Source organism: uncultured Paracoccus sp., assembly GCF_945915435.1.
GTDB lineage: Bacteria > Pseudomonadota > Alphaproteobacteria > Rhodobacterales > Rhodobacteraceae > Paracoccus.
Map to the genome: position 1 here is coordinate 1 of NZ_CAMEFG010000035.1, position 41,071 is coordinate 41,071.

Annotated in this window: 41 protein-coding genes; 12 read left to right on the plus strand and 29 right to left on the minus strand. The window is 66.3% G+C overall.

What is annotated here, in order from left to right; genetic code table 11:
• Positions 1 to 18: 18 nt before the first annotated feature.
• The 9 genes from Q0O97_RS12090 to Q0O97_RS12130 form a co-directional block, all read right to left on the minus strand.
• On the minus strand, positions 19 to 162 hold the full coding sequence (locus tag Q0O97_RS12090; RefSeq protein ID WP_294929450.1) for a hypothetical protein: 144 nt from the start codon (positions 160 to 162) through the stop codon (positions 19 to 21).
• 105 nt (positions 163 to 267) lie between these two features.
• Positions 268 to 1,317 carry a FliG C-terminal domain-containing protein gene (locus tag Q0O97_RS12095; protein ID WP_294929452.1) on the minus strand — a complete coding sequence of 350 codons (1,050 nt, stop codon included), beginning with the start codon at positions 1,315 to 1,317 and terminating at the stop codon, positions 268 to 270.
• Positions 1,318 to 1,373: 56 nt separating this feature from the next.
• Positions 1,374 to 2,684 carry an adenylosuccinate lyase gene (gene purB, locus Q0O97_RS12100; RefSeq protein ID WP_294929455.1) on the minus strand — a complete coding sequence of 437 codons (1,311 nt, stop codon included), beginning with the start codon at positions 2,682 to 2,684 and terminating at the stop codon, positions 1,374 to 1,376.
• 128 nt (positions 2,685 to 2,812) lie between these two features.
• Positions 2,813 to 3,595: a MetQ/NlpA family ABC transporter substrate-binding protein gene (locus Q0O97_RS12105; protein ID WP_294929458.1), complete on the minus strand. Its 783-nt coding sequence runs from the start codon at positions 3,593 to 3,595 to the stop codon at positions 2,813 to 2,815.
• Between the two features lie 27 nt (positions 3,596 to 3,622).
• Positions 3,623 to 4,297, minus strand: coding sequence for a methionine ABC transporter permease (locus Q0O97_RS12110; protein ID WP_294929461.1), 675 nt, complete (start codon positions 4,295 to 4,297; stop codon positions 3,623 to 3,625).
• Complete coding sequence (locus Q0O97_RS12115) at positions 4,287 to 5,354, minus strand: methionine ABC transporter ATP-binding protein (protein WP_294929464.1); 1,068 nt, start codon at positions 5,352 to 5,354, stop codon at positions 4,287 to 4,289. Before Q0O97_RS12115 ends, Q0O97_RS12110 begins: the two co-directional genes overlap by 11 nt.
• Positions 5,355 to 5,507: 153 nt before the next feature.
• Entirely contained in the window at positions 5,508 to 6,248 is a 741-nt protein-coding gene (gene tpiA, locus Q0O97_RS12120) for a triose-phosphate isomerase (protein WP_294929467.1), read from the minus strand.
• An 80-nt stretch (positions 6,249 to 6,328) separates the two neighbouring features.
• Positions 6,329 to 6,700, minus strand: coding sequence for an iron-sulfur cluster assembly accessory protein (locus Q0O97_RS12125; RefSeq protein ID WP_294929468.1), 372 nt, complete (start codon positions 6,698 to 6,700; stop codon positions 6,329 to 6,331).
• 49 nt (positions 6,701 to 6,749) lie between these two features.
• Entirely contained in the window at positions 6,750 to 7,628 is an 879-nt protein-coding gene (locus tag Q0O97_RS12130) for a 5'-methylthioadenosine/S-adenosylhomocysteine nucleosidase (protein WP_294929471.1), read from the minus strand.
• A gap of 236 nt (positions 7,629 to 7,864) precedes the next feature.
• Here Q0O97_RS12130 and rpsD point away from each other — a divergent pair, with 236 nt between their 5' ends.
• Together rpsD and Q0O97_RS12140 are read left to right on the plus strand one after the other, a co-directional pair.
• A complete protein-coding gene (rpsD, locus tag Q0O97_RS12135; protein ID WP_294929474.1) occupies positions 7,865 to 8,485 on the plus strand; it encodes a 30S ribosomal protein S4 in 621 nt (206 codons plus the stop codon).
• A gap of 194 nt (positions 8,486 to 8,679) precedes the next feature.
• Positions 8,680 to 9,444, plus strand: a complete 765-nt coding sequence (locus Q0O97_RS12140; RefSeq protein ID WP_294929477.1) for a hypothetical protein — start codon at positions 8,680 to 8,682, stop codon at positions 9,442 to 9,444.
• 50 nt (positions 9,445 to 9,494) lie between these two features.
• Here Q0O97_RS12140 and acnA read toward each other — a convergent pair whose 3' ends face one another.
• On the minus strand, positions 9,495 to 12,251 hold the full coding sequence (gene acnA, locus Q0O97_RS12145; protein WP_294929480.1) for an aconitate hydratase AcnA: 2,757 nt from the start codon (positions 12,249 to 12,251) through the stop codon (positions 9,495 to 9,497).
• 279 nt (positions 12,252 to 12,530) lie between these two features.
• Between acnA and Q0O97_RS12150 the strand changes: the two genes are divergently transcribed.
• The 5 genes from Q0O97_RS12150 to Q0O97_RS12170 all read left to right on the plus strand — a co-directional run bounded on the left by Q0O97_RS12150 (position 12,531) and on the right by Q0O97_RS12170 (position 17,199).
• Complete coding sequence (locus tag Q0O97_RS12150) at positions 12,531 to 13,577, plus strand: DUF1223 domain-containing protein (protein WP_294929483.1); 1,047 nt, start codon at positions 12,531 to 12,533, stop codon at positions 13,575 to 13,577.
• 69 nt (positions 13,578 to 13,646) lie between these two features.
• On the plus strand, positions 13,647 to 14,273 hold the full coding sequence (locus Q0O97_RS12155) for an inner membrane-spanning protein YciB (protein ID WP_294929487.1): 627 nt from the start codon (positions 13,647 to 13,649) through the stop codon (positions 14,271 to 14,273).
• Between the two features lie 75 nt (positions 14,274 to 14,348).
• Positions 14,349 to 15,548, plus strand: coding sequence for an O-succinylhomoserine sulfhydrylase (gene metZ / locus Q0O97_RS12160; protein ID WP_294929489.1), 1,200 nt, complete (start codon positions 14,349 to 14,351; stop codon positions 15,546 to 15,548).
• Between the two features lie 88 nt (positions 15,549 to 15,636).
• Entirely contained in the window at positions 15,637 to 16,599 is a 963-nt protein-coding gene (gene folE2, locus Q0O97_RS12165; protein ID WP_294929491.1) for a GTP cyclohydrolase FolE2, read from the plus strand.
• Positions 16,600 to 16,635: 36 nt separating this feature from the next.
• Entirely contained in the window at positions 16,636 to 17,199 is a 564-nt protein-coding gene (locus tag Q0O97_RS12170) for a histidine phosphatase family protein (RefSeq protein ID WP_294929493.1), read from the plus strand.
• 17 nt (positions 17,200 to 17,216) lie between these two features.
• Here Q0O97_RS12170 and Q0O97_RS12175 read toward each other — a convergent pair whose 3' ends face one another.
• The 3 genes from Q0O97_RS12175 to abc-f all read right to left on the minus strand — a co-directional run bounded on the left by Q0O97_RS12175 (position 17,217) and on the right by abc-f (position 20,352).
• Entirely contained in the window at positions 17,217 to 17,576 is a 360-nt protein-coding gene (locus Q0O97_RS12175; protein ID WP_294929495.1) for an SUF system Fe-S cluster assembly protein, read from the minus strand.
• A gap of 76 nt (positions 17,577 to 17,652) precedes the next feature.
• Positions 17,653 to 18,387, minus strand: a complete 735-nt coding sequence (locus Q0O97_RS12180; RefSeq protein WP_294929496.1) for a MipA/OmpV family protein — start codon at positions 18,385 to 18,387, stop codon at positions 17,653 to 17,655.
• A 105-nt stretch (positions 18,388 to 18,492) separates the two neighbouring features.
• Positions 18,493 to 20,352, minus strand: coding sequence for a ribosomal protection-like ABC-F family protein (gene abc-f, locus Q0O97_RS12185; protein ID WP_294929497.1), 1,860 nt, complete (start codon positions 20,350 to 20,352; stop codon positions 18,493 to 18,495).
• Positions 20,353 to 20,512: 160 nt separating this feature from the next.
• On the opposite strand from abc-f, the gene ndk reads away from it, so the two are divergent.
• Entirely contained in the window at positions 20,513 to 20,935 is a 423-nt protein-coding gene (gene ndk, locus Q0O97_RS12190; protein ID WP_294929498.1) for a nucleoside-diphosphate kinase, read from the plus strand.
• Between the two features lie 57 nt (positions 20,936 to 20,992).
• Here ndk and Q0O97_RS12195 read toward each other — a convergent pair whose 3' ends face one another.
• A complete protein-coding gene (locus tag Q0O97_RS12195; RefSeq protein WP_294929499.1) occupies positions 20,993 to 22,204 on the minus strand; it encodes a cytochrome b/b6 domain-containing protein in 1,212 nt (403 codons plus the stop codon).
• 202 nt (positions 22,205 to 22,406) lie between these two features.
• On the opposite strand from Q0O97_RS12195, the gene Q0O97_RS12200 reads away from it, so the two are divergent.
• The gene (locus tag Q0O97_RS12200) at positions 22,407 to 23,663 is read left to right on the plus strand and encodes a glycosyltransferase family 4 protein (RefSeq protein ID WP_294929500.1); all 1,257 of its coding nucleotides are present in this window, start codon (positions 22,407 to 22,409) and stop codon (positions 23,661 to 23,663) included.
• On the opposite strand, the gene Q0O97_RS12205 is transcribed toward Q0O97_RS12200, so the two are convergent.
• From Q0O97_RS12205 to gltX, 14 genes are all read right to left on the minus strand, one after another.
• Positions 23,645 to 24,976 (minus strand): glutamine synthetase family protein, encoded by a 1,332-nt coding sequence (locus Q0O97_RS12205; protein WP_294929502.1) that lies wholly within the window; start codon positions 24,974 to 24,976, stop codon positions 23,645 to 23,647. The two genes, Q0O97_RS12200 and Q0O97_RS12205, sit on opposite strands and share 19 nt — an antisense overlap.
• 3 nt (positions 24,977 to 24,979) lie before the next feature.
• Positions 24,980 to 25,807 carry an ABC transporter permease subunit gene (locus tag Q0O97_RS12210; RefSeq protein WP_294929503.1) on the minus strand — a complete coding sequence of 276 codons (828 nt, stop codon included), beginning with the start codon at positions 25,805 to 25,807 and terminating at the stop codon, positions 24,980 to 24,982.
• Complete coding sequence (locus Q0O97_RS12215; protein ID WP_294929504.1) at positions 25,804 to 26,682, minus strand: ABC transporter permease subunit; 879 nt, start codon at positions 26,680 to 26,682, stop codon at positions 25,804 to 25,806. Before Q0O97_RS12215 ends, Q0O97_RS12210 begins: the two co-directional genes overlap by 4 nt.
• A 55-nt stretch (positions 26,683 to 26,737) precedes the next feature.
• Positions 26,738 to 27,460 carry a transporter substrate-binding domain-containing protein gene (locus tag Q0O97_RS12220; RefSeq protein WP_294929505.1) on the minus strand — a complete coding sequence of 241 codons (723 nt, stop codon included), beginning with the start codon at positions 27,458 to 27,460 and terminating at the stop codon, positions 26,738 to 26,740.
• 4 nt (positions 27,461 to 27,464) lie between these two features.
• Complete coding sequence (locus tag Q0O97_RS12225; protein ID WP_294929507.1) at positions 27,465 to 28,328, minus strand: amino acid ABC transporter ATP-binding protein; 864 nt, start codon at positions 28,326 to 28,328, stop codon at positions 27,465 to 27,467.
• A 60-nt stretch (positions 28,329 to 28,388) separates the two neighbouring features.
• Positions 28,389 to 28,775, minus strand: a complete 387-nt coding sequence (locus Q0O97_RS12230; RefSeq protein ID WP_366125255.1) for a TerB family tellurite resistance protein — start codon at positions 28,773 to 28,775, stop codon at positions 28,389 to 28,391.
• A gap of 131 nt (positions 28,776 to 28,906) precedes the next feature.
• Positions 28,907 to 29,200 (minus strand): DUF1330 domain-containing protein, encoded by a 294-nt coding sequence (locus tag Q0O97_RS12235; RefSeq protein ID WP_294929511.1) that lies wholly within the window; start codon positions 29,198 to 29,200, stop codon positions 28,907 to 28,909.
• 68 nt (positions 29,201 to 29,268) lie between these two features.
• Positions 29,269 to 30,180: a polyphosphate kinase 2 gene (ppk2, locus tag Q0O97_RS12240; protein WP_294929514.1), complete on the minus strand. Its 912-nt coding sequence runs from the start codon at positions 30,178 to 30,180 to the stop codon at positions 29,269 to 29,271.
• Between the two features lie 56 nt (positions 30,181 to 30,236).
• The gene (locus Q0O97_RS12245; RefSeq protein WP_294929516.1) at positions 30,237 to 30,713 is read right to left on the minus strand and encodes a hypothetical protein; all 477 of its coding nucleotides are present in this window, start codon (positions 30,711 to 30,713) and stop codon (positions 30,237 to 30,239) included.
• Between the two features lie 53 nt (positions 30,714 to 30,766).
• Positions 30,767 to 32,410 carry a CTP synthase gene (locus Q0O97_RS12250; RefSeq protein ID WP_294929519.1) on the minus strand — a complete coding sequence of 548 codons (1,644 nt, stop codon included), beginning with the start codon at positions 32,408 to 32,410 and terminating at the stop codon, positions 30,767 to 30,769.
• 145 nt (positions 32,411 to 32,555) lie between these two features.
• Positions 32,556 to 33,059, minus strand: a complete 504-nt coding sequence (gene secG, locus Q0O97_RS12255; RefSeq protein WP_294929522.1) for a preprotein translocase subunit SecG — start codon at positions 33,057 to 33,059, stop codon at positions 32,556 to 32,558.
• Positions 33,060 to 33,138: 79 nt separating this feature from the next.
• Entirely contained in the window at positions 33,139 to 33,831 is a 693-nt protein-coding gene (locus Q0O97_RS12260; protein WP_294929524.1) for an SDR family oxidoreductase, read from the minus strand.
• Between the two features lie 105 nt (positions 33,832 to 33,936).
• The gene (locus Q0O97_RS12265; RefSeq protein WP_294929526.1) at positions 33,937 to 35,229 is read right to left on the minus strand and encodes a citrate synthase; all 1,293 of its coding nucleotides are present in this window, start codon (positions 35,227 to 35,229) and stop codon (positions 33,937 to 33,939) included.
• Positions 35,230 to 35,282: 53 nt separating this feature from the next.
• Positions 35,283 to 36,677 (minus strand): glutamate--tRNA ligase, encoded by a 1,395-nt coding sequence (gltX, locus tag Q0O97_RS12270; protein WP_294929529.1) that lies wholly within the window; start codon positions 36,675 to 36,677, stop codon positions 35,283 to 35,285.
• Between the two features lie 116 nt (positions 36,678 to 36,793).
• Here gltX and Q0O97_RS12275 point away from each other — a divergent pair, with 116 nt between their 5' ends.
• The 3 genes from Q0O97_RS12275 to Q0O97_RS12285 all read left to right on the plus strand — a co-directional run bounded on the left by Q0O97_RS12275 (position 36,794) and on the right by Q0O97_RS12285 (position 40,677).
• Positions 36,794 to 38,983, plus strand: coding sequence for a ComEC/Rec2 family competence protein (locus Q0O97_RS12275; RefSeq protein WP_294929531.1), 2,190 nt, complete (start codon positions 36,794 to 36,796; stop codon positions 38,981 to 38,983).
• A gap of 63 nt (positions 38,984 to 39,046) precedes the next feature.
• Positions 39,047 to 39,625: a heme NO-binding domain-containing protein gene (locus Q0O97_RS12280; protein ID WP_294929533.1), complete on the plus strand. Its 579-nt coding sequence runs from the start codon at positions 39,047 to 39,049 to the stop codon at positions 39,623 to 39,625.
• Between the two features lie 8 nt (positions 39,626 to 39,633).
• Entirely contained in the window at positions 39,634 to 40,677 is a 1,044-nt protein-coding gene (locus Q0O97_RS12285; protein ID WP_294929536.1) for a GGDEF domain-containing protein, read from the plus strand.
• Positions 40,678 to 40,683: 6 nt separating this feature from the next.
• Here Q0O97_RS12285 and Q0O97_RS12290 read toward each other — a convergent pair.
• On the minus strand, positions 40,684 to 41,071 hold a 388-nt coding region (locus Q0O97_RS12290; protein ID WP_294929538.1), incomplete at its 5' end, for a membrane dipeptidase.

Consider the following 41,071-nt stretch of genomic DNA (forward strand, 5'->3'; position numbering starts at 1 on the left):
GCCGCTGCGAATCGCATGTTAGCGCCAGAAGCTGAGGTATTCGACGAAACCCACGAACTCCCGCGCCAGGAAGATCGGGATATTGCCGCCCAGGAAAAGCAGGTCGGCGGCCAGGATCAGGGCGATGAGCAGGCCAAGAAAGATCGCGATCCGGTTCGTCATGCTGTCCCTTTCGCACCCGTTTTGCCGCGTCAGCGCGCGGACCCGTTGCCTGCGGCGTGGCGGCACGGGCCTTGCTAGGCAAGGGAAGGGCTGCTCGCAAGGGGGTCATGGCGCGGGTTCTTCATCCGTGTCCTGATCGGCGCCGACGGGGATCAGGATGATCTCGCCCTCGCCCTCCAGGCGGCGGATGGTGGCGACGACCTCGGACATGGCGGCCTCGGCATCGCTGGCAGGGACCTTGCCAAGGGTCTCGATCTCCTCGCGCAGGGTGTCGGCCATGCGTGTGGACAGCGCGCCAAGGATGAAATCGACGGTGGGCAGGTCATCGCCCCTGGCACCGGCCAGCGCGCGGGTCAGTGCCGTGCCCTCGACCTCGCGCACGAAGCGGGGCACGTCGCGCGGGTCGATGCGGGCGGGGATGTTGGCCCATGTGAAGATCGTCCGGCGCACGCTTTCGGCGAAATCCGCATCGTCGTCGGCAAGGCCCGCCAGCACGCTGTCGCGCGTCGCGGATTGCGAAACGTTCAGGATCGCCCCCACCTTTTCGACCGGGCCGCCCCGTGATGCGGGTTGGGGCAGTGTGTCGGCGGCCTGGACCAGCGCCAGCCCGATCCGACGCAGCGCGGCCGCGTCGATCCCGCCTGTCAGCGACATCGCATAGGCGATCTGCCGGGCAAGTTCGGGGTCGATCAGCTTGAACACCTCGGCCGCGCGGGGAACGGGCAGGTTCGAGAACATGACCGCCGCGATCTCGACCGCCTCGACCCGGACAAGCTCGGCCAGCGATTCCGCGGGCAGCGAGGCGATGCGTTCCCACGGATCGCTGATCCCCGACAGCGCCGCCATGCGCCGCAGGCGGCTGGTGGTGGCATCTGACAGGTGCCCTTCCAGCAGCGCCAGCGCCCCGTCGATGGAATCGGGAAAGGACAGGCCTACGGATTCCAGTTGGTCGCAGAATTCCATGATGACGCAATCGCGGGTTTCGCGGTCCACGATGCCCATGATCGCGATTTCCTGCGCCAGCGCGGCTTGCGCGGTCTGGGGCAGGCGGCTGAGGTCCAGGTCGGACCCTTCGGCCAGCAGGTAACCCACGACGATCGCGGCTTTTTGCCGCGATGTCAGCACCTTGGATGCAAAGCCGTCACTGCCGATCATTCCTGCCCCCGAATCGTGTCGCAGGGGCAGGATGGCAGAAAAAACCTAACAGGCGGTTAGCGCGGCTGATCGAAGACGCGGGCGAAGATCGTATCGACGTGCCTGGTGTGATAGCCGAGGTCGAATTTTTCCTCGATCTCGGCGGGCGACAGCGCCGCCGTCACCTCGGGGTCGGCCAGCAATTCGGTCTTGAAATCGGCGCCCTGTTCCCAGACCTTCATGGCGTTGCGCTGCACCAGGCGGTAAGCATCCTCGCGCGAGACGCCGGCCTGCGTCAGGGCCAGAAGCACCCGCTGGGACATGACCAAACCCTTGAACTTGTTCATGTTCGCCAGCATGTTTTCGGGATAGACGACCAGCTTTTCGACGACGCCCGCCAGCCGGTTCAGCGCGAAATCCAGCGTGATGGTGGCGTCCGGGGCGATGCCGCGCTCGACCGAGGAATGCGAGATGTCGCGTTCGTGCCACAGCGCCACGTTTTCCATCGCGGGCACGACGGCCATGCGCACAAGGCGGGCAAGGCCGGTCAGGTTTTCGGTCAGCACCGGGTTGCGCTTGTGCGGCATGGCGCTGCTGCCCTTCTGTCCGGGGCTGAAATATTCTTCGGCCTCAAGCACTTCGGTGCGCTGCATGTGGCGGATCTCGATGGCGATATTCTCGATGGAACTGGCGATCACGCCAAGCGTGGCGAAGAACATCGCGTGGCGGTCGCGCGGGATCACCTGGGTGCTGATCGGCTCGGGCGTCAGGCCCATTTTCGCGCAGACGTGTTCCTCGACCGCCGGGTCGATATTGGCGAAGGTGCCGACCGCGCCGGAAATCGCGCCGGTCGCGACCTCGACGCGGGCCGCTTGCAGCCGCGCCTTGCCGCGCGCCATTTCCGCGTAGAAACGCGCGAAGGTCAGGCCCATCGTGGTGGGCTCGGCGTGGATGCCGTGGCTGCGGCCGATGCGGACCGTGTCCTTGTGTTCAAAGGCGCGTTTCTTCAGCGCCTCCAGCAGTTTGTCCATATCGGCCAGCAGGATGTCGGCGGCGCGGACGAGCTGGACGTTCAGCGTCGTGTCCAGAACGTCGGAACTGGTCATGCCCTGGTGGACGAAGCGGGCTTCGTCATTGCCGATATGTTCGGCCAGATGGGTCAGGAAGGCGATGACGTCGTGCTTGGTCACGGCCTCGATCTCGTCGATGCGGGCCACGTCGAATTCAACGTCCCTGGCGCGCCAGACGGCCGCGGCGTTTTCGCGCGGGATCACGCCCAGATCGGCCTGGGCGTCGCAGGCATGGGCCTCGATCTCATACCAGATGCGGAACTTGGTCTCGGGCGACCAGATGGCGGTCATTTCGGGGCGGGAATAGCGCGGGATCATCGAAAGCCTCCTTGGTTGGTGGGGCTTTAGCGCGCCGTTGCGCCAGCGGCAAGCTGGGCTGGGGTATTTGGGTGATGAAGAAAGCGGGCGCGGCGCCCGGAGCGTCGGGCGCCGCGCCGATTGCGGGATCAGAAGGCGGGGATGACCGCGCCCTGATAGCGTTCCTCGATGAAGGCCTTGATGGCCGGGTCGTGGTAGGCCTCGATCAGGTCGGGCACCCATTCGGCGTCCTGGTCCTGCTGGCGCACGACGATGATATTGGCATAGGGGCTGTCGGCGTCCTCCATCGCGATGGAATCCTCTTGCGGGTTCAGCCCGGCGTCCAGCGCGTAGTTGGTGTTGATGATCGCGATATCGGCATCGGCCAGCGTGCGGGGCAGTTGGGCGGCGTCGAGTTCGAGGAAGTCCAGCCCCTTGGGGTTGCCCGCGATGTCCAGCGGATTGGGGGTCAGGCCGACGTCCTCGCCCAGCGTCAGCAGGCCCTTGGCTTGCAGGAGCAGAAGGGCGCGGCCGCCGTTCGTCGGGTCGTTGGGGATCGCGACACGGGCGCCTTCGGGCAGGTCGTCGAGCGATTCCAGCTTGTCGGAATAGATCCCCATCGGCGTGGTGATGGTCTTGGCGACCGTGACCAGATCGAAGCCGCGATCGGCGATCTGGTTGTCCAGATAGGGCTGGTGCTGGAAGCTGTTGGCGTCCAGGTCGCCGTCGTTCAGCGCTTGGTTGGGGATGACGTAGTCGGTGAACTCGATGATCTCGATGTTCAGACCGCGGTCGCGGGCGGTTTCGGCGACCTTCTCCATGATCTCGGCATGTTCGCCGACCGAGACGCCGACCTTGATGTCATGGGCCGAGACCATGCCCGCGCCTAGCGCGAGGGCTGCGGTCAGCGTGGCGAAGCGGAGTTTTCTCATCTGCACTCTCCTGATGATGAAGCGGGATCAGCGGCCCCGGTTGCGGGGCGCGCGTTTGTCGAAGCGCGCGGCGATCCATTCGCCGAGCGATTGCACGAACTGGACGAGGACGACCATGATGACGACCACGATCAGCATGACGTCGGGCATGAAACGCTGGTAGCCGTAGCGGATGCCCAGGTCGCCCAGGCCCTTGCCGCCGACCGCGCCCACCATCGCCGAATAGCCGATCAGGCTGACCACGGCCAGCGTCAGGCCAAGGACGATGCCGGGCATCGCCTCGGGGACCAGCACCTTGCGCACGATCTGGAAGGGGGTGGCGCCCATGGCGCGGGCGGCCTCGATCAGCCCGCTGTCGACTTCGCGGATCGAGGTTTCGACTAGCCGCGCGATGAAGGGGGCGGCGGCGATCGTCAGGGGCACGATGGCCGCCGTGGTGCCGATCGAGGTGCCGACCAGCCAGCGCGTGAAGGGGATGATCGACACGACCAGGATGATGAACGGAACCGAGCGCGCGATGTTCACCACCAGCCCCAGCACCCGGTTGGTGTTGGGTGCCGACAGCAACTCGCCCCGGCGCGAGGTGGCCAGGAAGATCCCCAGCGGGCCGCCGATCAGCGTGCCGACCAGCGCCGCCACGCCGACCATATACAGCGTTTGCAGCGTCGAGACCCACAGAAGCTGGATCATGTTAGCCGACATAGCCAAGCTCCTCGGTGATCATGCCGTATTCGGCCAGGAAACCGCGCGCCTCTTGCAGGCGCTGGTGGGGCAGGCTGACGATCAGGCTGCCGAAGGGGTTGGGGCCGATTTCCTCGATGGCGCCGGCAAGGATGTTCGTCTCGATCCCGCATTCGACGGTCATGCGCGACAGCATCGGCGTGGTGGCGTTCTGGCCGGTGAAGGTGATCTGCATGATCGCCTGCGCATCCGGTCCCTGCGGCTGCGGCTGCATCCGGCTGGCGACGAATCCCGGCAGGGCGACATCGGTGACGCCCTTGAGAAAGGACCGCGTCGTCGGGTGATCGGGGCGCGAAAAGACGCCGTAGGTCGGACCGGATTCGACGATGCGGCCGCCCTCGATCACCGCGACATGGTCGCAGACGTCGCGGACAACGGCCATCTCGTGGGTGATCAGCAGGATGGTCAGGCCCAGTTCCCGGTTGATGTCGCGCAAAAGCGCCAGCACCTGCCGCGTGGTGTCGGGGTCCAGCGCCGAGGTCGCCTCGTCCGACAGCAGCACGCGGGGGCGGGTGGCAAGGGCGCGGGCGATGCCGACGCGCTGCTTTTGCCCGCCCGAGAGTTCCGCCGGATAACGGTCGCGCTGCGCGTCAAGTCCGACGAGGCGGATCAGATCGTCCACGCGCGGCGCGATTTCGGCGCGCGGGGTCCCTGCGATTTCCAGCGGCAGTCCGATATTGCCCGCCACCGTGCGCGAGGACAGCAGGTTGAAATGCTGGAAGATCATGCCGACCTTGCGCCGGATGTCGCGCAGCGCGGCGCCCGTGGCCGTGCCGACGTCCTGCCCGGCGACCAGCACCTTGCCCCGGCTGGGACGCTCCAGCCCGTTCACCAGCCGCAGCAGCGTGGATTTCCCCGCGCCCGAGCGCCCGATGATGCCGGTGATCGTGCCCGCGGGCACCTCCAGCGAGATGTCGTCCAGCGCCAGAACGTCGCCCGCGCCGCCCTTTTGCGGGAATGCGCGCGTCACGTTCTGGAATGAAATGGCCGGCTGGTCCCGGTCCTCTGCCTCGGTCATCGCTAAACCCTGTTTCCTGGCGCAGAGCTATGCGCGGATACCCGTTCTTGGCAAGGGGGGTATCATGGCCCATGCCGAAACGCTGTTCCTGATTCAGGCAAGGCGCAGGAACAGCATTCCGAAATGGGCCGGATCGCCGGTTTTGGAAAAGAATCAGCCGCCGGACGCGGCCAGCGCCGCGACGATGGGGCCGAAATCACCGGCCTTGAGGCTGGCGCCCCCGACCAGCGCGCCGTCCACATGGGGGATCGCGAAGATCTCGGCCGCGTTGCCCGGCTTGACCGAGCCGCCATAGAGCAGCGAGACATCCGCGCCGTCCGCAAAGCGCGCGGCCAGCCGGTCGCGCATCAGGGCGTGGACCTCGGCGATCTGGTCGTTGGTGGGGGTGCGGCCCGTGCCGATGGCCCAGACGGGTTCATAGGCGACCACGGTATTCGCCGCGGTGGCGCAATCGGGGACGGATGCGGCCAGTTGGCCCGCGATCACGTCCAGCGTCTGGTCCGCGTCGCGCTGCGCCTCGGTCTCGCCCAGGCAGATCACGGCCACCAGCCCGGCCTCATGGGCGGCGATGGCCTTGGCGCGGACCTGATCGTCGGTCTCGCCGTGGTCGGTGCGGCGTTCGGAATGGCCGAGGATGACATGGCTTGCCCCCGCATCGCGAAGCTGCGCCGCCGCGATGTCGCCGGTATGCGCGCCCGAGGCATTGGCGTGGCAATCCTGCCCGCCGGTGGCGATGCCCTTGGCCGCCATCGCGTGGATCAGCGTCGCGGGGGGGCAGATCAGCAGGTCGCAACCCGGTTGCGGATGGTCGGCCAGCAGCCGGTCCACCTCGGCCAGCGAGGCCAGCGTGCCGTTCATCTTCCAGTTGCCTGCGGCCAGTTTGCGCGGTGCCATCTGTCGTCCTTTCGCCTGTGTCGCGACCCGATTAGGCAAAGCGCGGCGCGGGTTCAATGCAGATGGCGCTAACGGTGGTCTCAGGGCGCGGTGCGCGCCCCCTCCAGCGGTTCGAACCGGACCGATTCGCCGCAGCCGCAGGCCTCGGTGACATTGGGGTTGCGGAACCTGAAGCCGGATTCGAGAAGGCCGGTCTCATAGTCGATTTCCGTCCCGAAGAGGAACATCTGCGCGGTCGGCGCGATCATCACGCGGGCCTCGCCCTGTTCGACCACCTCGTCGGCGGGGTCGGGGGACTGGGCCAGTTCCATCGTGTATTCCATGCCCGCGCAGCCGCCCTTCTTCAGGCCGATGCGCAGGCCATGCGCGGATTTTCCGGCCATGAGCCGGGCGATCTGACGCTCGGCCGCCGGGGTGATGGTGACCGGGGATTTGCCGGGGATCGAAAACATCTGTGCCGCCTTTCCTTCCCGCACAAGATAGGGTGGGGCGGGCGGCGGCTCAAGTCCCCGCCTCGATCGCGGCCAGAAGCGCCATCACCACGCGGACCGAGTTGGTCGCGGCCAGACCCATGAAGGTTGCCATCTCATTGGCATCCGCCCCGCCCCCCGCAAGGTCGGAAACCGAGCGCGCGGCGATGAAATCGACCCCGTTGGCATGGGCGACATGGGCGACGGCGGCGCTTTCCATGTCCAGCACCTGCGCGCCGAAAGCCCCGTGCGCCCAGATCCGCAGCGCGGCGTTGTCGACGAAGGCGGGGCCGGAAAGCCCGTTGCCGCCCACGATGACGCGCGGCTGGTGGGACAGTTGGTGGCCCGCCTCGGTGCCGGTTTCCAGGGACATGGCCTCGATCCGGTGCGCGGCTTGGGTCAGGCGGGGCGCGGTATCGAACCAGAAGCGGCGCCCGCGCCCGTCAGGGTCCGAGGCGGTCTCGACCGTCAGGGGGAAGGCCATGCCGAAATTCGGGGCATCCGCGCGCAGATCGTCCAGGAAGGGCGGCGGCGCGAAGCCCTGCGCGGTTTCGCGGGCGAAGGCGGATTCGAGATATTGCCCCCAACGCGCGGGCAGGATCACGTCGCCCACGTTCAGCGCGGGATCGGCGCTGCCCGCGATGCCGGTCAGCACGATGGCCGTGACATTGTAGCGGTCCAAGAGAAGCTGCGCCGCCATCGCCCCGTTGACCATCGACATGCCCGAAAGGTAGATCACGACATGCGTGGCCCCGATGGTCGTGGTGGCGAAGTCGATGCCGTTCATGCGGCGGGTTTCGACCGCGATGCCCCGCCGGTCCAGTTCGGCCCGCAAGGCCAGCCATTCGGGCGTGTAGGAGGTCGCGACGGCGATGCGCGGCGTCGCGTCGTGAAAGGGGCGTTCTGGCATCAATGGCTCCGGCTGTTCGGGACAGGCTTGCGTGGGCGCGCGCGCGGCGTCAATGGCTTGACACGGGCCGCGACGGGGATATAAGCGCGGCTTCATTGGTGTTGGTGGCCCCCGCAAGGGGATTCCTGTCGGGCTTATCGCCAGAGGACAACGCCCTTCTGCCGCCCGAGCGGTTCCGGGGAACGCTGCCATTCCCGGCCCTGCCGCTTCGGGTATTTTTGTGAAGGAGATCAGAGGTGACCAAACGCACCGCTGCCAAATACAAGATCGACCGCCGGATGGGCGAAAACATCTGGGGTCGCGCGAAATCCCCGGTCAACCGCCGCGAATACGGCCCCGGCCAGCACGGCCAGCGCCGCAAGGGCAAGCTGTCGGACTTCGGCACCCAGCTGCGCGCCAAGCAGAAGCTGAAGGGCTATTACGGCGACCTGACCGAAAAGCAGTTCCGCCGCATCTATGGCGAGGCCGAGCGCGTCAAGGGCGACACCGGCGAGAACCTGATCGGCCTGCTGGAGCGCCGTCTGGACGCCGTCGTCTATCGCGCCAAGTTCGTGCCGACCATTTTCGCCGCGCGCCAGTTCGTGAACCACGGCCATGTCGAGGTGAACGGCCAGCGCGTCAACATCGCGTCCTATCGTGTCAAGGAAGGCGACGTGATCTCGATCCGCGAGCGTTCGCGTCAACTGGCCATCGTGCTGGAAGCCGTCGGTCTGGCCGAGCGTGACGTGCCCGATTATATCGAAGCCGATCACAACAAGATGACCGCGACCTTCGTGCGCACCCCGGCCCTGGGCGACGTGCCCTATGCCGTCGTGATGGAGCCGAACCTGGTCGTCGAATATTACGCGAAGAACTGATCCTTTCCCGGATCGCAGGTTTCAGGGCCGTCCCTTCGGGGGCGGCCTTTCGCGTTTGAGGGGCGTTTTTTGGGTATTTGGGTGATGAAGAAAGGCGGGTGGTTTTCCCCCTGCGATCACAAGATGGCAATCGGGCTTGCAACCGGCGGGTCTTGCGGTGTCATTGTCGCCAGGGCGTTTTGGAAAGGGACGGCATGCGTATCGGGATCGGATATCTGGCCGCTGCTTTTGCGCTGACCGCCGGGGCTGCGGTTGCGGATGAGCGGTTGCATAGCTGCGAGACCTCGTTGCAGGGGGTTCGGACCGAGGTGAACTATGTCCGCGACGAGGCCTATTTCGCCAATGTCGGCAGGGTCGAGCATCGCTTTTCGCGCTTCGGCAAGGTGAGTTGTCCCGGCTATGTGACCCTGCGCGAGATCTTGCGGCGCAACGGGATGGAGGATGACGGCAATTATTGCCTGCTGTGGGACCGCAAGAACGACACCTATGTCGGCGCACAGGTGGGGCAGCGGCGTGGCAATGCGGTTTGCGCCAAAGGCTTTTGCGAGCGGGTCAATGCCGCCAAGGCTGCGAGCTTGCAGGGCGGGCAGGCGATGGCGATGGCGGGGGTCGAGGCGGTGACGCAGCGGCCCGGCGCTGCGCTGCTGAGCGTGGCGACCGGCGACATGGCCGCGAAGATCGAGGGGGCGGGGGCGGTTGCCTCGGGGCTGGCCAGTTCCCCGGTCGTGGCGGGGGCGGTCCTGGTTGGCGCGGCGGCGACGGGCGGCGCGCTGTGGTATTGCGCTGACGGTGCCGAGGAGGCGTCCATCGCTGACCAGCCCCTGTCCGTGCCCGAGCCATATGTTCCGCAGCCCGAGGATTTCCCGCCCGGAACGATGCTGCCTTCCGGGGCGGGGCAGGACGATGTGGTCTGGTCATCGCCCTTGCCGCCCCCTGCGGATGAGGGTGCCGCGGAATGAAAAAGGCCCCGGCTATCTGCCGGGGCCTTGTCGCTCGCATTCCCTCGCGGTCAGCTTTTCGCCAGGTTGCGCAGGACGTAATGCAGCACGCCGCCGTTCTTGAGATAGTCGATCTCGACCTCGGTATCGACGCGGGCCTTGAGCTGGATCGTCTTTTCGCTGCCATCGGCATAGCGGATGGTGCAGGGGACCAGCGACAGGGGTTTGAAGTCGCCTTCCAGGCCCTCGATCGTGACGGTTTCGTCGCCTTTCAGGCCCAGCGATTTGCGGTTGTCGCCGCCCGTGAACTCGAACGGGACGACGCCCATGCCGACGAGGTTCGAGCGGTGGATGCGCTCGAAGCTTTCCGCGATCACGGCCTTGACGCCCAGAAGGCTGGTGCCCTTGGCGGCCCAGTCGCGCGACGAGCCTGCGCCGTATTCCACGCCCCCGAAGATCACCAGCGGCGTGCCCTGCGCCTGATATTCCATCGAGGCGTCGAAGATCGAGGTTTGCTGACCGTCCGGGCCCTTGGAATAGCCGCCCTCGACGCCGTCCAGCATCTCGTTGCGGATGCGGATATTGGCGAAGGTGCCGCGCATCATGATTTCATGGTTGCCGCGGCGCGAGCCGTAGCTGTTGAAATCGCGCGGCGCGACCTGACGTTCGGTCAGGTATTGGCCGGCGGGGGTGGTCGGCTTGAACGAGCCGGCGGGGCTGATGTGGTCGGTGGTGATCATGTCGCCCAAGATCGCCAGCACGCGGGCGCCCCTGATGTCGCTGATCTCGCCCGCGTCTTTGGACATGCCCTGGAAATAGGGCGGGTTCTGGATATAGGTCGAGGTCGGCGGCCAGTCGTAGGTCTCGCTGTCGGTGACCTCGACGCCCTGCCATTTCTCGTCGCCCTTGAAGACGTCGGCGTATTTCTTCTGGAAGGCTTCGCGGGTGACGGTCTGGTGAACCAGGTCGGCAACCTCCTGGTTGGTCGGCCAGATATCCTTCAGATAGACGTCGTTGCCGTCCTTGTCCTGCCCGATGGGGTCGCGGGTCAGGTTGACGTTGACGTCGCCCGCGATGGCATAGGCCACCACCAGCGGCGGCGAGGCCAGGTAGTTCGCGCGCACGTCCGGGCTGATGCGGCCCTCGAAGTTGCGGTTGCCCGACAGAACGGCGGTCGCGACCAGGTCGTTGTCGGCAATGGCCTTGGAGATCGCCGCATCGCCCAGGGGACCCGAGTTGCCGATGCAGGTGGTGCAGCCATAGCCGACCAGGTTGAAGCCCAGCGCGTCCAGGTCCTCTTGCAGGCCGGCGGCCTCCAGGTATTCGCCGACGACCTGCGAACCGGGCGCCAGCGAGGTCTTGACCCAAGGCTTGCTGGTCAGGCCCAGCGCGCGCGCCTTGCGGGCGACCAGGCCGGCGCCGATCATCACATAGGGGTTCGAGGTGTTGGTGCAGGACGTGATTGCCGCGATCACGACCGAACCGTCGCGGATGGTGTAATCCTTGCCCTCGACCTCGGCCGTCTTGCGCACGTCCTTGGCGGGGGCGACGACCGCACCGCCTTCCGCGCCCATTTCCAGCGCGTCGAGCGAGACGTCGATGCCACGGTAATCGGCCACGACCTTGTAGAAGCTGCGCGCGGAATCGGTCAGCGGCACATAGTCCTGCGGGCGCTTGGGACCCGAGATCGCCGGGACGATCTCACCCATGTCCAGATGCAGCGTGTCGGTATAGACCGGCGCATAATCCGCACCGCGCCAGAAGCCGTTTTCCTTGGCGTAGGCTTCGACCAGCGCGATGCGATCCTCGTCCCGGCCGGTGTTGCGCAGGTAGCGCAGGGTTTCGTTGTCGATGGGGAAGAAGCCGCAGGTGGCGCCGTATTCGGGGGCCATGTTGGCGATGGTGGCGCGGTCGGCCAGCGGCAGGTGATCCAGCCCCTCGCCGTAGAATTCGACGAACTTGCCGACGACGCCCTTCTGGCGCAGCATCTGGACGACCTTCAGCACCAGGTCGGTGGCCGTGGTGCCTTCCATCATCCGGCCTGTCAGCTTGAAGCCGATGACCTCGGGGATCAGCATGGACACGGGCTGGCCCAGCATCGCGGCCTCGGCCTCGATCCCGCCGACGCCCCAGCCAAGGACCGCAAGCCCGTTGACCATCGTGGTGTGGCTGTCGGTGCCGACCAGCGTGTCGGGATAGGCGACTTCCTCGCCCGACTGGTCGGTGTCGGTCCAGACGGTCTGGGCCAGGTATTCAAGGTTCACCTGGTGGCAGATGCCGGTCCCCGGCGGCACCACGCGGAAGTTGTTGAACGCATTCTGGCCCCATTTCAGGAAGGTATAGCGTTCCAGGTTGCGCTCGTATTCCAGTTCGACGTTGCGTTGGAAGGCGCGGGGGTTGCCGAATTCGTCGATCATGACCGAGTGGTCGATGACCAGATCGACCGGGTTCAGCGGGTTGATCTTTTGCGCGTCGCCGCCAAGCGCCTTGATGCCGTCGCGCATCGCGGCAAGGTCCACCACGGCGGGAACGCCGGTGAAGTCCTGCATCAGCACGCGGGCCGGGCGATAGGCGATCTCGCGCGGGTTCTTGCCGCCCATCGTGGCCCATTCGGCGAATGCCTTGATGTCGTCGGTGCCGACGGTCTTGCCGCCGTCCTCGAAACGCAGCATGTTTTCCAGCACGACCTTCAGCGAGGCGGGCAGGTTCGAGAAATCGCCCAGTCCCGCCTCCGTGGCGGCCGGGATCGAGTAATAGGCATAGCTCTTGTCGCCGACCTTCAGGCTGCGGCGGGTGTTGGAAGTGTCTTGTCCGGTCTCGATGGGCATGGCTCGGCTCCCCTGATGTGGCAAAGGTGGCTGTTCGCAATCTGACAGCCATTTGCGCCTTTTCGTCGAATGGTGCAAGGGTCAGGCCGGAAAATAATGTATGCTATGGTATGCAGACGATACCCGCCGGGCGATTTGTTGCCGTCGTGTCACGCTCATGTGGCGATTGCGCCATGCTAACAAAGCCTTGATTTGGAATTTCGGCCCCGAACTCATTAGTTGGAGGCAGCGAAAGATGGCCTTTCCCCCGGACAGGAGCATATGGATTCCGTTTCCAGAATGAATCATTCCCGCGAAACCGGGCGCTGGCTTGGCGCGCTGCTGCTCAGCGGCGTGCTGGCGCTGACGGCATTGGGCGGGCCGGTTTCGGCGCAGCAGGCGCAGGACGAACCTGCCGGGGCGACGCAAGGGGCGCTTGACGCCCCGGCTGATCCCGGTGGTCCCGATTCCGGTGGTCCCGCTGATCCCGGTCCCGATACCCCCGGTCCCGATGGAGATGTCGGGCTGATCGAGGCGCCCGCCGGGGTGGCCGGGGTCGCGGCCTCGGCCCTTGGGGAAAGCGCGCAGCCGCAAGGCGGCGCCGAATTCTTCGGCAGCCCCCCTGCCGCCGAGCCTGCGATGGACGCGCTGCCCCTGGCCTCGGGTCCGATGGTCCACCCGCCCGTGGTGGTCGAGCTTTTCACCTCGCAGGGCTGTTCGTCCTGTCCGCCCGCAGACGGCCTGCTGGCCGAACTGTCGAACCGCCCGGACATCCTGGCGCTGTCGTGGCATGTCGATTACTGGGATTATCTGGGTTGGGCCGACGAATTCGCCCGGCCCGAGTTCACGCGCAGGCAAAAGGACTATGCCCGCGCGGCGGGCGAGCGTTCGATCTACACCCCCCAGATGCTGGTCGGCGGGTCCGAGACGCTGCTGCGGGTCCGCCCCGCCGACCTGATGGCGCTGATCGATGATCACATGGCCCGCCCGGTCGCGGTTTCCGTCACCGCCACCGGCTCGGGCGATGCCTATCAGATCGAACTGACCCCGCGCATCCGCCCGCGCCACGATATCGCCATCCTGCTGGTGCGCTATGCGCCCGAGCGCAGCATCCATATCCGCGCGGGCGAAAACAGCGACCGCAACCTGGTTTACCGCAATGTCGTGCTGTCGATGGACCAGATCGCCACCTGGGACGGGCGTGCGCCGCTGCGGCTGAACGTCACCGCTGCGGCGACCGCGGACGAAACCTATCCCGACGATACCCGCCACGCGATCCTGGCCCAGCAGCTTGGCCGCAAGGACCAGCCTTCGGGGCCGATCTTCGCGGCGATCAAGCTGGACTGAGGCAGGGCGGCTTGCGATCCGCCGCCGGATGCGGGACAACGCCACAACCCCGAGGATCCCGAGGAAAACATGACCGACACCCGCACCGTCGCACCCTGGCTGAAATCCGCGTTGGAGCTTGGCCCCGCGCTGCTGTTCTTCGCCGTCTTCCTGCTGATGCGCGAGCGGGTGGTGAACCTGTGGGGCATCGACTACCAGGGCTTCATCATCGCCACGATCGTCTTCGTTCCGGTGCAGGTGGCGGCGACGCTGGTCTTGTGGCGGCTGTCGGGCAGGCTGTCGGCGATGCAGGTGATGACGCTGGTGCTGGTCGTCGTCTTCGGCGGGCTGACCGCATGGCTCAACGATCCCCGCTTTTTCGAGATGAAGCCGACGATCCTCTACCTGTTCTTTGCCGCCGTGCTTGGCCTTGGGCTGGCGCTGCGCAAGAACTGGCTGAGCTTCGTCTTTTCCGATGCCTTTCCCATGACGCCCGAGGGATGGCGCATCCTGACCATCCGCCTGACGCTGCTGTTCGTCGCGATGGCCGGGGCCAATGAATTCGTGCGCCATATGATGTCGCAAACGGCGTGGGTCTATTTCAAGACCTTCGGCATCATCATCATCATGTTCGCCTTCTTCATGCTGAACGCCCGCCTGTTCGAGCGTTACGCCATCCGCCCCAAGGACGGCCCCGAAAACGGTCGCGATGCCTGACGGGACCCGCGCCCTTGCGCCCGGCCCGGCGCAGGAGTAACCCGGCGCAAGCGCCAGATCATCAGGATAACCGCCATGTCCAGCGACGAAAAACGCCCCGAAGGCCAGCAACCCCTGCATCCGCGCACCCGCGCCGTCCACCACGGCACCCGCCGCAGCCAATACGGCGAGATGGCCGAGGCGCTGTTCATGACCCAGGGCTTCGCCTACGATTCCGCCGAACAGGCCGAGCAGCGTTTCATCGCCTCGGGACCGGACGAATTCATCTATGCCCGCTACGGCAACCCCACCAGCCGCATGTTCGAGGATCGCGTCGCCGACCTGGAAGGGACCGAGGACGCCTTTGCCACCGCCAGCGGCATGGCCGCCGTCAACGGTGCGCTGATGAGCATGGTCAAGCCGGGCGATCATGTCGTTTCGGCGCGCGCGCTGTTCGGGTCCTGCCTCTATGTGCTGGATATCCTGACCCGCTTCGGGGTCGAGGTCACCTATGTCGATGGCGCCGACCTGGACCAGTGGCGCGCGGCGGTGCGGCCCGGCACCAGGGCGGTGTTCTTCGAGACCGTCTCGAACCCGACGCTGGAGGTGGTCGATATTGCCGGTGTGGCCGAAATCGCCCATGCCGCCGGCGCGATGGTGGTCGTGGACAACGTCTTTGCCACCCCCGTCTTTTCGCGCGCGGCAAGCCAGGGCGCCGATGTCGTGGTCTATTCCGCGACCAAGCACATCGACGGCTCGGGCCGCTGCCTGGGCGGGCTGATCTGCGGGACGCGCCAGTTCGTCCGCGAGGTGGCCGAGCCTTACCTGAAACATACCGGCGGCGCGATCAGCCCCTTCAACGCATGGCTGATGCTGGGCGGCCTGTCCACGCTGGACCTGCGCGTGCGCGCGCAGGCCGATGCCGCCGCTCGTATCGCGCAGGCCCTGCAAGGGCATCCGGGGCTGGCGCGGGTCATCTATCCCGGCCTTGCCGACCATCCCCAGCATGATCTGGCCATGCGCCAGATGGGGTCGGGCGGCACGATGATCGCCATCGACACCGGCAGCAAGGATGCCGCCTTCCGGGCGATGAACCGGATGCGGATCTTCAAGATCTCGAACAATCTGGGCGACGCCAAGTCGATCGCCACCCATCCCGCGACCACCACGCACCAGCGCCTGTCCGACGAGGTGCGCGCCGGATTGGGCATCACGCCGGGTCTTTTGCGCCTGTCGGTCGGGCTGGAAGATCACGGCGACCTGACCGCCGACCTGTTGCAGGCGATCGAAGGCTAGGCAGGAAAACGGCCGGGGGCTTCCCTTTGCCGCCGCCCCTCACCATATTGGACCCCGACCCGTCGTCCGGCAAGGAAAAGAGAGTGCCATGACCCATGCCCGGCCCGTCAACACGGTGCTTCCCGTCTACAGCCGCGAATATCCGCAGGATTTCCGGGTAGACGACGCCTATCGCGCCACGCTGCCCGACTTGCAGAACGGCCCGGCCAGCCTGATCGTGGGCGCGAACCGGCCGATCCAGCATGTCGGCATATCCGACTTTCGCCTGCCGATCCGCTACCAGACCCGCGAGGGGGGCGAACTGGTGCTGGAAACCAGCGTCACCGGCACCGTCAGCCTGGAAGCCGACCGCAAGGGCATCAACATGAGCCGGATCATGCGGTCCTTCTACAACCACGCCGACAAGTCCTGTTCGATGGATGTGCTGGCGGGGGCGGTGGACGACTACAAGACCGACCTGGACAGTTTCGACGCACGCATCCAGATGCGGTTCAGCTATCCGATGCGGGTCGAATCGCTGCGCTCGGGCCTGTCGGGCTGGCAATATTACGATATCGCGATGGAACTGATCGACACCGCCGGGCAGCGGCTGCGGATCATGCATTTCGACTATGTCTATTCGTCCACCTGCCCCTGTTCGCTGGAATTGTCCGAACATGCCCGCAATGAGCGTGGCCAACTTGCGACACCGCATTCGCAGCGCTCCATCGCGCGGATCTCGGTCGTGATGGGGGGCGAGGAACGGCTGTGGTTCGAGGATATGGTGGACCTGTGCCGCGCCGCCGTGCCGACCGAAACCCAGGTCATGGTCAAGCGCGAGGACGAGCAGGCCTTCGCGGAACTGAACGCTGCGAACCCGATCTTTGTCGAGGATGCGGTGCGCACCTTCGCCGACCGGCTGCTGGCCGAACCGCGCATCGGCGATTTCCGCGTCGTGGCCAGCCATCAGGAATCGCTGCATTCCCATGATGCCGTCAGCCTGCTGACGCAGGGGCCGACCTTTGCGCAATCCAGCCTTGACCCGATGACCTTTGCCGGGTTGCGGGCATAATATTACGCTTGGGCCAGTTTTCTGCGAAGGCATGTAATGTTTGATCTGTTCCTGCTGCGCCACGGCCAGACCGAATGGAATGTGCAGGGCCGTATGCAGGGCAGGCGCGATTCGCCCCTGACCGCGCTGGGAATCGCGCAGGCCCGGCGGCAGGCGCGGATCGTGGGCGACCTGTTGGCCGCGCGTCCCGACCTGGCGCTATACGCCAGCCCGCTTGGCCGCGCCCGCGACACCGCCCGGATCGTCTTCGAAGGTATCCCTCCGACCTATGATGAGCGTCTGGCCGAAATCGACGTGGGCCGGTTTACCGGCCACCGGATCGAGGATATGCGCCTGAAATTCCCCGACCTTTTCCCACCCGACCGCCTGGGTTGGTATGACCGCACGCCGGGGGGTGAGGATTTCGCGGCGCTTGCCCGGCGCACCCGCGCCTTTCTGGACGGGTTGGGCGGCCCGGCGGTGATCGTCACCCACGGGATCACGCTAAGGATGCTGCGGCTGATCGCGATGGGCCTGCCGATGGGCGCCATCGGCCGGATGGCGGTGCGGCAAGGGGCGGTGCATGTGGTGTCGGGGGGCCGGCACCGTGTGCTGATGTGACGCCGCAGGCCCTGCCGTCAGATGAAGCCCAGTTCCAGCCGCGCCTCGTCGGACATCATCTCCATCCCCCATTGGGGCACGAAGGTCATCTCGACATCCACCTGCTTGACGCCCGGCAGCGGCTCGATCGCATCGGCGACCCAGCCGGGCATCTCGCCCGCGACGGGGCAGCCGGGCGCGGTCAGGGTCATGACGACGCGGACGGCGTTGTCGTCGCCGATCTCGATCGTGTAGATCAGCCCCAGATCGTAGATATTCACCGGGATTTCAGGGTCATAGACGCTTCGGCACGCCTCGACCACCGCATCGTAGAGCGGGTGTTCGGTGGTCGAAGGCGCGATCAGCGGGGCGCCCTCGGGCAGCGGTTCAGAGGTCATGGGCCGGGTCCCCGTAAATTTCAGTTCGTGCAAAGATATAAGCAGCCCGCCCGCCGGGGTCCAGAGCCGGGCGCGGTCAGAAACGGAAGTCGAAACGCCGCACCACGCCCAGCTTGACGCTGGGTTCGCCCCTGGACTGGACCAGCGGAGAATCCGAGGCGTCGCCCAGCAGGCGGGTGTATTCCACCCCTCCCAGCAGGGCGATGCTGGGCGAGACGGCATAGCGCGCCTCGACCCCAAGCGAGGCGGCATAGATCCCGCCGCCGGGCGTATAGGCGGAATAGGCGGTGTTGGGTGCCTCGGTGTCCGAGATGCCGAAATAGGTGCGGGTGAAGTCGCTGTCGGCAAAGCGCGCTTCGGCCCCGGTCCACAGCGTCAGCCGGTCCGAGGGGTCGAAACGGTATTTCGCGCCGAATTCGCCGGTCACGCCGCTGTGCCCGCCAAATCCCTTGCGCAGCGCGACATAGCTTTTCGTCTGGCCAAGGTCGTAGGACAGGCGCAGGCCGACCTCGCCCGCCGCGTCGATGTCATCGGTGCCGGCCAGCGATTCGTGGTCGTCCTGATCGCGTCCGCTGACATAGCCGAAAGAGGGCAGTACCGAAAACCCGTCCGTCGTCGGGCCCGCCGCGCCGGGGCGGGTCAACTGGCCATTGCGCAGGATGAACCAGGGCGAGGCCTCGCTGTCAGAGGCGCCGGGATAGGCGGGGCCGTATTCCGCGCCGATGCCGATGTCGGCCGACAGCACATAGCCGTCCAGACCCTGCGCCGCCAGAGGCGTCGACATCATCAGCAGGGCAACAAGATGGCGCATCGCGAATATCCTTAATATCCTTGATCGGGAATCGGGGGCCGCTGGCGGATCACTGGCGGGAACAGCAGCGGGATGCCCCGCCGCGGGTCCCGACGCAAGGATTTTTCAGCCCCTCAGCGCATTTTCCAGCGATTCGAGTGCTTCCAGCCACAGTGCTTCCGCGCGGATCATGGCCTCGCTGGCCTCGGCATGCTTGCGGCCCCATTTCTCGGCCTCAAAGGCGTCGTCATAGGTGGTCGGATCGGCCAGGATCGCGTCCAGCTTGGCCAGCATGGCGGTCAGCTTCTCGACCCGTTCCTCGGCCTTGCGGGCCTTGGCGCGCAGTTCCAGGACCTGCTCGCGCGGGGGGCGGGCGGGCTTGGTTTCCGCCGGTCTCCGTGAGCGCGCCGGTTCGGGTCGGGTATCGTCGCCCGACAGCAGCAACCGGCGATAGGCATCCAGGTCGTCCTGATAGGGGCGCACCTCGCCGTCCGCGACCAGCCACAGCCGGTCCGCGACCAGGTTCAGCAAATGCATGTCGTGACTGACCAGCACCACCGCGCCGGTGTAATCGTTCAGCGCCTCGGTCAGCGCCTCGCGCGATTCGATGTCCAGGTGGTTGGTCGGCTCGTCCAGGATCAGCAGATGCGGCGCGTCGATGGTGGCCAGCAGCAAGGACAGCCGCGCCTTTTGCCCGCCCGACAGCGCGCGCACCTGCGTTTCCGCCTGATCCGCCATCAGCCCGAAGCCCGCCAGCCGCGCGCGCAGCTTGGCCGGGGCCTCTTCCGGGCGCAGGCGGCGGACGTGGTCCAGCGGGGTTTCGTCCAGCTCCAGCTCATCGACCTGGTGCTGCGCGAAATAGCCGATGCGCAGCTTGGGCGATTGGGTGATGCGCCCTTCCAGCGGGGGCAGCCTGCCGGACAGCAGCTTGGACAGCGTCGATTTCCCTTGCCCGTTGCGGCCCAGCAGGGCGATGCGGTCGTCCTGGTCGATGCGCAGGTTCAGCCGGCGCAGCACCGCGCGCCCGTCATAGCCGGTGCTGACGCCGTCCAGCAGCACGATCGGCGGCGAAAGCTGTTCGGGCTGCGGGAAGGTGAAGCGGTGCAGCTTGGCTTCCTCGGGGGCGGTGATCGGCTCCATCCGCTCCAGCATCTTGACGCGGGCCTGCGCCTGCCGGGCCTTGGACGCCTTGGCGCGGAAGCGGTCCACGAAGCTTTGCAGATGGGCGCGGCGGGCGTCCTGTTTCTTGGCCTCGGCCGCTTGCAGGGCGCGCTTTTCGGCGCGGGTGCGCGCGAATGTGTCGTAGCCGCCGGAATACAGCACCAGCTTGCGGTCTTCCAGGTGCAGGATATGGCCGACCGCGCGGTTCAGCAGGTCGCGGTCGTGGCTGATGACGATGACCGTATGCGGATAGCGCGCCAGGTAGCTTTCCAGCCAGAGCGCGCCTTCGAGGTCCAGATAGTTGGTCGGCTCGTCCAGCAGCAGCAGGTCGGGCTGCGAAAACAGCACGCCCGCCAGCGCGACGCGCATCCGCCAGCCGCCGGAATAATCGCTGGTCGGGCGGGCCTGGTCCTGCGTCGAAAAGCCAAGGCCGCGCAGGATGGTGGCGGCGCGCGCCTCGGCCGACCAGGCGTCGATGTCGGCCAGCCGCGTCTGGATCTCGGCGATGCGCGTCGGGTCGGTCTCGGTCTGGGACTGGGCCAGCAGGCGGGCGCGTTCGGTGTCGGCGGCCAGCACGGTCTCCAGCACGCTGGTGGCTGTGCCCGGCGCCTCTTGCGCGACGCCGCCGATGCGTGCGCGGGCGGGGGTCGAGATCTCGCCGCCGTCCAGCGCAAGCTCGCCCCGGATCAGGCGGAACAGGGTCGTCTTGCCCGCGCCGTTCGGCCCGACAAGGCCGACCTTGTGCCCGGTCGGGATCACCGCCGAGGCATGTTCGAACAGCGGCCTGCCCGCGATGGAATAGGATATGTCGTCGATACGCAGCATCCGCCCCGCTTGGCGCATGGCAGGGCGGGCGTCAATGGGGCGCAAGGGCGATTTTCCGGCACCCGCGCCGCTCTTGCCCGCTTTTCAATGTGCCGGGCGCATGATAACCGGGCGCCCATATCCGCGCCATCAGGCCCGGAACACGCAAAAGGACTGTATCATGGCCATCGAACGCACGCTTTCGATCATCAAACCCGACGCCACCAAGCGCAACCTGACCGGCAAGATCAACGCCAAGTTCGAGGATGCCGGCCTGCGCATCGTCGCGCAAAAGCGCATCAAGCTGTCCGCCGAGCAGGCCGGCAAGTTCTACGAAGTCCACAAGGACCGCCCCTTTTACGGTGAACTGGTCGAGTTCATGGCATCCGAACCCGTCGTCGTGCAGGTTCTCGAGGGCGAAGGCGCCATCGCGAAAAACCGCGAAGTGATGGGCGCGACCAACCCTGCAGACGCGGCCCCCGGCACCATCCGCAAGGAATTCGCGCTGTCGGTCGGCGAGAATTCGGTCCACGGCTCGGACGCGCCGGAAACGGCTGCGCAAGAGATCGCCTTCTTCTTCTCGGGGCTGGAACTGGTCGGCTAAGCCGGTTTCGCTTCGCAGGTTTTCAAGGGGCCGCGGGTGACGCGGCCCTTTTTCGTATCAATTCCGGGTGGCGGTCAGTTCGAACGTGACCTCGACCGGAAAGCCTACGGTCGATTCGTCGCCGTAGGTTTCGCCCACGCCGAAGTCGCGCCGGTCCAGCGTCAGCCCGCCTTGCGCCTGCGCCTGATCGTTCTGGATGGTCAGTTGGAACGGCATCCGGGCCGGGACGGTCTGGCCCGCGATGGTCAACTCGCCTTCGGCCAGATGCGGTTCACCCTCGGCCTGCGGCGGGGTGATCGCGGCGGTCAGATGCGCCTGCGGGAAGGCGGCGGCATTCAGGAACTCGGGTCCCTTGGCGCTGTCGCTGACCGCGCCAAGGGTCAGCGAAGCGATCTGGATCGTCACCTCGACCCGGCCCTGCCCGGTATCGGGGTCGTAGTCGATGGCCGCCTGCCAATCGCCAAAGCCGCCCGAAACCGTGCTGGTCCCTTGCAGCACCGCGATGTTCAGCGTGCCTTCCGTCACCGTCCAGCCGTTCGCGCCTGGGGCGGCCTGCGTCATCGCCTGGGGGGTAGAATCGGCTGCGGGCGGCGTCGGCGCCAGCCATGCGAAACCGGCGACAAAGGCCCAGACCAGCACCCCGCCGGCCGCCGCCAGCCAGCCCGTCCAGCGATGCGGATCGGCGGGGGGCTGGGGCAGGTTTTCCGCCTTGCCCGCCATCCGCGCCAGGGTTGCGTCGCGGTCGATCAGCGCATGTTTCAGCGCCCCCGCGACATGCAGCGCGATCAGCACGGCCAGCACCAACCAGCCGGTGACATGAAAGGCCGTGAATTTTTCGCTGAGCGCCAGATCCTCGGGCACGCCGGGCAGGCGCTGGCCAAAGGGCCACAGGATGCGCGAAAACGCCCCCGGCGCCGAGGCATGCAGCAGCCAGCCCGACAGCGGCATCACCACCATGCCGATGTAAAGCGCCCAATGGACCAGCGTGGCCAGCAGCGTCTCGGCCAGCCGGTCGGGGTGCAGGTGGCCGGGCCGAGGCTGGCCCAAGGCCCACAGGATCCGCAACCCGGCCAGCAACAGCACCGTGATCCCGACGGTCTTGTGGACGGAAAAGACCTGGAAGGACCGGGCGGCCTCTTCCGCGGTGTCGTAGGGCAGGCTGGTCGCATAAAGCCCCAGGCCAAGCGCCGCCAGAATCAGTGCGGCGACGGCCCAGTGAAACGCGCGCGCGACCCAGCCGTAACCGCGCCTGTCATTGCCTGCTTTCATGCCTTCCTCAACTACTGGCCGCCCTTGGGGCGCAAGAAATGGATTGGTGTCAGCCCATACAATCCCCATCCCCGAAAGCAGAGCGACGTTTTCGTGATCTTATTCCCAACAGGTGGATTAATTCTTAACGAAATCGGGATAGCTATCTGGTATTTCATGGTGGATCGGCGGCAAGTTCGGCGCGTCGGTCCGGCGGATCGGCATGATTGGCTGGGGAAAGCGGATGCTGAAGGTCTTTTATACAGCCGGTCCCGGAAATGCCTTCGGCGTTTTCGAGGACTGGAGGAACGGCCTGCCCGACGCCTCGACCTCGCATGTGGCCTATTCGCGCCAGTTCATGGACGCCTGCCGGCGTCACGGGGCGCAGGCGCTGATCACCTCGTATCACGGGGCGGGGCAGGAACGGCAGGCGCATGGCCTGTCGATCGTCCGCAGGCCCGATCCGGCGCAGGGCAGGCGCGGGCTGGCCTATCACCGCGGGCTGCTGCGCCGGGCGCAGCAGAATATCCGCGATGCGACCCGGTTCGGCGCGAATCTGGTCGTGCTGACCGAGGATTCCAGCCCCGCCCATTACATGCCCCTCATACGGCGGGGCGTGACGGTCGTGCAGGCGCTGCATACCCGCCTCTGGCGCGAGGATCGCGCGCCCGGCCTGCTGGGGCGGCTGCGCCTGCGCGCGATGGCGCCGCGATACCGGCGGGATCTGGCGGCGGTCCTGAGCTGTTCGGACGTGGTGACGCGGCAGTTGCGCCAGCTTGCCGGGCCGGATCATTGCCCGGTGGTCGAGTTCCTGCCGCTCTACCGTGCCGAACATTACGACGGCATGTCCGCCCCCGTGATCGACGCGCAGCCGCTGGATATCGCCTTCGTCGGCAGGATCGAGGCGAACAAGGGCGTGCTGGACCTGGTCGAGATCGCGCGCCGGTTGCGGATGGGGGGCGGCGATTGCCGGTTCCATATCTGCGGCACCGGCAGCGCCGAGGATGCCCTGCGCCAGCAGATCGCGGCGCATGGGCTGGAGGGGATGTTCCGCCTTTACGGCTGGTGCGACCGTGACCGGCTGAGGGCGGTGATCGGGCGCTGCCAATTGGGTATCGTGCCGACGCGGCGCGATTTCATCGAAGGTTTCAACCAGGTGGTGGTCGAGACGATCCTGTCGGGACGGCCCGCCATCGTTTCCGACATCTGCCCGGCGGTGAACTATCTGGCCGATTCGGTGACGGTGGTGCCCGCCGGCGATACCCAGGGCTATGTCCGCGCCATCCGGGAACTGGCGCAGGACCGCGACCGGCTGGCCCGGCATGTCGCTGCATGCCATGCGGAAAGCCGACCGTTTCTGGATGAGACCCTGTCTTTCGGCGCTGCGCTGGATCGGGTCTTTACCGCCCTGCGCGACGGGCACCCGGTCGTGCCGCGCGCCATTCCGGTGCGGTCGGGGGATCAGACGGTGTCCAGGTAAAGCTCGACCGTTTCATCATCGGTCAGTTCGGCCATGTAATGCAACTCCTGCCGCTTGGTCATCAGCAGGTTCTCGATCAGGTGGGCGGGGAAGATGCGGCGGACCTGGTCGCAACCTGCGAATGCCGCGATGGCCTGCGACCATGTGCCCGGCAGTTGCGCCAGCCCCTGGTCGTAGGCGTTGCCCGAAAGGGGGGCGGGGCAGGGCGCGCGATCCTCGATCCCGTTCAGCGCGGCGCCGAGGATGGCGGCGACGGTCAGGTAGGGGTTCACGTCGCCGCCCGCCACCCGATGCTCGATCCGCCGCGCGGCGGGACCCGAGGACGGGATGCGGATGGCCGAGGTGCGGTTCTCATAGGCCCAGCCGATCCCGGTGGGCGCATGGGCGTTTGGCACCAGCCGGTCATAGCTGTTTTCATGGGGCGCGAACAGCAGCGTCGAGCCGGGCATGGCCGCCAGGCAACCCGCAACGGCGTGGCGCAGCATGTCCGAGCCGCGATCCGTGCCGTCGTCGAAGATGTTGCGCCCCGCGCCGTCCAGGACCGAGAAATGGACATGCATGCCCGAGCCGCTCCATTCCTCGTAGGGCTTGGCCATGAAGGAACCGGCAAAGCCGTATTGCCGCGCCAGGCCCTTGACCAGCATCTTGAACAGCCAGGCGTCGTCGGCGGCCTTCAGCGGGTCGTCCTGGTGCATCATGTTGATTTCGAACTGGCCCGGTGCGGCCTCGGATATGGCGGTGTCGGCGGGGATGTCCATCGCTTCGCAAGCATCGTAAAGCGAGGTGAAGAAGCGGTCGAAGGCGTCCAGCGCCCGCAGGGACAGCGTCTCGGCCCCGGTGCGGCGCTTGCCCGAACGAGGGCTGGGCGGAACCCGCAACTGCCCGCCCGAATCGTCGATCAGGAAGAACTCCAGCTCGGTCGCGACGACGGGGGTCAGGCCCGCTGCGCGGTAGCGTTCGACCACGCGCGCCAGCGCCTGACGCGGATCGCCGTCATAGGGCCGACCATCGGGATGAAACATCCACAAGGGCAGCAGCCCCGTCGGCGCGTCCAGCCAGGGCATGGGCATGAAGCCTCGGTCGGTGGGCAGCAGCAGCCCGTCGGGGTCGCCGGCCTGAAAGACCAGCGGGCTGTCCTCGATATCCTCGCCCCAGATGTCCATGTTCAGGACGGAATAGGGAAAGCGCGTGCCCTCGGTCGTGATCTTGTGGGCAAAGCGGGCGGGGATGCGCTTGCCCCGCGCCACGCCGTTCAGATCGGCGGCGGCGACGCGGATCGTCTTGACCTCGGGGTGTTCTTGCAGCCATTGCATGGGTCACCTGATCAGGTTGGGCCGGTAGCGCAGCTTTCGCGCGGCGCCCGGAAGATGGCGGTTCAGCCGCCGGTTGATCAACCCGAAGACCCAGATCAGCAGCAGCGTCAGGGCCACGAAATAGCCTGCGACGATGGGATAGGCCACGAAGGGGTTGAAGGTCTGTTCCGCGAAATAGCGCGCGTAATAAAGCGCGTCGCCCTTTTGCTGGAAGGCCGGAAAGCCCGAGAAGAACACCAGCGTCGTCGCGTGGAACAGAAAGATCGCCTCGTTGGTATAAGACGGCCAGGCCAGCCGCAGCATCGTCGGCCAGACGATCTTGCGAAACCGCTGCCAGCCGGAAAATCCGTAGGCGTCGGCCGCCTCGATCTCGCCCCTGGGCAGGTTGCGCAGCGCGCCGTGGAAGATCTCGGCCGAATAGGCGGCGGTGTTCAGGATCAGGACCAGCGTCGCACCGGCCCATGCGCGGGTGACCCAGCCGGTCTGGACGGTCAGGCCGAAGATCTCGATGCCCGCGCGGGGCAGCAGCACAAGCGCCTCGTAGGCAAGAAAGAACTGGATGAACAGCGGGCTGCCGCGAAAGACGAAGATGAACCATTCCGCCGGTTTGCGCAGCAGCGGATGGGCGCTGGCCTTGCACAGCGCCAGCGCATTGGCCAGCACGAAGCCTGCGGCCAGCGCCAGCACGGCGAAATAGATGTTCCACAACAGGCCCGAGCCGATCAGCGTGAATTGCTGGCACAGGGTGAAATCGGATCGCGGCAGCAGCCTTTCGCCGTAGCCGAACGCGCGCAGCCCGTAATCCGCGATGGTCTGAAGGCACTGGTTCATGCGGCGGCCTTCCGCATCGCTTCGCCCGCAAGGGTGGCCTGACCGTGCGACAGCCGCGCCCGGACGCGGTCCAGCAGGCGCTCGGACACCCATGTCATCAGCAGGTAGAACACCAGCACGCCCAGGAAATAGTAAAGCCGCCAGTCGGGGTGGGGATAGTCGAAGGCGCGGGTCTTGGCGCCGCCCAGTTCACGCGCCCAATAGACGATATCCTCGACCCCCAGGATGAACAGCAGCGGCGTGGCCTTGATCAGGATCATCCACAGGTTCGACAGGCCCGGCAGCGCATAGGTCCACATCTGCGGCAGCAGGATGCGCCGGTTGATCTGGCGCGAGGTGAAGCCGTAGGCCTCGGCGGTTTCGATCTGCGCGCGCGGCACCGCGCCCATCGCGCCGTAAAGCACATTGGCCGCGAAGGCGCCGAAGACGACGGAAAAGGCGATGATCGCCAGCGCGATGCCGTAGATGTCATGCACCCACGACGGGCTGGAGGACAAGGGCAGCTTGGCCGCCGCGCAGACGACGAAATCGTTGCCCTGCCGGACGGGAACCGAGGGGTCGCAGTAGAACCGGCTGCGCAGCCATTCCAGCCCCTGGTCCAGTGCGATCGGGACGAACAGGAAGAAGATGATGTCGGGCACCCCGCGCACCATCGAGGTATAGACCTTGCCAAGCCAGCGCAGCGGCGCGATCCGCGAACGCGCGGCCATCGCGCCGCCAAAGCCGAAAAGCAGCGCGACGGGGGCGGTGATCGCCAGCACCAGCAGCACCGTGCCGAAGCTGGCGTAGAACAGCATGTGGGTGCCGGTCGTCAGATAGCATGACAACCAGGTAAACCCTTCCAGCACTGATGGATCGCTACAATAGGAAAACATGCGCCCGCCCCGTCAGCCGCCGCGGGTGCCTGCCCGCGGCGGTGTCCGGCTCATTTCATTCGTGAACCTGTGCGTCCTCGCCGAAATGCTTGCGGATCAGATCGTTCAGGCTGCCGTCCTCTTTCATCTCGGTGATGGCGGTGTCCAGCTTTTCGCGCAGATCGTTGTCGGATTGGCGCAGGCCGACACCGATTCCCTCGTCCAGAAAGACCTGCTCGCCGACGAAGATCAGGTCGTTGCTGTCCTCGACATAGGGGCGGACGACCTCGTGGTCGCCAAAGCCCGCGTCCGCCTCGCCGTTGCGGATCGCGGCGAAGACCTGGTCGATATTGGGAAACTCGATCATGGTGGCCGGGGTCTCGGCGACGTAGGACGCCTGGACCGTGCCGGTCTGCACCGCGACGACGCCGCCTTCCAGGTCGGCGCCTTCGTCGATCGCCACATAGGACGAGGGCGCGGGCGGCAGGTAGTTCTGCGTGAAGGCGATGACTTGCTTGCGTTCGTCGTTGATGCTCATCGCGGCCATGATCGTGTCGTAATTGCCCGAGACGAGGTTCGGAATGATCGAATCCCAGTCGTTCTTGGCCCAGGTGCAGTCCAGTTCGGCGCGGTTGCACAGCTCGTCACCCAGTTCGCGCTCGAACCCCGCCACGTCGCCATTGGCGTCGATGAAGTTATACGGAGGATAGGCGCCCTCGGTCCCCATGCGGACGGTCTGACCCATGCCCATCCCGGCGGACACGGCAAGGATGGCGGCGGCGAAGATCGGTTTTTTCATTTTTCTACTCACTTGCGTTGGACATGTCGGGGCGGGGCGCCATCGTGGCGCTGAGAAACTGCTGCAACCGCTCGGTCTGCGGTGCGCCAAAGATCCGGGCGGGCGGGCCTTCTTCCGCGATGCGGCCCTGATGCAGGAAAACGACGTGATCGCAGACATCGGCGGCAAGGCGCATGTCGTGGGTCACCAGCAGCATGGTGCGATGTTCGGCGGCAAGGTCCTTGATGACGCGCACGACCTCTTGCTGCAATTCGGGGTCCAGCGCGCTGGTCGGTTCGTCCAGCAGAAGGGCCTTGGGCTGCATGCACAGCGCGCGGGCAATGGCGGCGCGCTGCTGCTGGCCGCCCGAAAGCTGCGCGGGCCAGGCGTCGGCCTTGTCGCCGATGCCGACCTTGGCCAGCAGGGCGCGGGCGCGGGTCTCGACCTCGGCGGGGGGATGGCCCAGGACGGTGACGGGGGCCTCCATCACGTTTTGCAGGATGGTCATGTGCGACCACAGGTTGAATTGCTGGAACACCATCGCAAGGTTGGTGCGCAACCGGCGCAACTGCTTGCGGTCGGCGGGCTGGCGGCCCGCGCCGCTGCGGGTCCAGGCGACGGGTTCGCCTTCAAAGATCACCTCGCCGGACTGGCTGTCCTCAAGCAGGTTGCAGCAGCGCAGCAGGGTGGACTTGCCCGATCCCGACGATCCGATCAGCCCGATCACATGGCCGCGCGGCGCGACCAGGTCGACGCCCTTCAGCACCTCTTGCTCGCCATAGGACTTGTGCAGGTCGCGGATCTGGATGACCGGAACGCCGCTCTGCGCCTGTTGCGGCGCGGGGGTGATTCCATTGGCGGGCGTGCTTGGGTCGACGGATAGGCTCATGCCGCCATGAGGCGATATTCGCCGCTGAATTGCAACGGTTTCATCGAAATTCGCGCAGCGTCACTTGCCGGGCTTTCCCAATTGCTCAAGCACCTGCTGCCGCGCAATTCCCGATTCGCTGTCGCTGATGCCCAGAAGGCCCGAGACAAGGCGGATGATGCTTTCCTCTTCGGCGCTGCGGCGGCCGTCGGCATAGGCAACCTCCCACAGTGCCGAGATGACGCCAAGCCGGTCCTCCAGCGCGACGCGATCCTTGATCATGCGGGTGAAGCGCACGGTGTCGGGGGCCTCGGTCTCGATCATCTCGGCGGCGGCGCGATGTTCGATCACCTCGGTCATGTCCAGCCCCCGGCGCCGGGCCAGGATCTGGTCGATACGGCTCTGTTCATCCCGGCCATAGCGGTCGTCGGCGCGGGCAACCCGCACCAGCAAGGCGGCAATGGCCAATTCGGAGTCCTGCGGGGACAACCGCGTCGGCTGAGGTTCTTCGCCGAAAAGGCGAGTGAGCAGGTTTCTGAACATGCGAGCAGATTAGAAGTAAAACCTTACAGGACAAGCGATAAATGCATGGGGTGCGGTTATATTTCGTATCCCTGCACGATGATCACGTCGGCCTTGCTGCAATTTTCGCGCAATTCGCGCGCGGCGCGATATTCGGGGCTGTCATAGCAGGCGCGGGCCGTGTCCAGGTCGGCGAATTCGATCACGACCGAGCGGGCGCGCAGATGGCCCTCGACCTGTTCCTGCGGGCCGCCGCGAACCAGGAAACGCGCGCCGTATTTCGCGAACGCCGCGGCATTGGCCTGGCGATAGGCGTCATATGCGGCGGTATCGTCGATATCGACATGGGCGATCCAATAGGCCTTGGGCATGTTCTCTCTCGCATTGGCGATGCAACCCCGAAGAGGATGTCAGAGCCGTGGCGAAGCGGCAAGCCCGATCAATAGTTTTGCGGAACGTAAAGGTCGCGCGGCAGCACCTCGCGTTCGTAATCGGGATTGAAGACGCGGTCGGGCAACTGGACCTCGTCATGGGGCACGGGGGCGTAGGGCATCATGCTCAGAAGATGGGCGATGCAGTTCAGCCGCGCCCGCTTCTTGTCGTTGCCGGGGACGATATACCAGGGCGCTTCGGGGATGTTGGTGCGCTCGAACATTTCCTCTTTCGCCTTGGTGTAATCTTCCCACCGGATGCGCGATTGCAGGTCCATCGGCGACAGCTTCCATTGCTTCAGCGGGTCGTGAATGCGCATCAGAAAGCGCATCTGCTGTTCCTCGTCCGTGATCGAGAACCAGTATTTCACCAGCCGGATGCCGGAACGCACCAGCATCCGCTCGAATTCGGGCACGTCGTCGAAGAACTGCTGCACCTCATCCTCGGTGGCGAAGCCCATCACGCGCTCGACCCCGGCGCGGTTATACCAGCTTCGGTCGAACAGCACGATTTCGCCGCCCGAGGGCAGATGCGGGACGTAACGCTGGAAATACCATTGCGTCTTTTCGCGGTCCGAGGGCGCGGGCAGGGCCACCACGCGGGCGATGCGCGGGTTGAGCCGCTGCGTGATCCGCTTGATCGCGCCGCCCTTGCCCGCGCTGTCGCGGCCCTCGAAGATCACGACGACCTTTTCCTTGTGGTGGCTGACCCAGTCCTGCAACTTGATCAGTTCGGACTGAAGGCGCAGCAATTCGTGGAAATAGACGCGCCGGGACAGCATGTCGGGGTGGGTGTCGCGATAGATCCGCGCGATTTCCAGCGAAAGGGCGGCGTCCTCCAGCTCGATCTCGATGTTTTCGTCCAGCGTGTCGTCCAGTTCCCGGTCAAGCCAGGGGTTGAAACCGTCGTCGTTCATCATGCGTATCCTGCGAAAACCTGCCCGCTTTCTAGCGGTCGATTGTGACAGTCTTGCGATCAGCGGCGGAACGCGCGCTCGCATTCGGGGGTGACGCCAAAGGCCATGCCGCCGTCCTGCGTGGCGACCACTGTGCCGCACCATCGGCCGTCGTTGCCAAACAGGCTTTGGGTGCCGCGCGGGCGATAGGCGACGCGGCCCCCGCCCCGGTCGAACAGGTTGAGCGTTCCGCCCGCATTGGGAACGTAATAGCCCAGCACCTGCCCCCCGGCGTCGAAGATCACCCGCTTTTCATTGGCCGGGTTGCGCGGCGAATTGGCTCGGGTCGCGGATGAGTTCGCCGGATTGGCCTGCGAATTGGCGGCGGCCGAGGGCAGGTTCGTCACCCGCGCGGGCGAATTGCCGGGCGCGCCGGGACCCAGGTCGAAGGGCAGTTGCGTCCGGTCGATGGCGAACAGCGGCGCGTCCGCCAGCGCGGGCGGGGCAAGACAGACCAGCGCGGCCAGCACCGCGTTTTTCCTGCGCCAGAAAGCCATGATGCAGGATGCGCTTTTTACGGGCCGTTTTGCAAGCCGTCGCGGGCGGGCGGTCAGACCAGCCGCTCGATTTCCTTGGCCGCGCGGATGAAATCGGCGAAAAGCGGCGCAGGCTCAAAAGGCTTGGATTTCAGTTCCGGGTGGGCCTGGACGCCGATGAACCACGGATGGTCTGCATGCTCGACCACCTCGGGCAGTTTCCCGTCCGGCGACATGCCCGAGAATTTCAGCCCCGCCGCCTCAAGCTGCGCGCGATAGCTGGCGTCGACCTCGTAGCGGTGGCGGTGGCGGTCCTCGATCTCGGTCGCGCCGTCGTAGATCTGCGAGATGCGGCTGTCCGGCGCCAGCACCGCCGTATAGGCGCCAAGTCGCATCGTCCCGCCCTTGTCGTCGTCGATCGAGCGGTTGACCATGTAATTGCCCTGCACCCATTCCTTGAGGTGATAGACGATCGGGGTGAAGCGCTGCTTGCCGGCCTCGTGGTCGAATTCCTCGGAACCCGCATCGGGCAGGCCGGCAAGGTTGCGCGCGGCCTCGATCACGGCCATCTGCATGCCAAGGCAGATGCCCAAGTAGGGCACCTTCTTTTCGCGGGCATATCTGGCGGCGGCGATCATGCCTTCGGTCCCGCGTTCGCCGAAACCGCCGGGGACGATGATGCCGTTGAAGCCGTCCAGCAGATGCGTGCCCTCGCGTTCCAGCCTTTCGCTGTCGATCCATTCGGCGCGGACGCGGGTGCGGTTGGCCATGCCGCCGTGGGTCAGGGCCTCGGCGATGGATTTATAGGCGTCCTCGAGCTGGGTATATTTGCCGACGACGGCGATCTGGACCTTGCCCTCGGCATTGTTCAGCCGGTCCATCACGTCCTCCCACCGGGTCAGGTCGGGGCGCGGGGCAGGGCTGATCTGGAAGGCATCCAGCACCGCGCGGTCCAGCCCCGCGCGGTGATAGGCCAGGGGCGCCTCGTAGATGGATTTCAGGTCGTAGGCGGGAATCACGGCGTCGGGGCGGACGTTGCAGAACAGCGCGATCTTGGCGCGTTCCTTTTCCGGGATCGGCTGTTCGCTGCGGCAGACCAGCACATCGGGCGCAAGGCCGATGGATTGCAACTCCTTGACGCTGTGCTGCGTGGGCTTGGTCTTCAACTCTCCGCTGGCGGCAAGGTAGGGCAGCAGCGTCAGGTGCATCAGGATGCATTCGCCGCGCGGGCGTTCGTGGGTGAACTGGCGGATCGCCTCGAAGAAGGGCAGGCCCTCGATGTCGCCGACGGTGCCGCCGATCTCGCACAGCATGAAATCGACCTCGTCGCTGCCGATTTCCAGGAAGGATTTGATCTCGTTCGTCACATGGGGAATGACCTGGATCGTCTTGCCCAGGTAGGCGCCCCGGCGTTCGTTATCCAGCACGTTGGAATAGATGCGGCCCGCGGAAATCGAATCGGTCTTGCGCGCCGAGACGCCGGTGAAACGCTCGTAATGGCCCAGGTCCAGATCGGTTTCCGCGCCGTCGTCGGTCACGAAGACCTCGCCATGTTCAAAGGGCGACATGGTGCCCGGATCGACGTTCAGATAGGGGTCCAGCTTGCGCAGCCGGACGCTGTAGCCGCGTGCCTGCAAGAGCGCGCCAAGCGCCGCCGAGGCCAGCCCCTTGCCGAGTGAGGAAACCACGCCGCCGGTGATGAAGATGTAACGCGCCATTGGGGTCCCGTGATCCTTAGAACAGTTCAAGCGCGGCCCAGCCGGACCGGCATCACGGGAGAATGGCTATAACCGATTCTTCCGCTCGCCGCAACGGACCGCAATTCAAGCCAAGGGGCGCAAGTTGCGCCCCCGATTTTCGTGGTCAGTTGCCTGCGGGCTGCGCGGGCGCCGGATCGGCCGGTTCGTCCCGGGGCGCAGCCGCTGCGGGCGGGGTGACGGGTGCGGCTTGCTCGGGTGCCGCCTCGGCGGGTGCGGCTTGCGCCGCCTCATCCGCGGGGGCAGAGGCCGAGGGCGGCGTGATCGGCTGGCCCGCCGCCGGGGGCGGGGGCACATATGCGGGCATGTCCGGCATCCCCGAGGAAGGCGCGGGCATCGTCGGATTGCCCAGGTCAAGCTGGTCCAGCACCGAGCCGCTGGACACGTCGCGCGCCGCGATGATCGTCAGCGTCACCGAGGTGGCAAGGAAGGCCACCGCCAGGATCCAGGTGACGCGGGTCAGCGCGTTCGCGGCCTGGCGCCCGGTCATGACGCCGCCGCCACCGCCTCCGCCGATACCAAGGCCCCCGCCTTCGGACCGCTGCAACAGGACCAGCGCAATCAGCGCAAGGGCCAAGAGCAGGTGCACGGTCAGCACGATGTTTTCCACGACGAGCGCCTTTCTTTCTTCGACGGGTCTATCTAGTCACCGCGACGCTGCTTGGCAAGCGGGCGGGGCGGGCTTTGGTTCATTCCTGCGACGGATGGCCCACCGGACCCAGGATCCCGGACAGGATGCGGGCGGCCTCGTCGCGGCAGGGGGTCAGGGTGTCGCGATTCTCGCCGGGGAAGAAGCGGGCGCGGATCGCCGTCGGCATGGGTGCGGGGCTGGCGATATGGACGGCGGGGCCGACCTGTTCGCTTTCCGCCTGCCAACTGCGCGCCAGCGCGATCTGCGCGGCCTTGGTGGCGCCGTAATTGCCCATGAACTTCTGGCCCGCGCGGGGATCGTCGAAAAACAGCGCCGCGCCGCGCCGCCCGCGCAGCAGCGGCTCGATCAGCGCGATCAGCCCGTGGGTGGCGGTGACGTTCAGATCGACCGCCTTGGCGAAATCCTTGGGATCGATATGGGGCGCGGGCGACAGCGGGGCCGCGTGGATGGCCGTATGCGCCCAGAGGTCGATGCCGCCCCAGCGGCCAAGCACGGCCTTGACCATCTGGATCATCGCCTCGGGGTTGGTCACGTCCATCGGCGCCAGCGTGGCCGAGCCGCCCGCCTTGCGGATGCGGTCGTCCAGTTCCTCGAGCGCGCCGGTGGTGCGGGCCACGGCCAGCACATGCCATCCGCGCGAGGCGAGATCTTCGGCAAGCGCCGCGCCAAGGCCGCGCGAGGCGCCCGTGACCAGCGCCACCTTTCGGGATGCGGGATCGTTCTGTGTCATGGCGGGGGTTTGGCACTGCTTTGGTGGCGACGCAAGCCCCGCCGGCACGTGCGCGACAAAAAGGCCCCGCGCGGATGGCGGGGCCTTTTTTCGCGGGTCAGGGGATCAGCGCTTGCTGATCGCAAGATAGTCGCGGCGCAGCGCCCCGACGTAAAGCTGGCGCGGACGGCCGATCTTGTTCTGCGGATCGGCCAGCATTTCCTTCCACTGCGCGACCCAGCCCACCGTGCGCGAGATCGCGAAGATCGGCGTGAACATCGAGGTCGGGAAGCCCATCGCCTCAAGGATGATGCCCGAATAGAAATCGACGTTGGGGTAAAGCTTCTTCTCGACGAAATACTCGTCCTCGAGCGCGATGCGCTCAAGCTCCTTGGCGACTTGCAGGGTCTCGTTGTCATCGACGCCCAGCAGGGCCAGGACCTCGTCGGCGGATTCCTTCATCACCTTGGCGCGCGGGTCGAAGTTCTTGTAGACGCGGTGCCCGAAGCCCATCAGGCGGAAGGAATCGTCCTTGTCCTTGGCGCGCTTGATGAATTCGGGGATGCGGTCCACGGTGCCGATTTCGCGCAGCATCTCCAGGCAGGCCTGGTTCGCGCCGCCATGCGCCGGACCCCACAGGCAGGCGATGCCCGCCGCGACGCAGGCGAAGGGATTGGCCCCCGAGGAACCCGCCAGGCGCACGGTCGAGGTCGAGGCGTTCTGCTCATGATCGGCATGCAGCATCATGATGCGGTCCATCGCCTTGGACAGAACCGGCGAGACGACGTAATCCTCGGTCGGGACGGCAAAGCACATGCGCAGGAAGTTCGACGCATAATCAAGGTCGTTGCGCGGATAGACGAAGGGCTGGCCCATCGAATACTTGTAGGCCATCGCGGCGATCGTCGGCAGCTTGGCGATCATGCGGATCGAGGCGACCTCGCGCTGCCAGGGGTCGTTGATGTCCACGCTGTCGTGGTAGAAGGCCGACATCGCGCCGACCACGCCCACCATCGTCGCCATCGGATGCGCGTCGCGGCGGAAGCCGCGGAAGAAGTTGTGCATCTGTTCGTGGACCATCGTGTGACGGGTCACGCGCTTGTGGAAATCGGCCATCTGTTCACGGCTGGGCAATTCGCCGTAAAGCAGCAGATAGCAGGTTTCCAGATAGTTGGAATTCGCCGCCAACTGCTCGATCGGGTAGCCGCGATACCACAGCTCGCCCTTGTCGCCGTCGATATAGGTGATCGTCGATTCGCAGGATGCGGTCGAAGTGAAGCCGGGGTCGAAGGTAAAGACATCCGCCTCGCCATACAGCTTGCGGATGTCGATCGCATCCGGCCCGACCGTGGGCGACAGCAGGGGCAGGTCGTATTCCTTGCCCTTGACCGTCACCTTTGCGGTTTTCGCTTCTGCCATTTCCGGGTTCCTTTCACCTGTGGCCGGCCTTGGCCGGCATATTGGGCCGGGCCTCAGCCCAGTTGGTCGTGCAACCGGGCCAGCACCTCATCCCGGCCAAGAGCAATCATCATGTCGAATACGCTGGGGGTCGATGTCCGGCCTGCCAGGCAGGATCTGAGCGGCGCGGCGATCTTGCCAAGCCCCAGATCATGCGCTTCAGCAACCTTCTTGGCGATCGCCTCCAATTCGTCCCTGCGCCAAGTAGCACCGCGCAATTCGGCAGTCAATTCCTTCAGTATGCCGTGGGATACCGGATCCAGCGCCTTCTGCGCCTTTTCATCGGGCTGCACGGGGCGCTCGATCAGCGCGAAATGCGCCTGTTCCAGCAGTTGCGGCAGGTTGCGGGCCTTTTGCGCAAGCTGGGTCAGGACGGGCCGCATTCGCGAGATTTGCAGATCGGACAGCGCAGGCTGGCCGGTTTCGCGCAGGAAGCCCGCGATTTCGTCCAGCAGCCGGTCCTCGGACATGCGCGAAAGGTGATAGCCGCTGACATGTTCCAGCTTCTTGAAATCCAGCCGCGCGGGGGCCTTGCCGATCCCCGCAAGGTCGAACCATTCGCGGGCCTGCGCATCGTCGAACAGTTCGTCGTCGCCGTGGCTCCACCCCAGCCGGGCCAGGTAGTTGCGCATGGCACAGGCGGGATAGCCCATCGCGGCATATTCGTGCAGGCCGACCGCGCCGTGGCGCTTGGACAGCTTCTTGCCGTCGGCCCCGTGGATCAGCGGGATATGGGCAAAGACCGGGATATCCCAGCCCATCGCCTGATAGATCTGGATCTGGCGCGCGGCATTGGTCAGGTGGTCGTCGCCCCGGATGACATGGGTCACGCCCATGTCGTGATCGTCCACCACCACCGCATGCATATAGGTGGGCGTCCCGTCCGAGCGCAGCAGCACCATGTCGTCCAACTGGTCGTTGCCGACGGTCACGTCGCCCTGCACCGCGTCGCGCACCACCGTCCGGCCTTCGCGGGGTGCGCGCAGGCGGATGGCATGGGGCGCGTCGGGATGGGTCGCGGGATCGGCGTCGCGCCAGGGGCTGGCAAAGGGCTGGCGCGGATGCGCCTCGCGCCATTCGGCGATCTCCTCGGGGGTCGAAAAGCATTTGTAGGCCGCGCCACTCGCCAACATCTCGCGCGCGACCTCGGCGTGGCGTTCGTGCCCGGCGAACTGGCTGACGGGTTCCCCGTCCCAGTCGAGGCCCAGCCATTCCAGGCCCTTCAGAATCGCCTCGGTCGCCTGCGGGGTGGAGCGGGCGCGGTCGGTGTCCTCGATCCGCAGCAGGAACTTCCCACCGCGGCCGCGCGCATAAAGCCAGTTGAACAGCGCGGTCCTTGCGCCGCCGATATGCAGATAACCAGTGGGGGAAGGGGCGAACCGGGTGACGACGGGCGTTTCAGCGGACATGGCGGCCTTGCTTGTGACGAAGATTTCAGACGACGGCGGTTAACCTTTTGGTAAGCGCCGCGTGGCAAACTCGCATCAGAAATACTGAAGCGGCGGGCGAAGGACAAGGATCGGCGATGACATCCGCTACCATCAACCCAGCGCCGGGCCGGGCGGTGCCGCGTGCCTCGGCGGTCACGCGGGCGGGATTCGTCGTCTGGGTGCCGTTCTGGCTGTCGGTCGGAATCGGCTGGTGGTTCGGGCTGCGCCATGAACCCGGACTCGGGACCTACCTGATCGCCGGAACGGTGGTGGTGGCGACGATCCTGGCCTGCCTGTTGCTGCGGCGCCTGCCCCTTGGCCCGGTTTTGCAGGAACGGTTGTTCCTGGCTGCCGTGTCGGCCGGGCTGGTCGCGGCGGGGGTGCTGGTCGTGGGCGCGCGCTCGCACCTGGTCGCCGCCCCGGTGCTGGAGTTTCGCTATTACGGCCCGATCGAGGGGCGGGTGGCCGGCATCGACCGATCCGCGCGCGATCGTATCCGGGTGACGCTGGACCGGGTGGTGCTGCGCAACATGGCCCCCGACCGGGTGCCGAAAAAGGTGCGGCTGTCGCTGATGAACGCCACCGACCCGCCAGCGCCGGGCGAACATGTGATGCTGACCGGGCACCTGGGACCGCCGCCCGGCCCGGCGGACCCGCAAGGATTCGATTTCCGCCGCATGGCCTGGTTCGAGGGGCTGGGGGCCGTGGGCTATACCCGCACCCCGATCCTGCGCGCAGCCGATCCGCAGCAAGGCGGCGTCATGGCGCTGCACCGGCTGCGGATGGACCTGTCGCAGGCCATACAGCAGCGAATCGGGGGGCAGGCCGGCGCGGTTTCGGCGGCGCTGATGACCGGCGACCGCTCGGGCATCGCCGAGGCCACGAATGAGGTGATGCGGATCTCCAGCCTCTATCATATCATCTCGATCTCGGGGCTGCACATGACGATGCTGGCGGCCTTCGTCTATGGAACGACGCGGTTCCTGGGCGTGGCGGCGCAGGGGCTGGCGCTGGCCCTGCTGGGCCGGACCGCCGCGCTGCCGCTGCACAAGCTGGCGGCAGCCGCGGCGCTGGTCGCGGCGACGGGCTATCTGTGGCTGTCCGGCGGCGGTGTCGCGACCGAGCGGGCCTATATCATGGTCGCCGTCATGCTGGCCGCGATCCTGTTCGACCGCCGGGCGATCTCGCTGCGCACGGTGGCCATCGCCGGGCTGATCGTGCTGGTGCTGACGCCCGAGGCGCTGGTCTCGCCCAGTTTCCAGATGAGCTTTGCTGCCACGGTCGTGCTGGTGCTGATGGCCTCGCCCTGGCAGGCCGCCGCGCGCCATTTGCCGAAGTGGAGCCATGCGGTGCTGCTGCTGTTGCTGACCTCGGTTTTTGCCGGGCTTGCGACCGGACCCATCGCGGCGGCGCATTTCGGACGCATCTCGCAATACGGGCTGCTGGCGAACATGCTGGTCGTGCCGGTGATGGGGGCGGCGGTGATGAACATGGGCGTGATCGCGCTGCTCCTGGCCCCGTTCGGGCTGGAGGGGCTGGCCCTGTGGATCATGGGCATGGGCGCGCGCTGGATGATCCTGGTCTCGGAATGGATCGCGGGCTTGCGCGGCGCCGACCTGCTGGTGCCCCTGCCGCCGCCCCAGGTGGTGCCGCTGATCGGCGCGGGCATGATGCTGGCCGCGCTTTCGCGGCGCAGGCTGGTGCGTATCCGTGGCTGGCCCGCGCCCGCGCCGGTATTCGCGGCGGGCGGGGCGCTACTGGTGCTGGCGCTGGCGGCATGGCTGACGGATCGGCGGCCCGATGTCCTGATCTCGGCCGAGGGCAATGCCGTGGGGGTGATGACGGCGCAGGGACGCGCGGTTTCAAAACCGGCGGGCGGGGCCTTCGCCATCGGCAACTGGCTGGCGGATGACGGCGATTCGGTCCCGCAGGCGGTTTCCGCCGGGCGCGAGGCATGGCATGGCCCGCGCAATCTGCGCCAGGCGCAGATCGCCCGCGGCGGCACCGGCCTGCGCCTGGTTCACGCCACGGGGAAATTCGACCAGCAGGCCCTGCGGCGCGAATGCCTGCCCCGGACCATCATCGTCACCGATGCGCCCTGGACCGAAGAGGCCTGCCTCGTCCTCGATCTTCAAGCCTTGCGGCGCGAGGGGGCCGTGGCGATCTGGCTGACCGCGCAAGGCCCGCGCATGGTCACGACCGCCCAGCTTTCCGGCCTGCGGCGGTGGAGCAGGACCAGCCATCGTCCTTTCCGCCCGTTAACCGGCTTTGCAGGTAATGGATGAAAACGGAACCGGAACAGTGGAAACTGGACATGACTGCAATCTGATGGCGGAGAACGGGAAAACATGCACGGTCTGGTCAACCGCTCGATCGAACATTTTCTGCGCGAGGGCTATGGGCAAGGGGTCTGGCAGCGAATCGCGCAGGCGGCGGGCTGCAATCCCGACGGTTTCAACGGCCTGCACCGTTACAGCGGCGCGGTGACGGATGCGCTGTTGCATGCCGCTTCGGACATCCTCGGCAAATCAGGGTGCGAGATCCTTGAGGATACGGGCGCCAGCCTGATCCGGTGCGAGGCGATTCGCCGTTTGCTGCGTTTCAGCGGCGGCGATTTCGGCGAGTTCGTCCTGTCGCTCGAGGAATTGCCGGGCCGCGCGCGGATGGTCCTGCCCGATATCGCGATTCCGGCGGTGACGGTGACCTTGCTGGGCGCGGACAGCTACCTGATCCAGGGCCGCGAATGGCAGGCGGGCCTGCCCTGGATGATCGCGGGCGCGCTGCGTGGGATGGCCGACGATTACGGCGTGCTGGCATTGATCGAGGCTGGCGGCGACGGCGTCCGCCTGTCGGTTCTGGACGGGCAATATGCGCAAAGCCGCCCCTTCGCCATCCATTCCGGCACCGCCGCCGTGCAGGGGGCGTAAGCAGGCGGATGGGCTTCGATGCGTCCCTGATCGCGCGGCTGTTGCCGATGTCGCTGCAGCTTGGTCCCGATGGCAGGATCCTGCGGGCCGGTCCCACGCTGCGGCGCGTGATCGGCGGCAGCCGCCATTTCGACGATGTCTTTGCCATCGACCGGCCCCGCGCTCTGGCGCGGGGTCATGCGGAACTGATCCCCCACCTGGATGGGCGCAACAGGTTGCTGCTGCGTCTGCGCGCCTTTCCGGCGACGGTGCTGCGCGGGCACGGGGTTCTGTCCGAATCCGGCTCGGCCCTGCTGAACCTTGGTTTCGGCGTTGGACTGGTTTCTGCGGTGCGCGACTTCGGCCTGACGGATGCCGATTTCGCACCTTCGGAACTGACGATGGAGCTGCTTTTCCTGCACGAAGCCAACGCCGCCGTGCAGCGAGAGCTTGCGCTGTTCAGCGGCCAGCTTGAATCCGCGCGCCGTCGCGCCGAACGGCAGGCCAGCATCGACCCGCTGACGGGGTCGGCAAACCGCCGGGGGCTGGAGCTTGCGCTGCGCCAGGCTGGCCGCAAGGCTGCCGGCCAGCCCTTTGCGGTGATGACCCTCGATCTGGACTATTTCAAGCAGGTCAACGACCGTTGGGGACATGGGGCCGGTGACAGGGTCTTGCAGCATGTGGCCCTTGTCTTGCGGCAGGAAACGCGGGCCAGCGATACCGTTGCCCGGCTTGGCGGGGACGAATTCGTCCTGGTCCTGCCGCTCACCGGGTGCGGCACGGACCTGCTGCGGCTGGCGCGGCGCATCATCGCGCGCATCGGCCAGCCGATCCGGGTGAGCGATGGGCTGGCCCGTGTTTCCGCCAGCATCGGCATCGCCGAATCGCAATATTACAAGCGTCCCGAACCCATGCGCATGCTGGCCGATGCCGATGCCGCGCTTTATGCGGCCAAGGCGAACGGGCGGGGCCGGGCGATGATCCACGGCCAGCCCGAGGAGGAGTTGCCGCTGGCCCAGCCGGTGCCGTTGGAGGACGCGCCCGCCCACCCCTTGCGGAGGCTGGCGGAATGAGCGGCTTCAGCCGCCCCAGGTGCGGCGCAGCACCCCGATCCAGTTGCCGCAGGCGATCCTTTCGACCAGTTTGCGGTCGTAGCCGTGGGCCAGCATCGCCTGGATCAGCCTGGGCAGGGATGCGGCGTCCTCGATCTCTTGCGGCATCAGCGCGCCGTCGAAATCCGAGCCGAGGGCCACGCCATGCTCGCCCAGAATTCCAAGCAGATGGTCGAGGTGGCGCAGGATGATGTCGAAACCCTCGACGGGCAGGCGCCGCCCATCGGGACGCAGGAAGCCCGAGGCGAAGTTCAGCCCGACCAGCCCGCCCGTTTCCGCGATCATGCGCAACTGCCGGTCGGTCAGGTTGCGCGAACTGGCCGAAATCGCATGGACGCCGGAATGGCTGGCGACC

Bases quoted from the DNA above. Each gene is read 5' to 3' on its own strand.
- Q0O97_RS12115 (WP_294929464.1), bottom strand. From the start codon at position 5,354: ATGACCGAGGCAGAGGACCGGGACCAGCCGGCCATTTCATTCCAGAAC.
- tpiA (WP_294929467.1), bottom strand. From the start codon at position 6,248: ATGGCACCGCGCAAACTGGCCGCAGGCAACTGGAAGATGAACGGCACG.
- Q0O97_RS12125 (WP_294929468.1), bottom strand. From the start codon at position 6,700: ATGTTTTCGATCCCCGGCAAATCCCCGGTCACCATCACCCCGGCGGCC.
- Q0O97_RS12180 (WP_294929496.1), bottom strand. From the start codon at position 18,387: ATGCGCCATCTTGTTGCCCTGCTGATGATGTCGACGCCTCTGGCGGCG.
- Q0O97_RS12265 (WP_294929526.1), bottom strand. From the start codon at position 35,229: ATGGCAGAAGCGAAAACCGCAAAGGTGACGGTCAAGGGCAAGGAATAC.
- Q0O97_RS12195 (WP_294929499.1), bottom strand. From the start codon at position 22,204: ATGAAAGCAGGCAATGACAGGCGCGGTTACGGCTGGGTCGCGCGCGCG.
- Q0O97_RS12200 (WP_294929500.1), top strand. From the start codon at position 22,407: ATGATTGGCTGGGGAAAGCGGATGCTGAAGGTCTTTTATACAGCCGGT.
- Q0O97_RS12225 (WP_294929507.1), bottom strand. From the start codon at position 28,328: ATGAGCCTATCCGTCGACCCAAGCACGCCCGCCAATGGAATCACCCCC.
- Q0O97_RS12150 (WP_294929483.1), top strand. From the start codon at position 12,531: ATGAATCATTCCCGCGAAACCGGGCGCTGGCTTGGCGCGCTGCTGCTC.
- abc-f (WP_294929497.1), bottom strand. From the start codon at position 20,352: ATGCTGCGTATCGACGACATATCCTATTCCATCGCGGGCAGGCCGCTG.
- Q0O97_RS12220 (WP_294929505.1), bottom strand. From the start codon at position 27,460: ATGAAAAAACCGATCTTCGCCGCCGCCATCCTTGCCGTGTCCGCCGGG.
- folE2 (WP_294929491.1), top strand. From the start codon at position 15,637: ATGACCCATGCCCGGCCCGTCAACACGGTGCTTCCCGTCTACAGCCGC.
- Q0O97_RS12140 (WP_294929477.1), top strand. From the start codon at position 8,680: ATGCGTATCGGGATCGGATATCTGGCCGCTGCTTTTGCGCTGACCGCC.
- Q0O97_RS12275 (WP_294929531.1), top strand. From the start codon at position 36,794: ATGACATCCGCTACCATCAACCCAGCGCCGGGCCGGGCGGTGCCGCGT.
- Q0O97_RS12210 (WP_294929503.1), bottom strand. From the start codon at position 25,807: ATGAACCAGTGCCTTCAGACCATCGCGGATTACGGGCTGCGCGCGTTC.
- Q0O97_RS12105 (WP_294929458.1), bottom strand. From the start codon at position 3,595: ATGAGAAAACTCCGCTTCGCCACGCTGACCGCAGCCCTCGCGCTAGGC.
- metZ (WP_294929489.1), top strand. From the start codon at position 14,349: ATGTCCAGCGACGAAAAACGCCCCGAAGGCCAGCAACCCCTGCATCCG.
- acnA (WP_294929480.1), bottom strand. From the start codon at position 12,251: ATGCCCATCGAGACCGGACAAGACACTTCCAACACCCGCCGCAGCCTG.
- Q0O97_RS12175 (WP_294929495.1), bottom strand. From the start codon at position 17,576: ATGACCTCTGAACCGCTGCCCGAGGGCGCCCCGCTGATCGCGCCTTCG.
- Q0O97_RS12250 (WP_294929519.1), bottom strand. From the start codon at position 32,410: ATGGCGCGTTACATCTTCATCACCGGCGGCGTGGTTTCCTCACTCGGC.
- Q0O97_RS12285 (WP_294929536.1), top strand. From the start codon at position 39,634: ATGGGCTTCGATGCGTCCCTGATCGCGCGGCTGTTGCCGATGTCGCTG.
- gltX (WP_294929529.1), bottom strand. From the start codon at position 36,677: ATGTCCGCTGAAACGCCCGTCGTCACCCGGTTCGCCCCTTCCCCCACT.
- Q0O97_RS12215 (WP_294929504.1), bottom strand. From the start codon at position 26,682: ATGTTTTCCTATTGTAGCGATCCATCAGTGCTGGAAGGGTTTACCTGG.
- Q0O97_RS12170 (WP_294929493.1), top strand. From the start codon at position 16,636: ATGTTTGATCTGTTCCTGCTGCGCCACGGCCAGACCGAATGGAATGTG.
- Q0O97_RS12235 (WP_294929511.1), bottom strand. From the start codon at position 29,200: ATGCCCAAGGCCTATTGGATCGCCCATGTCGATATCGACGATACCGCC.
- Q0O97_RS12260 (WP_294929524.1), bottom strand. From the start codon at position 33,831: ATGACACAGAACGATCCCGCATCCCGAAAGGTGGCGCTGGTCACGGGC.
- Q0O97_RS12280 (WP_294929533.1), top strand. From the start codon at position 39,047: ATGCACGGTCTGGTCAACCGCTCGATCGAACATTTTCTGCGCGAGGGC.
- Q0O97_RS12130 (WP_294929471.1), bottom strand. From the start codon at position 7,628: ATGCCAGAACGCCCCTTTCACGACGCGACGCCGCGCATCGCCGTCGCG.
- Q0O97_RS12155 (WP_294929487.1), top strand. From the start codon at position 13,647: ATGACCGACACCCGCACCGTCGCACCCTGGCTGAAATCCGCGTTGGAG.
- ndk (WP_294929498.1), top strand. From the start codon at position 20,513: ATGGCCATCGAACGCACGCTTTCGATCATCAAACCCGACGCCACCAAG.
- Q0O97_RS12205 (WP_294929502.1), bottom strand. From the start codon at position 24,976: ATGCAATGGCTGCAAGAACACCCCGAGGTCAAGACGATCCGCGTCGCC.
- ppk2 (WP_294929514.1), bottom strand. From the start codon at position 30,180: ATGATGAACGACGACGGTTTCAACCCCTGGCTTGACCGGGAACTGGAC.
- Q0O97_RS12090 (WP_294929450.1), bottom strand. From the start codon at position 162: ATGACGAACCGGATCGCGATCTTTCTTGGCCTGCTCATCGCCCTGATC.
- Q0O97_RS12095 (WP_294929452.1), bottom strand. From the start codon at position 1,317: ATGATCGGCAGTGACGGCTTTGCATCCAAGGTGCTGACATCGCGGCAA.
- Q0O97_RS12245 (WP_294929516.1), bottom strand. From the start codon at position 30,713: ATGGCTTTCTGGCGCAGGAAAAACGCGGTGCTGGCCGCGCTGGTCTGT.
- purB (WP_294929455.1), bottom strand. From the start codon at position 2,684: ATGATCCCGCGCTATTCCCGCCCCGAAATGACCGCCATCTGGTCGCCC.
- Q0O97_RS12110 (WP_294929461.1), bottom strand. From the start codon at position 4,297: ATGTCGGCTAACATGATCCAGCTTCTGTGGGTCTCGACGCTGCAAACG.